This is a genomic window from Aquimarina algiphila (assembly GCF_007489275.1).
In the GTDB taxonomy this organism is placed as follows: Bacteria; Bacteroidota; Bacteroidia; order Flavobacteriales; family Flavobacteriaceae; genus Aquimarina; species Aquimarina algiphila.
In genome coordinates, this window is sequence record NZ_VLNR01000007.1 from 56,986 (window position 1) to 114,656 (window position 57,671).

The following is a 57,671-nucleotide window of genomic DNA, read 5'->3' on the forward strand; positions in this document are numbered from 1 at the left end:
GAACCAAACCAGGGGATCATTTGTTTTATAGATACTTTTGCTTTTTGAGCTCCTGTTCTGGTTTCAGGCTCACTCACAAAATATCCAACACCAATTTCTGTATTGGGGATGGTACGAACTTCATTTGTTTTCTCCGTTGTAATTTGATATTGCAGTTCGAATTTTTGAATTTCTGGACTATTTGCTAGTGCCTCTTCAATATAAGTTTCGAGTTGTTGACCACTAGTGAAGTGAAAAGTGAAAAGTGAACAACCGAAAACAACCACTCTTTTAGATAGAGAACAGAATATGAGATTACAAAAACCTGATATGTATTTTACTATTTTCATTTTGAAATACTTGATTTTGAAGTTTTGATACTACTCACTAACATTGCCACTAATTCTTTGTTCTTTTGAAGAGATGCCTCATGTTGTTTTTTGTTAATGTAACCCGTATCTTTTAGCAGGTCTATCCAATACATAGATTCGTTTGCTTCTTTAAGGGAAATACTCATTTTATGAATGAAATCGTTTTTACTTTGTGCAAACTCAGCTTCATGGATTAGAGCACCAATAGCTGTTCTGCTTCGTAATAATTGTTTGCTTAAAACATATTCTTTTTTTTCAGAAACTAAGAACTGAGATAACTTCACAATTAAGATTACAAAGGCATAACTTTTATCTTTTAATATACTTTTACTCATAATTTCTGTTTTTTCATTTTCAACTTAACATTTTTCATTTCTAACTTTCCGTTTTCTGAATCACTTCGACAAGCTCAGTGTGACAATACGTTTTTTAATACTTCTTATGTATTTCACTTTTAACTTTTAGTTTTCCATGTTTCATTCTTCACTTTTCACTCTTCACTTTCATCTCTTCCCTCCAGCTGAATAGCACAGGTACTACAAAAAGTGTAATTAGAGCTATTAACATACCCCCAAAACTTGGTATCGCCATTGGTATCATAATATCGCTACCTCGTCCTGTCGAAGTAAGAATTGGTAACAAGGCCAAAATTGTTGTGGCTGTAGTCATTAAACAAGGTCTGATACGTTTTTCTCCTGCTTCAATAATTGAAGCTCTAATCTCCTGTTTTGTTTTGGGTGTGTTTCTATCAAAAGTTTGGGTTAAATAGCTCGCCATGACCACTCCGTCATCTGTGGCAATGCCAAATAGAGCAATAAAACCTACCCATACCGCAACGCTTAAATTAATAGGGTGCATTTGAAATATGTTTCTTACATTTTCACCAAACACACTAAAATTCATGAACCAACCCTTACCATAGAGCCATATCATTACAAAACCACCTGCAAATGCTACGGCAATTCCTGTAAATACGATTAATGAAGTTGTTGTAGATCTAAATTGGAAGTAGAGAATTAAAAAGATAATAAGCAATGCCAAAGGCACAACGATGGATAAGGTTTTTTCTGCCCTTAATTGATTTTCATAGGATCCGGTAAATTGATAATTAATTCCTTTTGGAACTGTTAATTCCCCAGAATCAATCTTTTGTTGTAGTAATTTTTGTGCATTTTCCACTACATTAACCTCGGCAAAACCATCTAATTTATCAAACAATACATATCCTACTAAAAAAGTGTCTTCACTTTTTATAACCTGTGGACCTTGTTCATAGCGTATGGTGGCCAGTTCACTTAATGGAATTGGGTTGCCTTTTTGAACTGGAATATAAATATTTTCCAGATCTGTAGGAGTCGCTCTTAATTCCCTGGGATAGCGCACTCTAATTCCATAGCGTTCTCGACCTTCAATCGTTTTGGTTAAAACCATTCCGCCAACGGCAACTTTTAATGTGTTTTGAACTTCATTAATAGAAATACCATAACGTGCGATTTTTTCTCTATCTATATCGATTAGTAGATAGGGTTTGCCAACAATACGATCAGCAAAAACAGCTTCTTTTTTTACACCTTCGACTTGTTTTAAGATATGTTCTAATTGTAGACCAAAAGCTTCAATTTCTTTTAAATCTTGCCCTTTTACTTTTATTCCCATGGGAGCCCGCATTCCTGTTTGTAGCATGATCAAACGAGTTTCTATGGGTTGTAATTTTGGAGCAGAAGTTACTCCGGGTAATTGAGTCACCTTAACAATTTCATTCCAAATATCATCTGGAGATTGAATATGAGGTCTCCAATTGCGAAAATATTCACCATCATGATCTGGAATCAATTTGTCTGCAGTTACAGGAAATGCTGTTGATGTATTATCTTCTTCTGTATTTAGGTTTGGATTTTTTACAAATCCACCATTTTTTAATTCAAATAATCTGTCATCATTTACTTTATAGCGTTGTCTTTTTCCTTTGGAATTCAGCATATATTCTGGTTTATACTGAATCATGTTTTCATACATAGAAAGTGGAGCAGGATCCAGGGCAGAAGTTGTGCGTCCAGCTTTACCGACAACAGTCTTGATCTCAGGAATGCTAGCTACTGCCATATCCAATTGCTGAAGCACACGTTTATTTTCTTCTATTCCTGAATGCGGCATTGATGTAGGCATTAATAAGAATGAACCTTCATTTAGAGAAGGCATAAATTCTTTCCCTGTATTTTTCATAATGAGAAACCCACATATAACAATGGTAGAGGGTATTGAAAGAAATAGAATTTTGTTGCCTAATGCCCATTGAAGAATTTTAGTATAATACTTCCTGAATAGTGTAAATACGGTTAATAGACCAAAACATATTATACCTACAAAAATGAGATTCCAGAATATATTTTTGTCTACCCCTAGGGGTCTCCAATATTCTGCTAACAGAAATATAATGGTTACCGCAGATATACATATGGTGATAAGATTTGCATGTTTTTCTGAGAGTTTATTACTTAATTTTAAAAATGTGATAACTCCAAATGCGACTAGTATGAGTCCAAGCCAATAACCAGAAATGATAGCAAACATTCCTAATAGTATTAAAATACTATTCAGGGTGTACTGTACTGTGTTTTTTAAAGATCTTTTTTTGAATAAGAAAGCGGCAAAAGGAGGTATTAAGAATAACGCTACGATTACAGATGCGGTTAAGGCAAAAGTTTTTGTAAATGCCAATGGTCTAAACAGTTTGCCTTCTGCTCCAGTCATAGTAAACACAGGAATAAAACTTATAATTGTGGTCAATACTGCTGTTAAAATTGCTCCTGACACCTCGGTAGTTGCGTTATAAACAATAGTATTTATAGGAAGGTTTTGTTTGTTTTCGTCTACATGTCTTATGATGTTTTCTGAAAGGATCACTCCTATATCTACCATGGTGCCGATAGCAATTGCAATCCCTGATAAGGCTACAATATTTGCATCAACGTTAAAAAACTTCATAGCAATAAATACTATCAAAACAGCTACCGGTAATAATCCAGATATCAAGACAGAAGCTCTGAGATTAAAAACCATAATGATAATCACCAAAATAGTAATTAATATCTCTAAAGTTAATGCTTCATTGAGAGTACCTAATGTCTCTTGAATAAGTTCTGTTCTATCATAAAATGGAACTATAGTAACTTGAGAAGTTCTACCGTATTTTAATACTTTTGATGGTAATCCAGCACTTAATTCATTAATTTTCTGTTTTATATTAGTAATGACTTCTAAAGGATTTGCACCATAACGAGCAACTACAACGGCACCAACAACTTCTGCTCCTTCTTTATCTAATATTCCTCTTCTAGTGGTCGGTCCCAAAGAAACTTTACCAATATCTTTAATTTTGATAGATGTATATAAAGATGAGGTAACAACAGCATTTTCTATATCTGAGGTTGATTTTATATATCCTAAACCGCGAACTAAATATTCTGCTTGATTAATTTCTAAAGTTTGCGCTCCAATATCCTCATTACTTTCTTTAACTGCTTTTACAACCTGATTCAATCCAATGTTATATTGACGCATCAGTTCTGGATTAACATCCACTTGATATTCCTGTACATGCCCGCCAATAGAAGAAACTTCTGAAACACCATTTGCAGAGGACAACGCATATTTGACATAATAGTCCTGGATACTTCGTAGTTCTTGTAAATCCCAACCACCAGTTACATTCCCATTTTCATCACGACCTTCGAGTGTATACCAGAATATTTGACCTAATCCTGTGGCATCTGGTCCCAATGAAGGACGAACACCTTCGGGTAATAAGCTACTTGGGAGGGAATTCAGTTTTTCGAGGATTCGACTTCGACTCCAATAAAACTCTACATCTTCCTCGAATATGATATAAATATTAGAAAAACCAAACATAGAAGAGCTACGAATAGTTTTTACTCCAGGAATCCCAAGTAAAGAAGCAGTTAATGGATAGGTAATTTGATCTTCAATATCTTGTGGTGAACGACCATCCCATTTTGTAAATACAATTTGTTGATTTTCTCCAATATCAGGTATAGCATCCACTGCTACCGGATTGTTTGGTAAGAAACTCAAATCGGTATTAAAGGGCGAATTAATACTTCCCCAACCTATAAAAAGGAGGAGTAATAGTACTGCTACCAGTTTGTTTTCTATTAAAAACTTGATGCTTTTATTGAGCATTTATTTGATTATTAAACAATTAGACGTGGGTGCGTAAAAACACCAAATACAAAGGGTTGACCTAATGGGGAAAAGTCCATTAGATACTGTAGTCTATTGTTTGAAAATCAAATTAAATATACTTCGTCAAGTTGCTGAATGTTCCTGACGACCAGCGGAGGAGAATATTCCTTAAATGGAACTATATGTTCTTCTAAACCTTCAAAAAGGTCAATGTATGCATTGTAAAAAGATGCTACAAAAATATATTGCTCCAAAGTGAACTTATCATATGAAATTTTAAGTTCATCCTGTCCTTCAAAATTTAGATGTTTATCAGAACAACAATTCTTTTTTGTCATAGCACAGGTGGTAGCTGTTTTTGATTTTTGCATTTCCATTCCGCAAGTTTTTGCTTCTTTGAAAAGTGAAACATCTACCAAAGTCTTTCCACAATAATGCATGTCTACAGTAAATGATAGTGTAGAAAATAACACTACAAATGCTAAAAGGCATGCTGATATATTGTAAACTATTTTTTTCATCTGATATACAAAACTACAAAAAATTAATATAAGAGATTTTTCTTTGATAAAAGTTTAAGGTATGACACATGATATATTAAATATTATAAAGCATAATTTTTGATCAGGAATTGCTCTTTAAATCCAAGTTTTAAATATACATTTTTTCCCATGCTGGATGCTTGTAGGGTCATAAAATCACTTTCGCCACCGATTGCTATATTGATTAGATGTTTCATAATTTCTGATGCAAAACCTCTTTTTCTCATTTCAGGAATGATGCCTACACCATGAATTCCGATTGTTTTTTGTGTCTGGAATGTTATTGCAGTTCCTATGGGCTGGTTTTGATAATATGCTAAGAAATAGTGGATATCATTCCAGGTGCTAGTGATTATTTTTTTAGGGATGCGATACCCAAATGCTCTTGGATAAAGAGCTGCCCATAATTCGGCTTGAGCTTCATTTGAAATATGAACCATGGTCAAATTACTGCTAATTTTAAAGGTCTCTTCTAATTTTAGTAACATTGCAACCTGCTCAAATTGTAATTTGAAATCATTTTTTTCTAAGAGTTCATATGCATTTTTAGTGTTAATATTAAAATATGGGATGGTGAGGGGAGAAGATAATGTAGATAGTTTCTTTTTTGCCATAACAATAGAACTCTGGTCTATTGGTTGATTAAACCACAATCTATTTGGCCAATCAGAATCTTTGACTTCACAATACTCAAAAACCGAGTTTTTAAAGTGGGAATCAAAAGGTGCACTAGCGGTTTTCCAAAGTGAAGTGAGGTTATTAATATTCTGTGTTATATGTTTATCTTTCATGAGTTTATTTTAAATTGATTAGTATGATTCCGGCTATCATTGAAATTGCTCCAATTATTTTTTTAATAGTAATAGGTTCGGTTGGTAAGCTTAACCATCCAAAGTGACCAGCAAGTATAGAGAATGTTAACTGTCCAAACAGACCAAGAGAGATCATGGTAGATATTCCTAATTTGGGAATAGTGTAATAATATAAACTAACACCTAATACACTAAATAACCCACCAGAAAACCAAAGGTAAACAGGGATCTCTTTTATATCCGTCCAAGTAGGAATATCCTTTACGGTTAACAGGATAAAGGTAACAGCAAAAATAGTGCTACAGAAAAATGCAACCACCGAAGCGAGTATTGGATTTTTAAGAAGAACACCTAAGTGGGCATTGAGACCTCCTTGAGCGGCTAAAAAGACACCTCCGATGAATGCTATAATAGATAATATATATTGATTCATAGTATTTCGAATATATGATCTATAGGTTTACGGATTTTTTTAAAATATTGAGACTTATCCTCTTTAGATCGATACCCAATGGCGGCAATAACTGCGGCATTAAGATTTTTGTTTTTTAACCCTAATATTTGATTGTATTTATCATTTTCGAAGCCTTCCATTGGGCAGGCATCTATTTTTAATTCGGCACAAGCATTTAGTAAATTACCTAGTGCGAGATATGTTTGTCTTATGGTCCAATGATATAGTTCTATCTTAGTTTTTTCTTTAATTTTTTGTTTCATGAAATCTCCATAACCCTGCAAACTATCAATATTAATTTGCCTGGTTTTTGCTGTTAATTCTAAATAATCATCAATATGTTTATGTTGTACTTTGGTATAATTACAAAACACAAAGAGTTGAGAAGCGTCTGTAATTTGGGATTGTCCCCATGAAGCAGATTTTAGCTGATGTCTAATTTCTGGATCTTCTATAATGAGTACCCTATATAATTGAAGCCCATAGGAAGAGGTGGATAATTGAATTACTTCTTTTATTTTCTCAAGATTTTCAGGAGTAATTTTCTTAGAAGTATCGAATAATTTAGTCGCATAGCGCCATTTTGAGTTTTTTAATAAATGCATATCACTTTTTTTTAAAGTTTACAGCAAAAATAAACTCAGCGGATAAGGTGTGCATTTACATATGTTGATTCAGAGGTTTTTCTTTAAACTTTTTCTTATTCTGCTCAATTGTGTTGGAGTGATACCTAAATGTGAAGCAATATGTAATTGAGGTATTCTTTGATTGATATCTGGATGTAGTGCAATAAGTTTACTATACCTTTCGGTAGCATTTTGCATTACTAATGAAATTTCTCTTTCTTCTTTTTCGATAACCCAATTTTTTTCGAGATAAGCGATGTAAAAGGCTTTTAAGTCATCATTTTCATTAATTACTTTTCTATAATTTGTATAATTAATATTGATGAGAACAGTATCTTCCAAAGCTTCTAAGGTAAAATTGGAAGGGGTTTTTTGAAGAAGAGAAACCTTAGAACCTGCCAGATCGTGTTCAAGAAAAATGTTTTTATTGTAAATGTTACCTTCAAAATCAGTAAAAAAAGCCCTTAAGGCTCCTTTGCAAACAAAATGAATGTTTTTTGCAACTTGTCCGTTTCTTAACAAAGTATCATCTTTTTTTAGAATTTGAAATGTAATCAACGACTCAATTTGTAACCAGGATTCCCGACTGATAGGAGCATAACTTTCAAATTTTGATTTTAGATCATCAATGTATTTTTCTTCATCCATTATCATTTTCACTTTTAAGTTTTATATCGGGCTAGTGTGATACAAAAATAATGGTATATCAATTACTTTTTGTAATGCATTGTTTCTTTTACACTATGTATTAAGAAAATATAAAAGTAATGTTAGAAGAATACTAATTTATAGAGCCTTATAAATCCACGTCATTTTTTATCCGATTTACGTCATTTAATTATTTCTATGTAGCCATAGTTTTGTGCTTTGCTTATTTAGACCAAATAAAAATAATTATGTTATCAGAAACCCAACTTACTCTAAAACCTGACCTGGCGGTTGATTATCTTTTTGATGCTCATTCTAAATATGAGTATGAAGCTCATATAGAGAAAGCAGTACAGTACATAAAAAACTTTTTAGACAATACCTCTTTTTATAGTGGAGCATCTGTAGAAGAATTGAGGTCTCGTAAAAGAAGTATTGCTGTAAATGCTAAAGAAAATATAACGTTGGATGACGCATTGCATGAAATTAAGGATGTATTCCTTGATCATGCAATTTCATTTCATCATCCACATTATGTAGCACATCTCAATTGTCCTGTATTATTACCTGCGTTAGTGGGTGACCTTATAGCTTCATCTGTTAATACGGCTATCGAAACCTGGGATCAAAGTACTTCTGCAACATTGATCGAACAGGAAATAATTCGTTGGATTTGCAATAAGATGAATTTCCCTACACAATCTGATGGTGTTTTTACCAGTGGAGGAACGCAATCAAATTTCAAAGCACTTTTGATGGCTCGGGATCATTATGCATTTACCCATTACGGAATAAACCTGAAAGAGAATGGTTGGTCTGATGAAGTAAGCAAATTCCGTATTTTTTGTTCAGATAAAGCGCATTTTAGTATTAAAAAGAATGCTGCATTACTAGGTATGGGATACGATTCTGTAATACCAATAGATACCGATGATAAACTAAAAATGAAGACGGATGCTCTGGTACAAGCTATTGAAAAAGAAAAGCAAAAAGGAAATATACCGATTGCTATAGTAGCCACTGCAGGAACTACTGATTTTGGAAGTTTTGACCCTTTGGAAACGATTTCCAAAATAGCAAAAGAATATAAGATATGGTTTCATGTCGATGGTGCCTACGGCGGATGTTATGTGTTAACCGATACTCACAAAACCCAACTTAAAGGAATTGAATATGCAGATTCTATAACCATAGATTTTCATAAAACCTTGTTTCAACCTGTATGTTCTAGTGCTTTTCTAGTTAGAGATACTAAACATTTTCAATACGTATCTTACTATGCTGATTATCTAAATCCATTAGAAAGTAGAGATGAAGAGTTTCCTAATCTAATCGAAAAATCCATTCAGACCACTCGTAGGTTTGATGCATTAAAATTGTGGTTCACTTTGAAGGTTACAGGAGAGACAACATTAGGTTCTTTCCAGGAAAAGGTGCATCATCTGGCGCTGGATGTATATCACAATATTAAAGATGATATCTATTTTGAAGTAGCGCATCAACCAGAACTAAGTACACTTGTATTTCGGTTTAAAATTCCTGGAATTGAAGATGATAAGATTTTGGATACTACAAATCTTTATATCAAGAATACACTTTTCAAATCTGGGAAAGCTTCTGTGGCTAGTACAAAACTAAATGGCAAAACCTATTTAAAATTTACGCTTTTAAATCCAAGAAGTACAAAAGAAGATCTTTTTGAGGTGATCAGAATGATTAAAGAACAAGGGTTAAACTATACTACAAATAATTAAAAAAGATAAGATAATGGTGAATGATAGTAAAATATTAGATTTTGTTGCAGTAGGTATTGGTCCTTTTAATCTGGGGTTGGCTTGTTTAACGAATCCAATTGATGATCTCAAAGGTGTTTTTTTAGACAAAAGCTCTGGTTTCGATTGGCATCCCGGTATGTTACTTCAGGACACAACACTTCAGATTCCATTTATGGCAGATTTAGTGACTTTGGCAGATCCTACAAGCCCTTTTAGTTTTTTGAATTATAGTAAAGAACAAGGGCGTATGTATTCTTTTTATATTAAAGAAAATTTCTTGTTGCTTCGTAATGAATACAATCAGTATTGTCAATGGGCAATACAAAAATTACCTAATTTATTTTTTAATACAGAGGTGATTCATACTCAATATGATGAAAGTGAGCAATGTTATATTATAACTTCTAGATGCACACAGACAGAAGAAATAAAAATATATAGAGCAAAGAAGTTGATTTTAGGAACAGGAACACATCCTTACGTTCCAGCATGCTGTAAAGAGTTAGAAGGAAAGGCAATTCATTCTTCATCTTATTTGCAGTATAAATCAGATCTACAATCTAAAAAAGCTATAACGATATTGGGTAGCGGACAAAGTGCTGCCGAGATTTTTTATGATCTTCTTCAGGATATTGATACAAAAGGATATCATCTTAATTGGATTACAAGATCTCCAAGGTTTTTTCCATTGGAGTATTCTAAATTAACTTTAGAAATGACATCTCCAGAATATGTTGATTATTTCTATAATCTATCGCAAATCAAAAAAGATGATTTGATTAAAAATCAAAAACATTTATATAAGGGTATTAATCAAAATCTTATTGCTGATATCTATGATATGATCTATACAAAGCAGTTGACTAATGATAATATCAAGATAGGTTTACGTACTAATTCTGAATTGACCAAAGCTAAATATGAATACAATCAAGACGTTTTTAATTTAGAATTACACCAAACAGAACAGGATAAGATGTATAGACATCAAACTGAAGCATTAGTGCTAGCCACAGGTTATACTTATAAAATGCCTGAGTTTATTGATGGTATCGCAGATCTAATTCAATGGGATGATCAAAGTCGATACGCTGTGCATCGCAATTATAGTATTGATAAACAAGCTAAAGACATTTTTGTGCAAAATGCAGAATTGCATACTCATGGGTTTGTAACTCCTGATTTGGGAATGGCATGTTATCGTAATTCTTTTATCATTAAAGAACTCACAGGAAAAGAATACTACGCTATAGAAAAGCGCATTGCTTTCCAACAGTTTGAAGTAACCAAGGAAGAAGAAATAACTATAGAAGAGCCCATTTTAAAATGACAAATCTCTAAACCTCACTGATCTTTAAGATCTGTGAGGTTTAATACATTAGAAAAAATCGTAGAATAAAAGAAACTTATCAAGCCAGAGCTTTAAAATAACAAATGAATCTTAAAAACTTTCTTATACTCATGACCTTGATAGCGGTGGTTAGCGATTATTTGCTTCACCCTTTCTATCCACAGTTTTTTGAAGCTCGTTTTGGGGTTACAAATCCAGAATATGTTGGCTATTATTTTGCTGCTATTTGTTTTATGGTGATGATTGCGTTTCCATTTTGGGCGTATATATCTAAAAAAGTCGCCGAACTTAATATCTTAAGTTATACACAATGTATAGCAGGGATATTGGCTTTATATTGCTATTGGACAACTTCTTATTTTAATTTCTGGATAGTATCTCTAAGTATGGTTTTGTTTAAAGGGAGTTATCTTTTAGTATACCCTTATATTCTTAAAATTATTACTAAGGAAGAACACGTTAATACAATAGGAGTACTCTCTGTTGTGGTTCATTTAGGCGGTATTTTGGGAGCAGTAATCGGCGGTTTAACTGTTGATTTGATTGACGCCAGTTATATATTCTTGATTATGGCGATAGGAGATTTTGTCCAAATGGGGATGAGTATATTTCTATTACAAAGTAAAAAATATAATACTGATAAGAGTATTACAAAAAAAATCACTCCTGAGATTAAGGATAGAATTATCCCCAAAAGCTTTATCCTTAAGATTGGATTAGTGACCATGGTTTTATATTTCAGTGATTTTCTAATTCGTCCTTTTTTCTCTTTATACTGGGAAAGCATATCCTTATATAGTAGTAAAATAATTTCTGGGTTTGTATATGCTATACCTGGTTTCATTGCTTTGTTTGCATTATGGTATCAAAAAACACGAAGCCCAAAAGAGAAACACAGCGGTATTATATCTGCATTGTTTTTGGGAATAATTGGGGCATTACTTCAGGGTTTTCCTGTTGATGTAATTGTGATCGCAGGCAGAATAATTTATGGGTGGGCAATTTTTCAAGCAGTAGTTCGCTTTGATGTATTACTATTCGAATTTAGTTCTCCGGATTCTTATGCAATTGATTATAGTAAAGTACATTTTTTTCAAAACTTAGGTGTATTACTAGCTTCTTTTTCGGTTGGAATTCTTGTAGAGTTTCAGGGGCTCCAAATTCCATTTGTGATAACTAGCATAGGTTTTGTAATAGCTCTTGGAGTGTATTATTTCATATTTCATAGAGTATTTAGGCAAAAACAGGTGAAACAACTAGCAAAAACATAAAGATTTTATGTCAGTACAGCAACAAACAGATTTTGTAGCCGCGTCAAAAGAAGGGTATGAGTTTTCATCTACCTATGAAAACTTTGGAGACATCCATATACGGCATTTTAATGTAGAAAAAGATAGCGTTGTATTACATGATTGGGTAAATCGTGATTATGCAATATTTTGGGGTATGCAGCACTATTCGATTGAACAGGTAAAAGTCGAATATGCTAAATTAATGACTCCAGATCATTATGATGTATTTGTAGGTATGTATAAAGAAGAACCTGTTTTTATAGTAGAGCGTTATCATCCTCAAAAAGATATCATTAAAGACTATTATCAAGCGCAGCAAAATGATTGCGGAATACATATCATCGTGGCTCCACGATCAGAAAATAAAATAAAGAACTTCACCTGGTACATGTTCAATACGATCATGAATTTTATTTTTCAAAATCAACAAGTACATCGCATATTGGTAGAACCCGATATTAGAAATAAAAAAATGTTTGCGATATGCCAGCGAGTAGGATTTCAGCTTAATGCAATAGTAGAGCTCCCTCATAAAACGGCTCAGTTAGCATTCTTAACCAGACAAAAACACCAACAACTTAAATTAGTTCCACAAATCAATAAACGAAGTGCAATGAATACTTTAGATAACGCCGTTTCGCCCCAACAATCTGTTGCTCATATACAATCAAAATTATGGGTAAAAGTAAATACATTACTGATCAAAAAAGCAATCTGTGAGTTTAGTCACGAATTGCTTATACAACCTAAGATCATTGAAAAGCTAGAAGATGGATGGAATCGATACCTTTTAAAAACAGATGATTCTACTATTCAATATGAATTTTGCGCAAAGCCTTTAGCATTAAATCATTTGTGGATTAATGAAATTTCTATTAAAAAGTATCAAGAGGCAATGACAATACAACTTGATGCTATCTTATTCATTAAAGAATTTAGAAAACAATTAGGAATTAAGGATAATGCAATGCCGGTTTATCTGGAAGAAATCATTAGCACACTGTACGGAAGTGCTTTTAAGCATATCAAAGGAAATCCAGAAGCTAAAGATTTGGTAGCTGCAGATTTTCAAACCATAGAGCAATCTATGATGGAAGGGCATCCTGGTTTTGTAGCGAATAATGGTCGTATTGGGTTTGATAGTAGTGATTATAGATCGTATGCTCCCGAAGCCGGAAATTCCTTTAGTCTTATCTGGTTAGCCGGGCATAAAAAAAATACGGTATATGCAGCTATAGAGGACTTGCCCTATGATAAATTAATTCAACAAGAATTAGATCAGGAAACGATTTTAGCATTTAATACAGCAATAAAAAATAAAGGTTTTGATCCGGATGATTATTTCTTTATCCCAATGCATCCATGGCAATGGTTTAACAAACTAGCCAATATATTTTCACCAGAAATTGCTATGGGAAACCTAATCTGCTTAGGTTATGGGCCGGATCAATACCTTGCTCAACAATCTATCCGAACCCTATTTAATATCTCTAATCCCCATAAACTATATACCAAAACGGCACTTTCTATTCTAAATATGGGATTCATGAGAGGATTACCATTATACTATTTGGGAACAGCTCCAAAAATGGCAGTGTGGTTAGAAAAATTATTATATAGTGACCCGTATATTCAGGAAACGGGCTTTAGAATGCTTGGTGAAATAGGATCGATTAGTTATGTGAACCCATATTTTGAAGAGTTTGGTCCGCACAATGATTATAATAAAATGTTAGCCTCGTTGTGGAGAGAGAGTCCTATGTCTGCAATAGAAAAAGAACAACAGCCGATGACCATGGCAGCTTTTTTACATATAGATCATCATGGAGAGGCATTTCTTCCTAAAATTATTGATACATCGGGACTGTCGATATCAGACTGGTTACGTAATTATCTTAAAGCATATCTAAGTCCGCTATTACATTGCTTTTATCATTTTGATTTGGTATTCATGCCTCACGGTGAAAATATCATTATGGTTTTAGAAGATCATATTCCGGTAAAAGTATTACTTAAAGATATTACAGAAGAAGCTTGTATTCTTAGTCCTGATGTTGAATTACCAGAGCATTTAAAACGAATGTATGCTCCAGTTCCTGAAGATGTAAAGTTACTTTCGATCTTTACTGATGTTTTTGATGGTTTTTTTAGATTCATGTCGCATGTTCTGGTTGAGCATGCCGAGTATACTGAAGAAAAATTCTGGAAACTTGTAGCAGAAAACATATGGGATTATCAGGATCGTTATCCAGAGAAGAAAGCAAAGTTTGAGCAATATGATCTTTTTGCATCAGATTTTCATTTATCCTGCCTCAATCGACTTCAGTTAAATAATAATAAGCAAATGATTGATCTGGATGATCCCGTAGCACTACTTCAGTTTGCAGGAAGATTACAAAATCCGATTGCAACTTTTAAAAAAGAAGAATCTACATCACAAGTATAAGTTACCTGTTTATGAATAACACTGAGATCATATCAAAACCTATCTTTTCTAAAACCATTCATGGTCTTGGAGATATACACCTGCGTTTTTTGGATTTAGAAAATGATATTGAAACCGTTCATGATTGGGTTACCAGACCATACGCTTCTTATTGGGGTATGCAAGAATACCCTTTGGAAGAAGTAAGGATCGGGTACCAGGAAATTATTGAATCTGATTATCATGATGCATTTATAGGAATATTAGATAATCAACCTATTTTTTTAATGGAACGGTATCAAGTTTCAGAAGATCCAATATCGACATATTATGATGTAAAAAAAGGAGATATTGGCATGCATATTCTTGTGAGTCCTCCACAAAAAAAGATCCCAAATTTTACATGGCACATATTTTCTACGATACTTGACTATTTATTTAGTGATATCCAGACAGAACGTATTGTTGTAGAACCCGATGTGAGAAATGAAAAAATCCATGTGCTTAATAAAAGAGCCGGATTTCAATATCATAAGGAGATTCAATTACCTCATAAAAAAGCAGCCCTTGCCTTCTGTAAAAGATCAGCATATAAGAAAGCACTTTTATTAGAAGAGAAGAAAAATAGTACTCTTAAAAACGAAAAGCCATGAGCGGTAAAAAATTAAATAGTTTACCCGTACATTTTGCTCATCTACAGCCCGAGATTTGGAAAAAAGTAAATCGAACTTTAGTCAAAAAAGCAATTAGTGAATTTGCGCATGAACTACTTATAAAACCAAAACTACAATATCAGGAAAAGGATTGGGGACGTTATGTTTTGATTTCTGATATCCCCGGAATTACGTATGAATTTTGCGCCAAAAAAAGGTGTTTGGATCATTGGAATATCAATGAAAATAGCATCATAAAAAGAAAAGATGGAAACCCAACAGTACTGGATGCATTACATTTTATTTGGGAATTTAATAGTACGTTGAAAATTCCAACAAATCTGCTACCTACTTATTTCGAAGAGATCACCAGTACACTATCTGGAGCTGCGTATAAATATTGTAATAAAAGATATTCATCCTCAGAATTAGCGCAGGGCAGCTTTCAATTAATAGAACATGCTATGACAGAAGGAAATCCTTGTTTTGTTGCTAATAACGGAAGAATCGGTTTTGATGCAGAGGATTATATGAAGTATTCGCCAGAAGCTGATCACCCTTTTCAGATAATTTGGGTAGCAGGACATAAAACCAAAGCTACATTTACTGCAATAAAAGGATTTGAATATAAATCATTAATGCGGCGAGAACTTGGTGTTTCAACTATTGCAAAATTTAATACGATACTAGAAGATTTAGGCTTAGATCTGGATTCTTATATTTTTATACCTGTCCACCCTTGGCAATGGAATACTAAAATACTGCATGTTTTTGCTGCTGATATAGCAAATAATAACCTTGTGCTTTTAGGAAAAGGAGATGATCAATATTCAGCACAACAATCTATCCGAACATTATATAATAAAACCAATCCAGGTAAACTATACACCAAAACAGCACTATCTATTTTAAATATGGGCTTCATGCGTGGTCTTTCTCCATATTACATGCAGAGTACTCCAAGTATTACAGCATGGATAACAACGTTATTGATGAGCGATCAATATCTAAAGCAAACTGGTTTTACAATGTTAGGAGAAGTGGCTACAGTTGGATATAGGAACCTTAATTACGAAGTTTTAGGAAAAACAAATGCCCATAATAAAATGCTCTCGGCATTATGGAGAGAATCACCAATGTCAAAAATTAAAGAAGGTCAACAATTAATGACAATGGCTGCTTTTTTACATATAGATGATGAGGGTACTTCTTTATTAAGTGAGTTGATAAAAGCATCTCCTTTTGATACGACGACTTGGTTAAAAAAATACTTGTATTGCTATCTGAGCCCCTTGATACATTGCTTTTATACTTATGAGATGGTCTTTATGCCTCATGGAGAAAACCTAATTATGGTGATGGAACATCATACCCCTGTAAGAGTATTAATGAAAGATATAACAGAAGAAGTTATTGTTTTTAATTCAGAATTAGATCTACCGGGAAAAGTCAAACGATTGTATACAGAAACTTCTGATAAAATGAAGGTGTTATCAATTTTTACAGATGTATTTGATTGTTTTTTTAGGTTTATGGGAGATATACTAGCAGAGCACGATGAATATCCCGAAGAACTATTTTGGGAACTGGTTGCTGATTGTATTTTGAATTATCAGGAAGAACATCCTGAATTACAAGCAAAATTTGAGAGATATGATCTTTTTACACCAGAATTTGATCGATGCTGCCTGAATAGATTACAACTGAGTAATACAAAACAAATGTTGAATTTGGCAGATCCAATAGAGAGTTTACAATTAGTAGGAACACTCAAAAACCCTATTGCAGCATATAAAACAAGAACAGTTGAAGCATCATTTTCTCAACATAATATAGTAAAATAATAGAATGGAAAATAATAAAAGAATTTTAGCAATTGACTTTGCTAGGGGAGTAAGTGTACTTATGGTCATCATGGTACATACGTTATGGATATATGGAGATTTATCTACACAAGGTGATACCTGGCTTGGAGAAGTAATACATTTTATAGGAAAAGGAACGCCTATGTTTCTTCTGGCAATGGGAGTATCGTTTACATTATCTAGAAATCAAAATATGATATTGTCTATAAAAAGAGGAATCTATATTCTTTTGGCTGGGTATATTATGAATCTATTAAAGTTTGTTGTTCCAACTATTATAGGAACGACTCCTGATTCTTTTATAGAAGCTTATGGTTGGACATCTCCAGCCAATATGGATAATATGCTTTTTATGTTATTAACCGGTGATATATTGCAACTGGCAGGAGTGTCACTATTATTTATGGGAGTGATAAATAAGTTGTCAAAAAATAAGTATGTTCCTTTGATTATTGCATTTTTAATAATACTTACTACCAAGGAAGTACACGGGTTTCAACTAGGGATACCAGGAGTGGATTATATATTTGATCTAATGTGGGGAGCAGAATGGAATGTGTATTTTGCGGTATTTCCATGGTTTTCTTTTATACTTATTGGGATGTTCTTTGGAATGTGGTACAAAGAAAATAATAAAAGTGAACGATACATATTTGTTAGAATGTTACCGGCTGGAATTATTTTAATGCTGATAGGAGGTGGTTTATGCTATTATAATTTTGAATATCATTTCGGAGATTACTTTCATTTAGGCCCTGGAGGAGCAATCTATCTCACAGGTTTTAACTTGCTATTATTGCGATTTGCATTTATGATGGTCACTCGAATTCAACCTAACAAGGTCTTTGATTTTCTGTATTACTGTAGTAAAAGGGTGACAACGATTTACATTATTCAATGGGTAATCATTTGTTGGGGAATGGGCATACTAGGATATCAACAATTTGGAATAACTGGTGTTTTGATTTTGCTGCCGATATTTACGATAATTACACTTTTATTACAAAAGGGGTTAGATATACTTTTGACACCGAAAAAAGTAAAAAATAATAAGGTAATATCACGAAAGTCAATAGTATAAAATACAGTAGTAATGAGAAAGTTTAATTGTCTGAATGTAGAGTACTATAAAGAACACGAGGTATTACTTTGGAAAATAAAAGATACCGGAATGCCTAATTTTTGCTTAAAAGGGTTGCTGGAATTTAAAGAGTTTGCGATTTGGGTTAGAAGCTATTTTTCTCATCCAGAAAGGCCTGTTAAATTTATTGTTTCTGCTTCAGAGCATGATGGTATTTATAATATGGGAGGTGATTTACCTTTTTTCGTTGAAAATATCAAATCTTGTAATAAGACTGCGCTAACACAATACGCACATTTGTGCATTGATGCTATTTATGAGATTTATACTTCATTTGGGCTTCAAGCTCTTACCATTGCAATGGTTGAAGGAAATGCATATGGGGGAGGGTTTGAATGTGCCTTGAGCCATGATATTATTATTGCAGAAAGAAAAGCAAAATTCTGTTTGCCAGAGAATAAGTTTAACCTTTTTCCCGGTATGGGAGCGTATAGTTTACTCTACAGAAAATTAAACACAATAGATGCTAACACTGTTTTAAAGGCTGGAAAAATCTACCAAGCAGAAGAATTATATGATTTGGGATGTATTGATAAGTTGAGTAATGAAAACAAATCGATACAAACACTATTTTCTTATATAACCAAAACCAGAGAACGTTATAATTTTGAATATCATCATAATGTATGTAAGAAAAAGATTTTCCCGCTTGATAAAGCAGAATTAATAGATATTACAGATATCTGGGTTGATGCCTGTATGAAAGTAGAGTTATTCGACATAAGGAGAATGGAAATTCTTGCCAAAGCTCAATATAGAAAAACAAAAGTTGTACTCTAATAGATTAAAGAGTGACTTCTTCTTTGGTCAAATAATGTTTTAACTCTAGCTTTATTTGATGCACCCATTTTTCTAATCGCTCATCACTTAATTGAGATTCATTATCATGGTCTAAGGCCAGGCCATAAAAATACCCTTCTTTTTCTTCTATCAAAGCAACAGAATCGGTAAAACGATATCCTTCTATAGGCCAATGACCTATAATTTCACCTCCATTTTCTATGACAACTTTTGCCAAAATCCCTATTCCGTCAACAAAGTACTCACCATATCCTATCTGATCTCCTAATCCGTAAATTGCAACCACTTTGTTACTGAAGTCAATTTCTTGAAAATCATCAAAAAAGGATTCCCAATCACTTTGTAGATCTCCATCATACCAGGTTGATAATCCAAAAATGAAAATTTCAAATTGATCAAAGTCACTCTTGGATACATCTCCAATCTCTCTGATGTCTAAATTTTCATCTCCCCATATAGAAGAAAAATCTTTGGTGATATCATCTGTACACCCTGTATCTGATCCATAGAATAAAGCTATTTTTTTCATATAAGTATCGATTAAATATTTCTACAAAAATATATTATTTTTAATTATTCTAAATAAAAATAATATAATAAATTTGAATATTCAAATTTAGATGTATGTATATTTTAGATCCATTATTTAAGAATAGCACAGGTTCTGCTTTTAGTATAAAAAATCCAGATATAACAGGGGAAGTTAAAGAGAAAATACAATTGCAAATAGGTGATATTGCTATTTATATGGATATTATAGAAATAAAAGCATTTCTTACAGTTATTCGTTCGGCAAAGAAAGGTTGTCAATGTAAAGACTGTAATTGTAAGGCTCCATATAAAACAATAAAATGTAATACGCCACATGCAGAAATCAATTTTAAATTAACTCCAGAAATTTTGGATGGTTTAGAGGAACTGGTTTTAGGAATTTTGTTTTATGGAGAATATGACAATATTTTAAAAGATAATAGTATAAAAAATATGCGCTAAAGATTTTTTTGTTTTCTTGAAAAGGAAGGTGTTGTCATGTAGTTTGTAGACCTTTTTGTCTGTATTTTTTTGGAGTAATACCTTCAATCTTTTTAAATGCTGCTGTAAAGTGCGTAGAGTTTTTATAACCTACCAATTCTGAAATTTCATAGATAGGTTTTTTACTATGGTTTAATAACTTTTTTGCTTTGGTCATTCTTAATTGTAATGCATACTCGAAGATAGTAGTGGCAAAAACACGTTTAAACTCTTTCTTCAGCATAAAGTCATTAAGTCCAACTTTACGTGCTAATTCATGTACTGAATATTGAATGGTGAGGTCCGAACTGATAATAAATTGAACTTCATATAGTTTTTTTATCAGATGATCTGTATTGGATACTTCAGTTTTGGTACCCTTATCCATATCAAGATGTAGTGCTAGGAGCTCTAATACTTTTGATTCTAGAAATAGACGCTTTAATAATCCTTGTCTGGTATCGGTTAACAGTTCAGTAAGGATTTCTTGCGTTTTAGAGCATAAAGGCTGAATAGAGTTTTGATCTATTTTATCTAACGCATATTTTTTACTGATTCCGTATGTCGAATTAAGCTTATGCTTTTGGATAAAATCAGGGTACATACGTATTTTGACTTCTTTAAAATATTTATTTTTGTGATATTGTATTGATCCAGACGCTTGAGTGATATAAACAAGATAACTTTCCTGACTTTCGTATATAAAGTCATGATTTTTCCCATCAATTCTGATGATTTGTTCACCGTCAATAAGATACGATAGTTCTAAAGCGTTGATACTACTTCTAGCATAAGTTTTAACATCCTTTTTTAAGGACACATCAAAAATTCCTATAAACAACCCATCAAAGTGATTATATTCAAAATATCCATCTCCAAATTCTGGAGAAAATTTAAATTTTCTAGAACGTACACCACAATGTTCTTGTGATTTAATAAGCTCGGTTACAGTTCGTAATGTGCATCTTTTTTGTTTCTCTAAATGTAATGTTTTTGAACGCTCTTTATCGCGTCTTTTTTTATCCATAATGCGTCATTTTTCTCTTTCCCTAGACACTAATTTTGCATTAAATTTATTTAGATTAAATATAAATAACAAAGATAGTGAAATGAGAACGGATAAAACAAATCCTTATTTCAAAAAAGGAAACAAATCTTTTTTTAAGCGTAGATTTTGTTCTTGCCTTCACTTTTATATCAACAAAAATTACAATCAAAATGAAAAAAGTAAACTGGCTATTTGCAATAGCTTTTTTGTGTGCTTCTAACTTTATTTTAGCACAATCCGGAATCATCAATGGGAAAGTGATTTCGAATACAGGAAATATACTGGAAAACGTAAATGTAGCTTTAAAGAATACAAATCTAGGGGCCAAAACAATAGCAGATGGTACATTCGAAATTTCTAATGTACCTGTAGGAACATACACACTTACAATAAGTTTTATTGGATATACTTCAAAACAAATTTCGGTTACAGCTACCGAAGGTCAGACTAGTACTATGGGTGATATTGTTTTAAATAAATCTGTTCAGTCATTAGATGAAGTAATGGTTAATGGCGATAGAGTAAATAAATTTTCCAGAAAAGAGAGTATAGCAGTGTCAAAACTTCCTTTAGGAAATCTTGAAAATACTCAGGTGTATAATACAGTGAGTGCAGAATTAATAAAAGATCAGGTAGTGACAACTTTTGATGATGCATTAAATAATGTTGCTGGATTAGATAGATTATGGGAATCTACAGGTAGAGCTAATGATGGGGCAGGATACTTCGTTCTTAGAGGTTTTGAGGCTCAACCTAATTTTTCTAATGGCTTACCGGCACTTACAAATGGTAGTCCAGATCCAATTAACATAGACAAGATAGAAGTAATAAAAGGACCTTCGGGAACCTTATATGGAGGACCTTTAACTAACTATGGAGGGTTAATCAATATTTCGACCAAAAAGCCATATCAAGGTTTTGGAGGTGAAGTATCGTATACAACCGGAACCTATGGGTTAAATAGAATAACGGCAGATATTAATACCAATCTTGATGAAGAAGGGAAATACTTATTTCGACTAACTAGTGCTTACGAGTACAGAGGAAGTTGGCAAGATGCTGGTTTTAAAAGATCTTTTTTTGTGGCACCTACATTATCATATCGAGCCAATGATAGATTATCATTTTTGATAGTGGCAGAATATAAAAATGGAGAACAAACAAATCAACCGTTTATTTTTCTAAACAGAGCTACTCCATCAGCGGTGCTCAATGCAGATGATGTTGGTATTAATAGAGATAGATCTTTTACTAGTAATGATCTTACATTAAAAAATCCAACCTTCAATTTACAAGCTCAAATGAATTATAAAATTTCTGAGCATTGGAATTCTCAGACAGCGGTTTCTCGCGGAGTAACAAAATCAACAGGGTATTACTCTTTCTTATTTGATGTTGATGGTCAGTTTAACTTTGCACAATTCATTAAGCAAGAAAATTCGACTACAGAAACAACTAATATTCAACAAAATTTCAGAGGTGATTTCACCCTAGGAGGTTTACGAAACAAAGTGTTGATTGGGGTTGATTACTTTAATCGTACTATAACGAATAATAGTGATACGAATTTTGTTACTATTGGGAGTTTTCGTCCTGATGGAACAGCTGGGCCTACTAATCTACCATTAAATCGTTCTTCTGTAGATGGAGCATTAGTAAATAATCCTATTAATAACATAAAAACCAAAGAACATGTATATGGATTTTATGCTTCAGATCAATTAGATATATTACCAGAAGAAAGTACTCAAAAACTTTCGGTTATGGCAAGTTTACGAGTAGATATTTTTGATAATGAAGGTGATCAATTTAATGAAGATGATGATTATGATCAAACTGCAGTATCTCCAAAGTTTGGATTGGTCTACCAGCCGATTAAAGATCAGGTGTCAATTTTTGGAAACTATCAAAACAGTTTTAGAAATGTAGCTCCTAATACTTCTGCTACTGGAGAATTAATAACTTTTGATCCAGAGCAAGGAAATCAATATGAATTTGGGGTAAAAACAGACCTATTTGATAAGAAACTTTCTGCAACGGTAAGTTATTATAATATAAAAGTTAAAGATAGAGTATTCCAAAATGTTATTTTGGACAATACAGGAACTCCTATAGGTTTTGAATTCGTTCAGGGAGGAGAAGTAGAAAGTAAAGGGTTCGAATTAGAGATTGTAGCGAATCCTGTTCCAGGGCTTAATATTATTGCCGGATACAGTCATAACGATAGTGAAATTTTAACATCTACAAATAATCCAGGACCATTTGATGAAGTAGGAAGAAGACCAGATAATGCAGGTCCTGAGGATTTAGCTAACCTATGGGCGAGTTATACATTCCAGGAATCATCTGCCTTAAAAGGTTTTGGATTAGGTGCAGGATTCAATTATGCAAGTGATAGAAAAACATTAGATAGTTCGATAACCGATACGTTTATTATTCCAAGTTATACCATAGTGAATACTTCATTATTCTATCAGAACAAAGATTATCGAGTGGCACTAAAACTTAATAATGCATTTGATAAGGAATATTTTAGAGGTTGGTCTACCCTTAATGCGCAACAACCAAGAAGCTTATTAGCTAGTGTCTCTTATAGATTTTAAATAAGATCATAAAAATGAAAAGAACACTTAAAATAGCATTACTATTGTTATTGATCAGCACAAAATCTTTTGCACATTTCTTTTGGATAGAAACAAATACTAAAGGGACTATTAACAAAGAACATGAAGTACGAATCTATTTTGGAGAATTTGGAAGTAATGTCGTAGAAAAAACCAATGGCGAAGTTTTTCAAGATGCTAAACATTTTATAGTTTGGGTTATTGATCAAAAAGGCAATAAAACAGAACTGAAGACCACTGCAACCGAATCTTATTATACAGGTAAGTTTATACCAAAATTAGAGGGTACATATTCTATAATCCTTGATAATAAGAAATATAAAGTTCTGGATTATACTAAGTATGATTATGGAATCTTTAGACCTCAATACCATTCGATTACTAAGGTAGAGATAGGCAATAATATTGAACATAAAACGGCTGCTGTTAATCCAGAAAGCATTACAATAATTGATCTTTCTTCAGAAAAAGAAAAGGTAAAAATCCAAGTGCTCTTTAAAGAGCAACCTCTAGCAGAAGCAGAAGTTACTGTATTTATGAAAGATAATTGGTCAAAGAAGATAAATACCGATAAAAACGGAATGATAGTTTTTAACCTCCCATTTAAAACCAGGTATGTAATCGAAGCAACTCATGAAGACAAAATACCAGGAAGTTATAATGGTTTGAAATATCAATTTACATGGCATTGTGCAGTCTTAACTGTCAATGAATCTTTTTAAAATTACCTAATATATTGTGAAAAACACGTTTAAAAAAACGATTCGATTTATCCATTTATGGCTAGGCCTTACTACAGGCCTAGTCGTATTTATTGTTTGTCTTACCGGATCTATTTATGCATTTCAAAAAGAAATTAAATTATTGGTATACCCATACTATCAAGTTGAGGAAAGTGCAAAAGGTAGATTAGCATTATCTGATCTTGTACATGCTTATGAAGAACAATCCGAGCATCAGGTATTGCGAATTTATGATTTTAAGGAACCATCTCGATCAACAATGCTGCTCACTATAGAGAATAAAGCATATTATTATTCTTTCATTAATCCATATACCGGAGAAATATTAAATGAAGTATTTCTGGCAAGAGACTTCTTTACCATTATTCTTTATATTCATATGAATTTGTTGTTAGGAGAGATTGGCACTCAAATCATAGGTTGGTCTGTTATCGTGTTTATTATATCGCTAATTAGTGGTTTGATTCTTTGGTTTCCTAAGAATAACAGAGTTTTTAAAAATAAGAAAGGGAGAAAATCACAATTCGGGATAAAAATTAATGCTCCAAAAAAGAAACTTACTTATGATCTACATAAGGTTTTGGGGTTTTATGCTGCTTCCATTTTAATAGTACTTGCAATAACGGGTATTGCATGGACATTTACCTGGGTTGATAATGCTTTGTATACAGCAGTTACTTTTGAGAAGAAAAAAGAAGAAAAACCTATTGCAATCGATAGCACTAATTTTAGAACAACATCGCTAGATGCATTAAAAGAGTATGTTCTACCGCAGAGAGAAGATAAAGATCTCTTTATTTATTTTTTACCTAATACAAACACCGAACCTGTTCGTGTGATGAGCTCTCCCGGAGATGATCGTTTTGGGAATAGCGATAATTATTATGCAGATCCCAGTTCTGGATCGATTATTTCTACCAAGTTCGATGAAGAAAAAAATGCAGGCCAGAAATTGAACAGTTTATATTATGATATACACACAGGAAGTTTATTAGGATTAGGGGGCAAAATATTAGTATTTCTGGCTGGACTTATAGGAGCATCATTACCTGTGACTGGAGTTATGCTTTATATGAATCGAAGAAAAAAAAGAAAAAAGAAAAAAAGAATTGTAACCGAAACAATTCAAAATGAAGAGATAATAGAACAAAAACATGAAGAAATGAAGAATAAAATAGCACTATTATGGTTATTTCTTGCAGTAGGTTTCATACTGCATCATATTTATGGATTAGCAGGTATTTATTTTGGTAAAGAACTAGCTATAGAAGGGGCTAATGGAGAAACCCCGGGATGGGCACACTATTACAGAATATTATTTGAAATTATTATTTTGATATTATCACTCGCCAGTCTTGAACTCACTAAAAAATGGTTTAAAATAACTTCTTTTGTATGGGCAATACTGCTTGGGTTATTTAATACATATCACGTTGTTGAAGCGATTTTATATGAAGCTTCAAATACGTCAGAGATTATTCTTTTAGGATGGATGGTTGCGGTTAGTATACTGTTGATTTTGTCCCTTAACAAATGGAAAAAGATTAAAAATTAATGCATCGATAATATCAAGATAATAGTTCTGAGCCTATCGTTCGCGTAACCAATAGTGACAATTTTGATAGAAATGATTATCTTTTTGGGATGAAAACCAGAACAGGATATTCAGGAAAACCGTTATACCAAAAATTAGGAATCAAAGAAGATTATAAAGTTCTTTTTTATAATGAACCAGAAGCGTATTATCAATGGCTCGAAATACCATTTCAACCAACAAAAGTATCAGGAGAAGATTTGGCAGATATGATGCACATTTTTGCTAAGGATAAAGAAAAACTTAGAGAGTACCTTGTAAATGGTATTTCGCAAATACAACAAAATGGAATGATTTGGGTATCCTGGCCTAAAAAAACTTCAAAAGTAGAGACAAATATTACAGAAGACACCATTAGAGAAATAGCATTCCCTTTGGGACTTGTCGATATAAAGGTATGTAGTGTAAGTGTTGTTTGGTCAGGTCTGAAAATCGTTATCAGAAAAGAAAATAGAAGGATAGTTTAACTCGTTTGAGAATGATATCCTTAATCGTTTTCACAATATTAATATTGAGATAAGAGTTTATCTTTAGATAAAATAGAATGCTTTGTTTTTTAACAAAAAACAAATCTGTGATTTGATATGGCTTGTAACGGTTCATATTGAAAACCATCCCAAAGCAATATTATAAACTATATAATACAAAATAATATTAATCCTTATGGTTAATATTATTGTTAATGAAGTTTTTATATAGCATAGATTTTCAGGTAATTGTATTGAAAAATCAAAATAATTTTAAGGTATTTTCCTTAAGCTTTAGGGTGTTTTACCCTTGTCTTTCAGTTATTTAATTTTGTATATTTAGATAAGCTTAATGAAAGCAATTTCTATACTGTTTTCATCTAAAAATTGAATTGAATAATAAAACTTACCCCAATTAGACTGTTTCTTTTTGAAGCTTAGGAATTATATGATATATCAGGCTATTTAGGATATAAATGTAATTTCTTAGCAAGGAAAATAATTTTGATAATATCGGTTATTAGTAAAAGAAGGTTCTGATACAATTCATAGTTTAATAAACAGAGACTATTACTTCAGAATATTTATCATAAATGAGAGAACATAATTTAACTAAAAATTATGGCAACAAAATACATTTATAAAGATGAGATGAGTAGAATTTCTACTCCTGTATCAGATATGGAAACAATGATTCCCCCTTTGACTGGTTATAATGAAAAGGCTTGGGATAAAAAACATATTCACTATAAAGATTCACAGAAAATCACCTCTCTCCTCATTGATTCCGATATAAATGCATGTAATATTCTAGAGAACATGCTCAACTATCACTGTCCATATGTTACTATAACGGGAAAACTCAATAGTGTAGACCAAGCAAAGACATGGATTGATACGAAATCTTTGGATTTGGTATTTTTTGGCATAGGCACTGAACAGAAAAACGAATTTAGTGCATTGAAAAAAACAGGTAATACAAACTTTGAAGTCATTTATATTACCGAAAAAGAATATTTAAATGTAGCAACTTTACAACAAAATGTTTTTGGTTATTTACGTAAACCCATTCAAGAAATTCAATTATTGAATGTTGTAAAGGATGTACAACAAAAGATCATACAGCAAAAGGATAGGATAAAAAAAAGCAAAGAGTTATTAGAGAATACTTTTAGAATAGGATCTCAAAAAGATATCATTGGGATTCCAACATTAGAAGGTTATGAATTTTTGCCTATTGAGAATATTATTTGTTGTCAAGGTATGCAGAAGTGCACCAAACTTATTACAAATAACGAATCGAATTTGATTAGTTCTTATAATATTGGAGAGTTTGTAAAATTACTTCAGCCTTTTGGTTTTTTCTCTACACATAAATCTTTTCTCATCAATCTATCAAAAATTAGAAAATACTATAAAGAAGGTTCTATTATTATGAATAGTGGGCATCATATACCTCTTGCTCGAAGAAGAAAAGAATTGTTTTTACAGAGTATTAAAAGAGATTTGAAGTTTCCTATTATTCCTCGGTAGTAAACGTTGCTTCCTAATTCTAAACCGATAGTCAGATCAGTGTTGTAAAACTGATAGAAATCATTCAATTTAGAGGTAGAATTATTTTAACCAACGTATTACATATGCTATAAATGCATTTCATAGAATAGAAAATAGATGTTATTCTATTGATAATTACTATGTAAAGTAAAGTGTAAAATAATTCTATACCCACCCCAGAAAGAGTTTTACAATAATACATGCAGTTCATAGCTATATTATGATTCGAACAATTTTACAATTACTAGTTAATCAATTAACCTCCTATATACTTCAAGTAAATGAAGATATAGAAGAACCTCCGGTAGTACTCGGAAATATAGGACTATCTAATGCTTTAGGAGGAAGTGAATCCTATATGCAGGATAAAATTGTTTTGAGTTTGGTAAATCTTATAGAAGAGACTACGATGAAAAACTCATCTCCATATCGTAGCGCATCTTTTCAGCCAGAAGTAGAAAACCCTCCTATTTTTGTTAATCTTTTTTTATTGTTTACATCGAATTTTACTAGTCCACAAGGAGCAGGAAGCAGTAGTCAAATTCCATATAATAATGGGATTACTTTATTGTCTACGGTAATTGAATTTTTTCAAAGTCAAAATATTTTTACAGCACAAAATTCTCCTGCTATGGATATTATTCAGAACCCATCACTTCAGGATATACGAATTGCTGTTGACCTCTATCCTCTAACTTTTGAGCAAGTAAATCACTTATGGGGATCACTTGGTGGAAAACAAATGCCTTTTGTAATGTACAAAGCTCGTGTATTACCACTCAAAAGAGAAAAGATTACTGCACGAGGAGGCCTAATTCAAGATGTTCAAACCAAAATAAACCATATCCATGAGTAGCCTCTTTCAATATCGTCCTCTTTTTTCAGTTCAACTGCTTATAGATTATTATTTGACAGAAGAAGCTGGATTATATCAAAATACACCAGAGAATCTAATGGAAGATGTACTCGAAAATCAGGTGAATACATATAATATTGAGCGTGACCTCTATATAGAACCCATCGATACGACTAAAAAACTATTAAAGGATAACCGTTTAATTTTTAAAAGAAATAGTCGAGGTTTTTTTGTTTCAGGTCAAGTCAGTCCATTAGCAAGTGATTTGTTTACTCCCTTTATTCCATTGGATGAACCGTTTAGTTTACAGTTTGCTGTTTATATACAAAACCCTTATTTCTATAACTTTACAAATGTTCGATTAGAAAGTGATCTGGAAAACAAAGATCAATTCATATATTATTTTTCAAATAGAGTAAATAATGTAGTGAATAATGAAACTCTATATCTAAGCAGCCCCGTTTCAGATTTTAATGATTCCTACGCTTATGAAGCCAGTGAGATATTTATTGATGCTGATGCTCTTCCAAATCCGATTATGTTAGAAGCGATTGAGAATAATGGACCTGGGGCCTTCAATGCTGATAATTGGAGAGAAATATTTGAAGATGTAAATCCATTATTTCAATTTGTAACTAATACAGATAGAATAGTATCCAGGCCATCTATATTTAAAATTAATGTAGAAAATGTAGCAGAAGAGATACTAGTCTTTTTTATCAACGATCACAATGGAAATTTAGCAAAGAGAATAAGGTATAATACACCTGATACAGGAACGCCATTGATAGAATGTGAGTTGAATTTGAGAATGTTGGATTCAGGATGTTACCATATTGAAGTACAAGACGCAATTGGAAATTCTTTGCCAGAGTTATCATTGACTTTTTTCATGGACGATAATATATATCAACAACGTCCTTTTGCAATTATAGAATGTTTTCATGAGCCAGATGGTAGTTTGGGAGAGTATAGATGGTTGGATCAGAATAATCAAAACCGTTTGCTTTCCCCTGAATATACTATTAGATGGAAAAACCGGGCTACCTGGTGGAGATACTACTACGAAACAGCTCCCGATCTAACATCAAGTGTACTTGAAAACCTAGACCCCAATGTAAATTCACCTAATAACAGAATTTTAATTTCTACGAGTCCATTAGCGTTAACCCAAATAGGACGAGAAATACCGGTCATTTTAGGCAATGGAGATTCGCAATTATTCCCTAACCCTGATATACAGATGATTTATCCTGAAAATGGAAGAATATATTCAGAACTCAATATGGGAGGTGGTTTAGGCCCTCCTGAATAGGAAACGAGCATGTTTAATTAAAAAAAAAGTATTATGCAATACAAAACACCAGGTGTATATGTTGAAGAAATTTCAAAATTTCCACCATCTGTTGCTGAGGTAGCAACTGCAATTCCGGCGTTTATTGGTTATACCCAAAAGGCGCAAAAATTAGTTCCAGGGGATCTTGATGGAGTTCCTACCAAGGTTCGTTCTTTACTCGAATACGAAGAATTTTTTGGATTTGGGCCTTCTATGCAAGTAACTGCGGTAAACATTGATGAAAATAATGTGTTAACTGGGAGTGATATGTCTAGAGCTAATTATTTATACGATAGTATACGTATGTTCTATGCCAATGGCGGAGGTAACTGTTATATCGTTTCCATAGGTTCATACGAAGATCCTAATGTACAGGGGGATTATACAGATGCGTTAACGACACTCGAAAAATATGATGAACCCACTTTAATTTTGTTTCCAGATGCGATAGGATTAGGAACTAATTTATATAATGTTCAAAGAGATGCAATAGCACATTGTGCCAAAATGCAAGATCGTTTTACGGTTCTTGATTTGATAGAAAACAGGGATGATGATATTGCTTTTGATTGGGAAACCGGCGTTCAGGAATTTAGAGACAATATCGGGATTAATGATCTTAAATATGCTGCCGCCTATACTCCCCATCTTATAAGCAACTTAGGGATCACCTTAAATTATAGAGATATTAGAGATCGTGTATTTCGTGGAGGTATACTTGTAGATTTGGCTACACTAACAGATAGTACAGATGCACAAACGATTTTAACGAATCTTAATAATGCCATCGATGATAATGATCGAATAACAGGCGAAGTATCCTCATTAGGAGCAAATGGAGTTAGAGAAGAATTTCTTTCACTGGTGGATACGTTTCGTAATACAAATAATGAAGGTACTGCCACTGCAAATTTTAGAGCAGTAATAGATTATATTTACAATATAATTGATACTATTGATAGTTGGGTTCCAGGGCCAGGTAATACACCAGTAGATAACTCAGATTTAGTAACAGATACTATAAACCTAATAACAGACAGTTTAGGGACTTCTGTTTCAAATTTAGTTGCTTTTGATAAAGGAGCAAATTCAGAACTTACAGCAGCATATAATCGTTTTGCCGATCCAATATTTACTTTTAATGCTACAGAATGGGGAGATACTTTTAATCCTGCGAATCCTCCAGGGCCTGAACCTAATATAATTCCTTTTACGGGTGCTAATGATCCCGAAAGAAGGTTAAATTCATTATCTACATTACTTGATTTGTTTGAACAAATCTATACTGCTTTTGCTTCACTAACCGTTGCTTCAAGAAATTATGAAAGTGAAGGCGAAGAGGCTCTTTTTAATACACATGTCGTATATCGTTCTCTTATTACAGAACTTCGTAATTCTACCACAGTGTTACCTCCAAGTGGAGCTATGGTAGGAGTTTATGCAAAAACAGATAACGATCGTGGAGTTTTTAAAGCTCCGGCAAATGTAAGTGTTAACGGTGCTATTGGGCTTAGTTATGCGATCGACCAACCAGAACAAGATGAACTTAATGTCAATACTGTATCAGGAAAATCTATTAATGCAATTCGCACATTTACCGGAAAAGGAATTTTGGTATGGGGATCACGAACCCTGGCAGGTAATGATAACGAATGGAGATATGTACCAGTACGTAGGTTTTTCATTTTTGCTGAAGAATCCATCAAAAAAGCAACAGAACCTTTTGTTTTTGAGCCAAATGATGCAAATACATGGACCAAGATCAAGTCAATGATTTCGAACTTCTTAACGCTTCAATGGCGTGCGGGCGCATTGGCAGGAGCTAACCCTGATCAAGCCTTTTTTGTGAAAATCGGGTTGGGCGAAACCATGACAGCATTAGATATTCTCGAAGGCAGAATGATTATAGAAATAGGAATGGCAGTAGTACGTCCGGCAGAGTTTATCATCTTGAAATTCTCTCATAAAATGCAAGAGTCTTAATAAATACAAAATCAATTCTTTTTAAACTAAAAATAAATTAAAAATAAAACATCATGGGAGATTATCCAATACCAAAGTTTCACTTCCAGGTAGAATGGGGTGCGGCAGGAAATACAGACGAACCTGATTTAAGGTTTACAGAAGTTTCAGGACTAGATAAGGAAATAGAAATGATTGAGTATCGTGACGGCTATAATCCAGAGTATAGCAAAGTCAAGATGCCGGGAATGGTTAAATACAGTAATGTGACCTTGAAACGAGGAATGTTTATAGGTTTAGATAGTTTCGAAGCATGGTATAACACTATTGTGATGAATAAGGTGGATAGACGAACAGTTACTATTAAATTACTGAACGAAGAACATCAACCGGTGGTTACTTGGCAATTAAATAATGCATGGCCTGTTAAACTACAATCCACAGATCTTAAAGGAGACGGGAATGAAGTGGCCATTCAGACGCTTGAAATAGCGCATGAAGGATGCGTTATAGAATACTTATAAGGAATGGATACTTTTTATCCACCAGTTGGATTTCATTTCAAAGTAGAATTCCAGGATCTGGATAAAGAAGATATTGATGTCAGATTTCAGGCAGTCAATGGCCTTACTGTAGATATGCAAACACAATCGGTAAAAGAAGGAGGAGAGCATCGTTTTGAGCATGTACTACCTATACGTACCAAATACACCAACCTTACTTTAAAAAGAGGATTGACTAAAAATTCTAAGTTGATAGAGTGGTGTACAGATACATTTCAGACACTGTTGATTTATCCAAAAGATGTGTTGGTATACCTGCTTAATGAAGAGCATGAACCTTTAATGACCTGGAACATTGTACAGGCATGGCCAAAAAAATGGTCGGTATCAGATTTTAATGCCGAAAAAGGAGGATTAGTCATCGAAACACTCGAATTAGAATATCAATATTTCACAATAGAACAGTAATGCCACTTCAGATAAAAGAATTATATGTAAAGGTAACTGTGAGTGCCGATGAAGAACAAGGTAGTTCTAAACAAGGTGCAAATACTGCTAGCGAAAGTAGCGGTGATTCGGTAATGAATAAAGATGAAATCATTGCAGAATGTGTTGAACAGGTAATTGAAATATTAAAAGAAAAAATGGAACCCTAATGGATGGAAATCTTCAGAAATTAAAGATTACAGCTTATAAAGAAGCAACATTTGAGGAATCTGAGAAAATCTCGGAAGGGGAATTCATGGTAAGGATAAACCCAGAAACGTATGCTCTTGACTATAAGATTAAATATAGTGATGATCAAGCATCGGGTACTAGTGGTGATTTACCAAAATTTGATAAAACCGAACCTCTAAGCCTTGGATTTAAATTCATTTTTGATAGTACCGGGGCTTTGCCAGGTACAACCGATGAAGAAAGAGAAAAAGGAATAGCCTCTCAAATTGCACAGTTTAAAAAAGTAGTGTTTGATTATGTAGGAGAGAAACATGCACCACCATTTCTAGAAATTATTTGGGGTGACTTGTTATCTAGGTGTGTTCTTACCGGGATGAAAATCAATTATAAATTATTTCGTCCAGATGGTAAACCGGTAAGAGCCGAAGTTGATGCTAAGTTTAAAGAGTTGGTAGAACCCAATGAACGAATAGCTCAAGAGAATGATCAATCTCCCGATCTTACCCATATTCGAAGTGTAAAAGAAGGAGACACACTCCCTCTGTTTTGTAAAGATATCTATGGAGATCCTAAGTACTACATTGAAGTTGCGAGAGTGAATAAACTCATCTCTTTTCGTAACCTTAAAGTAGGTCAAAAAATAATTTTTCCACCATTAGTAAAAATATAATTCATGAATAACGATCGTCTTATACCTATTAACGGAACACCTAGTGTGGTTACTTCGATTATTCGAATAAATGGTAACGATATTCCGAGAACCTATCAGGTATTAACAGTGATGGTGGTCAAAGAAGTGAATCGTATATCGTTTGCTAAAATGGTGATAAAAGATGGAGATCCAGCTCAAGAAGACTTTCCAGGTAGTAATGATGAATTATTTATTCCAGGAAATGAAATTGAAGTATTAGTTGGGTATCAGGCTAACGAAGATGTAATTTTTAAAGGTATTATTGTAAAACAAGGTATAAAAATCAGGCAAAATGGATCATCTACACTCAAGTTAGATTGTAGAGATATGGTGTTTAAAACGACACTGACTCCTCAAAATAGATATTTTAATGAGGTTAAAGATTCTGATGCTATAGAAGAAATTTTAGGAGAATATGATTTTAGTACCGATATCGCATCTTCAGAAGTTACACATCAAGAATTGGTACAGTATGAAATGACCGATTGGAAATTTATTTTGTCAAGATCAGAAATCAATGGATTGCTTTGCCTTGTTGATGATGGAACCTTATCAATCCAAAAACCAAACTTTGATCAGGATCCTGTATTAACAGCTACATATGGTGCTACAATACTCGAATTTGATGGCGAGATAGATGCACGTCAGCAGTTTGCAAAGGTGAAAGCCAGTAGTTGGGATCATACCAATCAGGAACTCCTTGAAGTCGATGCAGTAGAACCAGGAATTGAAGAGGGAGGTAACCTCACATCTACGGATTTGGCTTCTACAGGAGATGACCAGGAACTTGTATTGAGGCATAGTGGACATTTAGCTGAAGATGAATTACAAACATGGGCAGATGCTCAATTGTTAAACATTCGATTATCTAAAATAAAAGGACGTGTTAAGTTTCAGGGATCACCTAATGTAAAACCAAATACACTCATTACTCTAAAAGGATTAGGGGATCGGTTTAATGGTCCTGCGTTTGTATCGGGTATTCGTCATGAAATACAAGCAGGAACCTGGCATACCGATGTACAGTTTGGACTTCCCGAAAAATGGATACTTGGGAATATTGAAACACCGGCAGCATCAAATTATGACCTACATCAAAGCATTACAGGGTTACAAGTAGGCGTAGTAACACAACTACAAGATGATCCTGATGGAGAACATCGAATTTTAGTGAAACTACCGATTATAAGTAATGATGCAGAGGGTGTTTGGGCGAGAATAGCAACACTAGATGCAGGAGAAAATCGCGGTACATTTTTCTTACCCGAAATTGGAGATGAGGTAATCATTGGATTTCTAAATAATGATTCCCGTGACCCTATTGTTCTTGGGATGCTTCATAGCAGTACAAAAGCAGCTCCATTCGAAGCAGCAGATGATAATTTCGAAAAAGGATATGTTTCAAAAGAAGGTATCAAGCTTGTATTCGACGATGAGAAAAAGAGTGTGAGTATTGAGACCCCGGCAGGAAAAAAAATACTGCTCGATGAAGATGAAGGAGCTATAAAATTAGAAGATGAGAATAATAACAAATTTATTATGGATAGTGATGGAATCGTGATTGAAAGTGGTGGAAAACTAGAACTTAAATCTAGTCAGGACCTAAAGATAGAGGGAGGAATAAACTTGGAATTAAAAGCAGGCGCAAATTTTAAAGCCGAGGGAAGTGCCGGAGCAGAAGTAAGTACTAGTGCAGTAGCAGTGTTAAAGGGATCACTAGTACAAATAAATTAGCGATATGGGACAACCAGCTGCCAGAATCAATGATATGCATGTTTGTCCATTATCTAATGGACCAGTTCCTCATGTAGGCGGACCTATTTTACCAGCAGGAGAACCAACAGTTCTTATTGGAGGAATGCCGGCAGCAAGGGTAGGAGATATGGCAACATGTACTGGCCCACCTGATACGATTATTCTTGGTTCAAGCACGGTATTTATAGGTGGTATGCCTGCAGCAAGATTAGGAGATTCAACCGCACATGGTGGTAGTATTATTTTAGGAGAGTTTACTGTTTTAATAGGTTGATTATAAAAGATAGAATAGAATAAGATTTAAAAAATAAGTTATGCCCATTGTAGAAAGATCACAACTAAGAGGTTATTTTGGAGTTGGTGACAGACCGACTTCAGGACAGTTTAGAGACCTTATCGATTCCATGTTTAATTTGGCAGAAGATGAATTTCCTTCAATCCAAACACAAGGTTGGACAACCAATATTATTCTCGATGAAGATTTTGATATAGATGTAGATAGAGGTGTAATTGATGCGCTTGATGTTATTTTGATACCAGCAGGTTCAAATCAGTTGAATACAATTCGAACAGTTTTTGAAGTAAGTTCTGGACGAACAGGAGATGCTATTGTAACTTTTTTCATGATGTATGTATCTGATAATCTTAATGAAGATTATGAAGCATTTCCACTTTATGGGGAAACTTTGTTTAACCACATGGTACTTTCTGAAGAAACGATCACCATTCCTAATAGTTCTGAAACCACTATTGTAGATGAATATATAAGAGTTGACCTTCCTCTTGAGTATGAAAATATGAGAGTAGCTGCATTTGGTGTGCAAATGGAGAATGTAAATACGGATTTTTTAAGCACCATATTTGTCGGCTATGAATATAGCTGATTAACAATTCGTATTAAATGAAGAGATAATCCTTAATAGTTTTATTAGAAGATCATGAAAAAAATAGTTGAAATATCATCGGGCAATACTGCTCTAAAGTTAGTGCAAAAGGGCAATAAAAAAATAACTTTTATCAAAGTATATGATAGCAACCAAAAACTAATTCGTCAATCACATTCCTCAGTAAAAAAATATCAATTCTCTGCTTCGCCGGGAAAATATATTGTTGAAACTGATGGTGATCTGGAACTTATAGAGCAAACTCTTAAAGATGCACAACAAGAATCAAGAAGAGTTTATAGAAATGCAGATATTAATTTTCGTAATAATGTGCTTACTCTTAAAGAAATTCCTTTTAGACAAGTAGATGATTTGGTAGGTTTTATTGAAAATACTTTCGAAAACAAGAAGGAAATACTTCAATACCTGGAAAGATATTCTGAGAAACTATTCCTAAAAACAAGAAAAAAAATGTTTTCAGATTCTAAAACAATTCAAGCACTAACAGGAATGGCTACTCAAGCAGAAGAAGCACGAGTAAAAAAACAGCTAAAAGAATTTATAAAGAGTGAAGAAGAAGTAAGTAAGGGATTAAAAAAAGCGAAAAATACCAAGGAGATGTTAGCTATAGTTTCTCAATTCTCGGAATCAGATTTTAAAGAAGAAAAAAAGGTACAAGTTCGTAGACAGAAAACAACGAGAAGGAGAGCGGGTAACGATAAAAATTAAGGAGTATACATGGTAATAAGGGGCAAAAAAAGAAGTATGTCTTCTTCATTGTTCATAATAATAAGGTATATGGATCAAAATAATGAACAATCATATTTAGGAAAAGGATGGAGTTTTCCTCCTTCTTTCGATCAAAATAAGAAAGAAGTTGATATAGTACTGGGAGTAAAAGATATTGAACAAAGTTTGCAGATACTATTATCTACAAGACCAGGTGAACGTTTGTTACGGCCAAGTTTTGGGTGCAATTTGGATATTATGTTGTTTGAACCTGTTACCACAACTTTGATTACCCTGGTGAGAGATATGGTTAGAAAAGCAATTTTGTTTTACGAAGCAAGAATTGATGTAAACGAAATAGACATTAATACCGAAAATTTGAATGCAGGAATCATTTTGATAGATATAGATTATACTATTAGAAGTACAAATTCAAGATTCAATTTTGTCTATCCATTTTATCTAGAAGAAGCTATTGATATTTCAAGAATATGATTTGTAATAATAAATCCATACGGGACGGGACTAATCAATTAGAACGCCAATCCAGATTTTTGAAAGAAGGATATGTGTTGATTGATGAACGATCACAGTTAGATCTACTAGATTTTATGTATCGTTTTTCTATAGAGCTTACATATTATGATCTAAATAATCAAATTATAGGAGATTGGCAATCGATCTTAGAGGGAATCTCTGATATTAAAGATCTGACGACTCTAGAAAATCAAGATATACCTCCACATATTGGTTTGTTGATTGTGTTAACACAGCTTTATACTTATGTTCAAAATGAAATCAATACAATTACTCAAAAACATTTAGACTACTACTATGAAGAAGTTCTAAAAATACAACCCAAAAAAGCCATTCCTGATCAAGTTCAATTGGTTTTAGATTTGGCAAAGAGTAACAGTTTTGATGAATTTTTGTTGAAAAAGAATACTGCGTTTAATGCAGGGAAAGATATAGATGGAAACTCTTTGATATATGAGTCAGATAAAGAATCTGTGATTTCTAGGGCACAAATTCAAAGTATTAAAACCATTTATTTAGATGAGGTAAAAAACAATACTGTTATACGAGTAGCGCCATTTGCAAACTCAAAAGATGGAATAGGAGAACCCTTAGATGAAAGCATTTCGTTCTGGCCATCATTTGGTGAATCTCAGAATAAGTTTGCTATTGAAAAGCGCACAATGACTGATGCGAGTATTGGATTTGCTATAAGCAGTTTTACCTTTCTATTAAAAGAAGGCGAGCGTGATATTACCTTAGATATTAATCTTTCGCCTGATTCGGATTTCTCAAATATTAATTCACTTAACAATAGTTTTATTATATACTACAGTGGTGAAAAAGGTTGGGAAGAACCAATATCATATGTTGCAGATATTTCCTTGTTAGAGAGGCAGTTAAAGTTGGGGATTAAAATAAATAATGATCAACCTGCTTTCACTTTTTACAATTCTGAAATACATGAAGAATCATATCCTACACAATCTCCATTGCTAAAGATATTTTTAAAGCCAGGTTCACCAGGGTACGATGCTTTAAAAGACCTGAAAGTAGATTCTGTTGACATTAATGTAGCTGTAAGCGGATTAAAAAACAATATACTTCAGAGTGATATTGGAGTTTTAAATCCGGAAAGTCCTTTTCTCCCCTTTGGTCCTCAACCTTTGGTGAATAGCAGTTTTTACATCGGAAATGCTGAAATTTTTAGGAAGAGACTTTCTTCATTAACCATAGAGTTATTATGGCACGATATACCAGATGCTCAATTTGTAAATCATTATTCGCAATACGGTATTAGTGACGATTTTGGTAATAATAGTTTTATTTCAGATATATCTTTATTATTAAATAAGTCATGGGATAATTTGCTTAAGGTAAGAGAGCCTTTATTCAATTTGGATGATGCTAATCTTCCCAGAATTATTGAAGTAGAAGCAGCTCAATTTAATGTAAATATAGCTTATGAAGACGCTCCCTCTGTAGAAGATTTAGAACCCTATACTACTCAAGCAGAAAGAGGGTTTATAAAAATTGAGTTGTTAGATTTAAGGAATGTTGAACCATTTAAAGCTTTTGGACATAAGGAATTTCCACAATTATACACAGAACAGGCAATTGCTTTAGCAACATACGACCCTATAGAACCGGGTAATCCTCCCCAACCTGTTCTACCTAATCAACCCTATACACCAACAATAAAAGAACTTACTCTTGGTTACACTGCGAACAAGACTATTGTTACCAATGCGCAAAGCGAGTATGATAACCTATTTCAGATTGGACCATTTGGTTTTCGACAATTGGATGCTCAATTTCATAGAGAACTAGTACCAATATTTGAAGAAGAAGGAAGTTTAATTATAGGATTAGATAATTTTTCCCCTCCTCAAACACTTAATCTATTATTTGATATAGAAGAAGGAACAGCAAAACGATCTGTGATCCTTCCCCCAGAAAATATCTCCTGGAATTATCTTTCTCAAGAAACTTGGATTCCATTATCTCCACAAGAAATCTTGACTGACGGTACTTCTGGCTTTAAACAATCTGGAATTGTTTCTTTAGTTATTCCAAGAAATGCTACCAATACCGATAGTTTTCTATCAGGTAATTTATTCTGGATAAAAGCAACAATATCTGAAGCTGCCGAAGGAGCTAATAAACTTAAAAATATATATTCTAATGCAGTTAATGCTACATTGAAAATTGAAGATGAGAATTATGATGCTCATCTTAATGAACCTTTACCAGCAGAAAGTATTTCAAACTTATTAAACCGAGTAAAGGAAATAAAAAAAGTCGAACAACCTTTAAAATCTGTCGATGGTTTTCCTAATGAACCAACTCCTTCATATACAGCACGTGTAGCAGAAAGACTTAGGCATAAGAATAGATCTATTCAACTTTGGGATTATGAGCGTATGATTTTAGAAGCTTTCCCAAATATTTATAAAGTTAAATGTCTTGCTCATACCGATAGTAATTCGACTACCGAAGCAGGTTCTGTGACATTAATTGTAGTATCAAACCTTCGAAATAAAGACACTATCAACCCTTTTGAACCTAATACAAGTCAATTAACTTTAGATGAAATCAAAAGCTTTGTAGAACTATATATTTCTCCTTTTGTAAAAGTTAATATAGAACTCCCTATATATGAAAGTATACTTGTAGATGCCAAAATAGGCTTTAATTCAGGTTTTGATCCAGGGTTTTATAGCAATCTGCTAAATGAAGAATTAAAGCAATTCTTATCGCCATGGGCATTTGTTGATGGAGTAGATATTGAAATTGGTGGGGCTATTTACAAATCTTCTATCCTTCAATTCATAGAGAGTAAAAATTACGTTGATTATGTGGTCGATTTCGAATTGTACCACAAACATTTAGGGGGATCAGAACCGGGATTGGGAGAATTAATTATTGAAGAAAATTTTGAGATATCGCCCGACATAATTTTAGGAATACAAGATATGACGATTAACTCCAATTTTATAATTGGCAGTGATGTGAATGTGGCATGTGCAACAAGCCCACGTTCCATTTTAGTTTCGGCATTAGATCATCGAATACAACCATTAAGACCCGATGAGTATCAATGCTCAGGAGCTTCATCTTTAGGCATAGGATTTATGACCATAGATGTAGATTTTATTATCAATGATGAAAACAGTAGTAATTAATTAGTAAAGATCATGACACAGCGAAGTAGAACTTATCTTTTTGAAGGCCCTTTTTCTAATGGGGAACGGCCAGATCAAAATGCTTTTAATGATGTATGGGATTCGTTTATCAATTATGAAGATGATCCTATAAGTATTGAAGATAGTAATTATGTATTTGACAATGCGATACGAATAGGAAGTACAAATGATGATACCAACGGTACAATACGTTTTTTTGGAGGTGTTTTCGAATTTAGAGAAGGAAATAATTGGCGCCCGTTGGGAGATCCTGGTTCTGGAGGAGTATTTGCTCCGATTTCGAATGGCCCAAATGTGGCTTATAATGGCGGAAATGTTGGTATCGGAACAGGTGATGTTACACCTACAGATTATTTGTTTGAAGTGAGAATTGGTGTAAATAATGGCGTAACAAATCAAGTGAGGCTAGGAAGTGCAGTAATTCATGACAGATCAACTGGTACTTCGGCAGATCGTGCTCATTTTAGTCATTTTGAAAGAGCAAATGATACCGAATATGCGCTGCGACAGAGAGCCGATGGAGATGTAAATATTAACGCTCCTTTAACCGAAGTCATTCGGTTTACTCAAAATGGAAACCTGGTTAGAATGCAAATTGAAGACGACACAGGGAATGTTGTCATTGGAGGAACTGTGAGCAATACAAATCAGAATAATCATCCTAATGCCAACCTTTTTACGAATGGAGAAATAGTGATGGTAAATGGATCTGAAGTAATAAACATAAGAGAAGTATTAAATGAATTGGATTCCCGGGTAAGTGCACTTGGGGGATAAAAATTACAAGATAACCTAATAAAGCAACCATGAATTCAGAAAACACAATGAAATCGGTCGAACAAAAAAAAATTCACTTGTCCTTATCACTGGGATCAATCAATCAAATATTAGCAGCTTTAGGCTCTATGCCATATATACAGGTATATGAACTTATTCAAAATATAAAGGTTCAAACAGAATTAGCTCTCAATGATCATAAGGTACAGTCTGATAAAGAAATGAATGAATATGAACACAAAACAGCAAATTCTTAAATCTCCAATATTAAAAAAGGGAGAAGATTTTTCGTTTTTACGACAAGAGGGGATTCGACTTCTCCAGCAATATTCGGGAACCACCTGGACAGATCATAACATACATGATCCAGGGATCACCCTATTGGAAGCTTTTTGTTTTGCACTTACCGAACTTTCGCTAAAAGCTGACCTTGATATTAAAGATATTTTGGCTAGTAGCCAACAAAATTCTTCTAATGTACTATTTGGTGCTGAAGAAATTTTACCAGTTCATCCTACCACAATTAAAGATTATCGAAAAGTATTAATCGATACCGAAGGTGTTAGAAATGCTTGGTTTATTCCATTGTCTATTGGGGAGACTAATAATATTAATGGTTTGTATGATGTATTATTAGAATTGGATGAAGATGATACATTAGGTGATATTAATAGTAGTATCATCGAAAAAAATATTACTATCAATATCGGAAGTGGAGATCAAGATTTTACTATTGGTGTGTTTTTCCCTTTTTGGGACGAAGAAGGTGCAAATGCTTTTCAGGAAATATTTACTACTATAGATAATATTACCAGTCCGGGATCTGCCAGTATTATATTAACACCTCCTTCAGGAGAAGAAAATGATTACTCGGCAGAATTAGAAATAACCTATAATACTATTTCGACTACTTCATTTACTGTTATCATATCTGTAAACCCAACAATTGGTACAGATCCTATAGAAACTACTGCTGTCGAAAATGAAATTATTACCCTTTTGTCTAATACCGGTAACGACTCCTTCATCGATTTATTTAACAGAAAAGTAGTAGCGGCCTCAACCATTGAAAATAGTATTTGGGAGAAATTGAGAGCTCATCGCAACTTAGGGGAAGATATACAAGATATAAAGGCCGTTAGAATTCAAGAGATTGGTATAGATGTTAGTATTGAAGTTTTGAAAACATTAAATCTCGAAAAATATCTGGCTTCGGTTTTATTTGAGCTTGAAAATTTCTTTAGACCTCCAATACTTTTTACATCTCTCCACGATTTAGAAACCAAAAAAATCTCTTACGAAAACATTTTTGAGGGGCCTTTATTAGCAAATGGTTTTCTGGACGATGCCGTACTCAATGACTTGTCGAGAGGAGTTGCTGATAGTCGAAATAGTACTGTATATATATCAGATTTAGTTAATCTTTTTATTAAAACTGCTCTAAAAAATTCTACAGCAATAACAAATATTATCGAAAATCAGGTGATTGCAATTTCTAATATTACTATTTCTAATTACCGAAACAACAAGATAGTAGAAGAAAAGGTTACTGATTGTTTGGTACTTGCAGAGTCAGAACTGGTTAAACCCAGATTCAGTTTTAATAAATCTAACATACAATTTTATAGTGGAAGAGTCGAATTAGACTACAATTACGATTTGGTGATTAGCTTATTAGATGAATTAAGAACAACGCTTCAAACTTCTAATACGATATCTAATCTTCCATCTATTCCTTCTGGTGAATCTTTAGCTACATTATCAGACTATTATTCTATTCAACATGAATTCCCTGCCGCCTTTGGTTTAGGAAAAAATGTATTATCTAATGCCTATTCAGAAGAACATAGAGCAAAAGTAGAACAGTTTAGGGCGTATCTAACGATAATCGATCAATTACTCGCGAGTTATTCAAATCAATTATATCATATTAATGATCTATTCTCCATAGATACCAATGTTACTAATACTTATTTTAAAAATCCGCTATATGATATTCCTTACTATGAAAGATTACTCGTTGATTTTTTAAATAGCGGACAAAGTTGGGAAGATTTTAAAAATGACCTTTCAAATGATTATCAACAAGCTTTAGATGAGATCTTCGAGTCTAATACTATTTTTCTAGATCGTAGAAACCGTTTCCTCGATCATTTAATGGCAAGATTTGGAGCTTCTTTAGAACATTATATTTCTTTCAGATATGAAGAAAACTCTTTGATGGTTGATAATTCATCACAACTTGATTTAAGACAACTTGAAATAGCTCATGACCTTATTTTAGATAAGATTAACTACCTGAGTGTATTCCCCGAGCAGAGTAAAAATCGGTTTATGGCTTTAAATTATAGCGAAGAGGCTTGGGATACAGGAAATACATCAGGATTATCTAAACGATTGCTTAGTGCGCTGGGTTTAAGAAACCTGAATAGAAGAACTTTACATAATGAAGTAGATAATTTCATACAGATTGTTCCTGACGGCCCTGATTTTATTTTTGAAATTATTGATAGTAATAGTGATGTGATATTACGGAGTGTGGGTAATTATCCCAATGCTTTAGATGCACAAAATGAAGCTAGAGAGACTATACGACAAGCTATTGATAGAGATCATTATTTTGTAGAACCCCAGGGTGTATCTCCTGTAACATATGTAATAGGATTTCAACCAGAATCCGGAAATTTACCGACCTATGTAGCGACTTCGCCTCTTCCTTCTACAAATGACGAATTTGCTGCAAGAACTAACATAAGGCACATCATCAGAGAACTAAAAGAAATTGGAAGTGGAGTATATATTGTAGAACATATTCTTTTACGACCCAACGAGGGAGATACAATCGATTTAGAAATTCCGATAAATGAAACCAATAATGTTTCCAATCCATATTCTATGAGAATTAGTAGTATTCTTCCCTCTGGATTTGAAAGAGATTTTGCTATAGAAATGGAACCAATACCTTCAATTCCTGCACAATTTCAAAATGAAAAATTTCGAAACCTTATCGTGAAACAGATTAATGAAGAAACTCCTGCTCATATACTGGCAGGCATATACTGGTTAGATATCAATACCGGTGTTGAAAATGCAAATACACCTTCTCTAAACAATTTTACAGCTCGGTGGAGAGCATGGCTTGAAGCTAAAGAAGATGCGTCAACACCAATAAATGTCCTTAGCGATAGAAGGAGTGAATTAATTACAGTACTGAATGAAATTTATCAAATATCTGCATAAATGAAACCATACGATAACATAATAAGACAGTTGTTTTTTGATATTAATGTCAATGGGAATACTTCTTCCGTTTCATTAAGCGAAGATGTTACTCAATATTGCACAACAGAATTATGTAATGCTATCGAAAAAAAGATTCAGAAATATTACAGTGATGAATATGTATTCATTGATAGCTTAGAAATTGATTTAGGGAATATATCGTTTACAAACTGGGAAAACGTTTTGAAGGAAAGATTAGATTTTGCTTTACAGGAACAACTTAAAAAAAGCTTCTTATTACAAAAGGATTCCAAAACTATTTCTTCTTTTTCCACGAATACTTCACATAAACCTGAACATATTTTAGCAGATAAGATTAGTAGAATAGTAGGCACAAATAAGGTAGACAAACCTTCACAATTATCAAGAAAAAAAAATCATATAGATGTTCTTGAGAATGCTTTCATGTTCTATTTTGAAAAAGGATACTTTCCATGGTGGTTTGATTTGAATGTGTTACCACAAATTGGTAAGAAATATATACATCAATTAGATGTGAAAAAGACTAAAAAACTTGTCTCCATACTTCAAAAAACACCCAATACCCGCATACGGTTTCTAACTACTTTTCAGGATGAGGAAATAGCCTTTGTTTTAAGTACTATGGGAGTGTCAAAAGAGATACCTCTAGATCATTCACCACTATACAAAGTTTTTGAAAAAACTGTCTTTCAAAAGGATCAGGAAAAGGAATTTAGAATTGTATTTTGGGAGACTATTATTATACACCATGATCTCATTAATAAAACTGTAAAAAAACCTGAAATACAGTTTTTAAAATACTTATTTTCAAATACTTGCTTTAAAAAAAAGAAATTTTTAAGAAGTTTCCGTTCAGATAAAATAGTCCACTTTTTCTTAAATGAAATACAAGGAATATGGCCTCAAGTTCCGATCTCAAAATTTAAAGAAGAAATAGCCTTAATTCTCTTAAAGGATAACGAAACTGAAAATGTGAAGATAGATTTGAGTTCAGCTCACTTTACCAATCCAAACACAAATAGAAATGTAAAAACTTCTGAACAGGAAAAAACTACTGATAATTTATATAGAGCTAACAGAGAAGAAGAATACTTAAGTGAAGAGAGAAAAGAGCAAAATAATATACCAGAATCAACTTTAAGAATAGAAGAGGAAGAAGGAGTATATGTACACTATGCCGGAATTACGCTTTTATATCCTTTTTTAGGATCTTTTTTTAAGAATCTGTCATTGTTAGAAAATAACAATTGGAAAACCGAGTCATCTGCCCAAAAGGCAATTCGACTTCTTACATTTCTCAGTACAGGAAATATGGGGTACATAGAATATGAGTGTGTATTGTTCAAACATTTATGTGGTTTGCCATGGGATACGGTTATGGATCACAGAATAGAGCTCAACTCCTTTGAATTGAATGAGGCAAGAAGCTTACTAAAATCAGTTATTCAACATTGGGATGCACTTAAAAACACCTCTGTCGATGGTTTAAGAGAAGGATTTATCAATAGATCTGGCAAACTCCTAAAAACCGAAACAGGCTGGCAACTTTATGTGGAGCAAAAAGCTCAGGATATCTTGCTACAACATCTACCATGGGGAATTGGAATGGTAAAATTCCCTTGGATGAAAGAACTCTTACAAATCAACTGGATTTAAAATTTTACTCATAATTAAAACTTTATATATGAAACCGACACTAAAATTTATTAAAAATATTGTAATCATTCTTATCATGAGCTTTATGATGCCCTATCATTTTTTTGGGCAAGAAGACATTCCTTTTAGTCCGGGAACCGATGTTCTTGAAACAGCCAATACTTATGGTGTTGGTGATGCTGCATTTGATCTTACAATTACTCCTGGAGGGTTAGGTATAGGCAACATAGTAATTTGGACAAACGTAGATGCTACTACGCTCAATGGTAGCGGGCTCAAAATGGTAGTCGGAGGAGAGGATCCTTTTGTATCTCCGGATTTAGAAGTAACTGTAGATGGTACTGCAGAAATCCTTCATGTAGTTCCCGACCCAACAGTCACTCTAACTACAATTGTTGAAGATTCTTACACCATATTTTTGGAGTTTGAAAGCGGAGGCGACACTAGTGAAATTGAAGTGATTATACCCGTTCGTAAACCTGTTTCAGCAGCTTTTGTGTTAGATAGATCAGGGAGTATGGGGAATCCGCCACATGATGGAGTCGGAACTATCACAAGAATGGATATTCTTCAAACGGCAGCCAATTTATTTGTGAATAAATTAGATGCTTTTAAAGTTCCAGGAGATTCAGTTGCACTTACATATTTCGAAACCACAGTAGATACTCCTCCTCCTGGATTTGGAGCTTCTTTTACAGATATCGATGGAAATGCTTCTAATTTCACGAATGAAATCATAGCATTAACTCCAGGTGGGTGGACGGCAATGGGTGATGGTTTATTATCAGGAAAAAACAAACTTTCTACAACCGCAGCTCATAGTCGACAACTTATTTTTCTATTTACAGATGGAGAGCAGAACCGTGGAGATGAAGTTGTTGATGGTGGTCCAGATATAGGAGAAGAAACCGATAGCGGAGAATCTTTAAATAATAGTGATGATTCCATCCATATAATTACCATTGCTACTGGAGCAGCCGCAATGGGAGCTCCTGCAAGCCTTTTAGAGGAGATAGCCACAAAAAATACTCCTACGGGAGCTACCGCTCGTTTTTTCTTATTACAAGAGGAGGTTAATGCGGGAGGAGATGGAAGCGATTTTAATACTACAACAGGCATAGCAAATTTCTTTGACGCCGGATTCGAGAATATGCTAGAAGGGAATAGTCCTCAAACTGTCGGTGTTGAAAACGGTAGGGTTCCTAGAGTTATTGATTCTACTTCAGGTTCTTCAACTTCAGCACCTGTACATAATTTTGAAATTAATGACAATATCGATAAGATTCTTTTCGAACTCATCACACCAGATCAGGAACCTTTTTTCACGGTAGAAAAAGATGGGGTATCGGTAACAGGTAGTTGTAATGATGAATCAGCAATTAAATACATCTTTGGTCCGAATAATGGGACTAATAGCCTTCTAGGTATTATTGACTTAAAAAAGTATGCTGGATGCGCTGCTTTGCCTCAAACATCTAAAGGAACTTGGACGGTAAGAGTACGATCAGGAACTGGAGGAGGAAAACCATATCAAATTAAAGCGCAGGTAGATGATCATCGTTTAGATTACGATTATAATATAGAAGCTGATGATTTCAAAGTAGGAGATCAATTGCGCATATTCACAGATCTCAGTTATAGAAAGAAACCTATTCAAGATGCCAATGTTTCAGTACTGGTTTTCAAACCTGGAGAAGATCTTGGCGATTTACTGGCTAGAGCTCAGGTAAAACTCGATGTTAATGATAGTGTAGATGTAGGATCTATAGGATATGAGAAATTATTAGCTCTTTTAGAACAAAATCCAGACTTGATAGATTCTTTAAACCTGGGAGAAAATGTAGTGAATCTCTCACATTCTGGGGATGGAAAATATGAAGGAACATTCTCAGATACCGATGTATCTGGAGTATATCAAACTATTGCTCAAATATCTGCATCTAATGACTCTATAGGAAAAATTAACCGTCTAACAAGACGTACTGTGTACTTAAGATTTGGAGATCCCGATCCTGATCCGAATGTATCTCCCCAGCAAGTCACTCAAATTGGAGATAATAAATTTCAATTACAATATGCTCCAAAATATAAAGTGGGGAATAAGCAACGTTTTGTAGGACCAGGTTTTGCAAATGGAATTAGTATTAAAGGTAACGATGTCGCTAATGTGAATACAGTTGATAATGGAGATGGAAGTTATACTATAACTTTTGACGCAATTAATGGTAATAATGATCCAGATATATCTATAAGTATCTCAGATGTAAAAGTTTATAAAGGGAGCGCTCTTGGTTTTGGGAAATCACAAGATTGTAATACCCTTTGCGAAGTTCAAAATTGGCTCGAGGATACATTTGGTATCCCTGGTTGGTTAGCATTTATTATAGCCTTGTTAATTCTGCTGATTCTCTGGATACTTAATAAAAAGTTCAAAAAACCTAAAAAATAAATTCAAATTTCAACTTAGTATTGAATAGATATGGCTATCACAAGTACATCACATGACTCTTCGACAACTTCTGCTGCTAATCAGCATCATAGAAGTGTAAAAGAGTCACGTGGTGTTGCTACTGTAGAAGCCGCAGATCATTCTAAATCTGAAAGCCAGACTAAGGCAGAGAGTACTACTTTTTTCCAACCAAAACTTCAGGTTAACAAAATCAATGATCCATTTGAAGTAGAAGCAGATCGTGTTGCTGATGAGGTAACACAATCTATTTATACCGGTGGAGAGGGGTTTTCTCCTCCAGCGGCACCTCCTGCTTCTGGGGATGCGGGAACTAATATCCAGCGGTTAGCCTTTTTTCAGCGTAAACCAGCTTTTGAAAGTCCAACAGAATTGGATTTGAATACTGCTAGCAACCCAGAAGCAGAAGTACAACGATCAGCCACAGCAGAATCAATTACTACTACGCCTCCACCTCCAACTACTCATCATCAGGAAGAAGATATTGCAGAGACTGAAACTGGAGAGATTCAACGCAAAGTTAATCTGAGTGAAATGGCAGAAGGGCAGCATACAAATTCTGATTTTGAATCTAAATTACATGCCAGCAAAGGAGGAGGGACCTCAATGTCTCGAAAAACAAGAACACAAATGGAATCTGCCTTTGGAGCAGATTTTAGCAATGTGAGAATTCATACCGATTCTGATGCAGAAGGGATGAGTAATCAGGTGCAAGCACATGCATTTACTCATGGTCGTGATATTTATTTTAATAAAGGAACATATCAGCCAGAACAAAAAGAAGGGACAAGATTATTGGCTCATGAATTGACCCATGTAGTACAGCAGGGTGCAGCTACCAAAAATTCAGTACAACGAAGTGCCAACGTTCAGGTCAATCAAAGTGCCCCTGCTATGGTACAGAGAGGTGTGATCTCAAGAGCACGTAATTGGGCAGCAGACAAGGCAAATAATATTCCTGGATATTCAATGTTAACCGTTATTTTAGGATTTAACCCTATTAATGGACAAGATGTCCCTCGTAATGCTGCAAATATCTTTAGAGGCATCATGGGCTTTTTACCAGGAGGAAATATGATCTGGGAGGCACTTAACAACCATGGTATATTCGACAAAGTAGGAAATTGGATTGTACAACAACTGGATACTCTTGGAGATATTGGAGCTTCTATTGTAAGTGCTTTTAGAGAATTTGTTGGTTCTCTGGGGATAACAGATATAGCTAGATTGGGAAGTTTATGGCGTAGGGCGAAACGTATTTTTACATCGCCAATTACTATGCTAATTAACTTTGTTAAGGGATTAGTTTCAGATATTTTAGAATTCATCAAAGAAGCAATTCTTAGACCTTTAGCAAGTCTTGCAGAAGGGACAAATGGTTGGGATTTGCTTATTGCTGTTCTTGGTACAAATCCTATTACAGGAGATGCTGTTCCGCGAACGGCCGAGACTCTTATTGGTGGCTTTATGAAGTTAATCGGTCAGGAAGAAATTTGGGAAAATATCAAAAAAGGAAATGCTATTGCACGAGCCTGGGCATGGTTCCAGGGAGCTATGGGTCAATTAATTGCCTTGGTAACCAGTATTCCTACTCGATTTATAAACGCGTTAAAATCATTAACCATAGTAGACTTGGTAGTAGTACCCAGAGCCTTTGCCAAAATAGCATTAGTCTTCGCCACTTTTGTAGTAGATTTTGTTTCCTGGGCGGGAAATGCAATGTGGGAACTTTTGAAAATCATCTTTTCGGTGGTCGCCCCTGGAGCTATGCCATTCCTTGAACGAGCAGGAGGTGCTATTCAGTCTATTTTTGAGAACCCTATGGCCTTTTTAGGCAATTTGGTACAGGCCGGAAAAATGGGCTTTCAAATGTTTAAAGATAATATCGGTAGTATTTTAAGGGAGGTGCTAATCGATTGGTTGACGGGAACTTTGGCGGGTGCAGGTGTTTATATTCCGACAGGACTTGATTTTGTAGAGATTTTGAAGTTCGTATTATCCGTATTGGGTCTTACCTGGGAGAATATGAGGGCCAAATTAGTAGAGCATTTGGGTGAAGGGTCAGTTACGGTTCTTGAGGAAGGTTTTGAGCTGATCCAGTTATTGGTGACCGAAGGTCCTGCTGCAGCTTGGGAGAAAATTATGGAACATATTACGACACTCAAGGATACGGTGATTGGTGAGATCATCTCCTGGGTTACCCAGACGGTGGTTACAAAGGCAGTGGCAAAGTTAGTAAGTATGTTTATTCCTGGGGCCGGATTTATTCAAGCCATTCTGGCTATTTGGGGAGCTATTCAAGTATTTATTCAGCGTATTCAAAAGATTATACAGGTAGGAGTCGCCTTTATGAACTCTATTGCCGATATCGTAGCAGGAAATCTGGTACCTGCAGCCACAAAGGTAGTCAACACCATGAAAGGAATCCTGGTATTAGCAGTAAGCTTTTTGGCTGAATTTGTTGGACTAGGTAAAATAGGAGATGCCTTGCAAAATATCTTGAAAAAGATCAGAGATCCTATCGATAAGGCACTTGATAAGATGATTTTATGGGTGAAGGGGAAAGCGCAGAAATTTTTAAATGGAAAAGATAAAGACAAAGGACTTCAGGCATTTCAAACTGAAGAAGAACCATTTATTGAGAATAGTAATATTAGTCAGGAGAATGCACAGAAAGTAGCTGCCAACGTAAAAGAAAAGCACCCTGTGTTTAGTAGTATTTCTGTTGTAGATGGGGGAGATAGCTGGGATTATAATTATATATTTAGAGCAAAGAAAGATACAACTAGTGGCAAGGCTGAAGGAGGTAATGAAGAATGTAATTTGGAAACAGATAATGGTCTATTTGAGAATATAGATCAAGCGCATGAAAAAGCGATCCAGATTGAGAATTTTGCATCGAATGCTAGATTTGTAAGGGCTAGTGGTGTAGAAGTTATGGATAATGGTGATACTCATACATTTTATGATGTTTTCGAAGGACAAAATAAGGTAGGCCGAATTAAGGTAGCTGAGATTCGTTGTATGGCAGAAGGGCATGGAGTTCATTTCCGATATATAGGTACAGTTTCTATGACAACAGTTAATAGAGGTCATTCACCAAGAGGAAGAAATGAGGAAAGAAGCAGAAGAAGTAGAAGAATAGAAGATAAAAGAGAAAGGGATACTGATGATAATGGAGATGATAGAAGAAGAGGTAGAGGTAGAAGAGGTAGAGGTAGAAGAAGAGACAGAGGCGGAAATTATGACGATGATGATTGAAACTCACTTCATAATTAGTTTAAAATGTAGAATGATCTAATAATATATTAAAACACAAAAACAATGAAAAAAATAAGACCAAGAAAACCAAACAAGAACAAAAAGGAGGAAAGCGATCCTTTTTTTTCGAATACAGAAAATAAAGCGAAAGAAAGTTCTGGGAGTGATAGTTTTTTCCAGGCCAAATTAGAAGTAGGTGATCCTAGCAGTCCTTTTGAACAGGAAGCTGATGCTATGGCTGATCATGTACTACAACAAAATAATGAGAAAGCACCTGGTGATGCTTTTGGAAAACAATCGGTACAACGACAAGCGGAAGAAGAGGAACCTGCAGCTAAACGTATTCAAAGACAAGCAGAAGAGGAGGAACCTGCAGCTAAACGTATCCAAAGACAAGCAGAAGAGGAGGAACCTGCAGCTAAACGTATCCAAAGACAAGCAGAGGAAGAGGAACCTGCTGCAAAACGTATTCAAAGACAAGCAGAGGAAGAAGAACCTGCTGCGAAACAAATTCAACTGCAGGCAGAAGAAGAGGAGCCTGCTGCAAAACGTATTCAACGACAAACAGAGGAAGAAGAACCTGCTACAAAACAAATTCAAAGGAAAATGGATGATGAGGCAACTCAAGCCAAAGGAGAATCTAAAGAAAAAAAAGGAAAGAAAACAGAGGCTAATGCTATGGAATCTGTAGAAGCTATGATTCAGGAAACCAAAGGACAAGGTATGCCGCTTCCTGAAGAGATAAAAGCAGAACTGGAGGCCGAAATGAAAGCAGATTTCACCAATGTTCGTATTCATACTGATGAAAAAGCTATCGAGCTCTCTGCGATGTTAAACGCACAAGCATTTACCCATGGATATGATATTTATTTTAATATGGACAAATATGATCCTTATTCCAGAAGTGGGAAACATTTATTAGTACATGAATTAACACATGTTGTTCAGCAAAAAGGATAACCGTTTATGATCACTACAGAAATCAATACTTCTTTAGAATATGCCTTAACAGGTCTTAAGACGCTATTGCTAAGTAGTTTAAAGTCTTTTGAGACCAATGAGCGCTTAGAACTAGAATCTTGGGATATCACTTCATGGTCTGCTTCTCTATTACCACATTTACCTGTTAAAAAGATTAGTGATGAAGAATTGGTGATTATTACTTTGGCGTTGGCACCTCATATCCGACCTCATTATTTTGATCGACTTATTCAAAGTGTATATCCTAATGGTGGAGGATTTCCTCATTTAGGAGGGATTAGAGGAAAAGGACATCGAGGGTTTTTACCATCGGGAGAGACAGCACTCTTTCTTTTGGCGGGTGAAAACCTTGAATATCGATTTCGGATTCAGCAGCTTTTTTCTCCAGAGCACTGGTTTGCAAAAAAACAAGTGATTCGTTTGGCGGAGCCTGAAAGAAATGAACCGGCTATGAGCGGACAACTTATTTTGGATCAGGAATTTATTGACAAAATAACATTAGGTCGTATAACCAGTCCTAGTTTTAGCACAGAATTTCCTGCTGCCAAAATTACAACAGAACAGCATTGGAATGATTTAATTTTACCTAGTTCGACTTCACTTCAAATTCAGGATATTCTTATCTGGTTAAAATATAAACATGCCTTATTCGAAGGGTTAGAAATGCGTAAAAAACTAAAACCTGGATATAGAGCATTGTTTCATGGTCCACCAGGTACAGGAAAAACTTTAACCGCTAATTTATTAGGAAAACACACGAATAGAGATGTATACCGAGTGGACCTTTCTTCTGTGGTATCTAAATATATTGGTGAAACAGAAAAAAATCTTGCAAATCTTTTTAATAAAGCAGAAAATAAGGATTGGATTCTCTTTTTTGATGAAGCAGATGCGTTATTTGGAAGACGTACACAGGTACAAAACTCTCATGATAGATATGCCAATCAAGAAGTTGCATATTTACTTCAGCGAGTAGAAACATACAAGGGATTGATCATATTGGCTTCTAATTTTAGGAGTAACATAGATGAAGCTTTCGTTCGTCGTTTTCAATCGATTATTCATTTCCCGATGCCAAGAACGCAAGAGAGGTTAAGTTTATGGCAGAATGCTTTTCCCAATAAACTTATACTGGACAAGGATATAGACCTTAAACAACTTGCCCAAAAATTTGAATTGACTGGTGCAGATATTATGAATGTAGTGCAGTATGTTTGTCTTAATGTATTGGCCAAAGAAAGTCATGTAATCTCATATAAAGATATAACAGAAGGTATAAAAAGAGAGTTTGTTAAGTCTGGTAAATTCAGTTAATAATAAAAAAATAGATTCTATACAGTTAAAGAAGAAGTAACCGCTATAGAAGAGATGAATTGTGTTGTGAAATACAAAAGTTATTATTAGTTATACCCTAAAAATTACCTGTGAAGACGATCTAAGATTTCCATTACTTCGATTTTTTTACGAACAGATACAGGTATATTCTCTCCATTTTTAAGCATAAGATATCCTCCGTCAGTTTTTATAAACGCACTAATGCATTGCAGGTTAACCAAGTGACTTTGGTGTACTCTCAAAAACTGATAACTCTTAAGCATATCAGCAAAGTATTTTAATGTTTTGGTTACAAATATTTTTTGCCCATCTTGAAGATAGAAGATTGTATTATTACTATCAGATTCACAGCGAATAATATCGTCCAGATTTACAATAATGATTTTATCCAGAGTATGTAATGATATTTTATCGGGTTTTTGTTCTGGAGCAGATAACGTATCTTTAAGAATATTAAGACGTTCTTTATTGGGTTGTATTTGCTCTTTGGCCCTTGCAATAGCCTGAGCCAGTTCCTCATTTGAATATGGTTTTAATACATAATCTATAGCTGCAAATTTGAATGCTCGAATGGCAAATTCATCACTGGCAGTAACAAAAATTATTTTTGATTTTAAATCAGGAAATATTTCTAAGATATCAAAACCAGTACCATCACCGAGCATGATGTCTAAAAATAAAATATCTGGCTGTGTATTGCGTAATGATTTTGCCGCTTCAACAACACTTTGTGCCGTATCGACTACTTCTATTTCAGGATGATTTGATTTTAGATCACTTTTCAAAAGTTGAAGTGCATCTGGCATGTCTTCTACAATAATGGCTGTAAGCATAATAGTTTTAATAGTCGGTTTGTAATGGTATTTTAAATGCAATCTCGGTTCCTGCTACAGAATTTCCGTTTTGCATAATTTCTCTTATATTTAAAGAATCTTTTCCAGAAATTGACTCTAATCGCTCTCTGGTTACTGTTAGGGCCATTGATTGGTGATCTGTTTTGGTTTTTGCTTTTTGCGATTGAAAAATACCTTGCCCGTTATCTAATACAGTACAATGTAAAAACTCTTCAGTAGTATGAAACTGTACTTTTAATTCTCCATCTCTGCTTCCTTTTAATATCCCATGTCTAACCGCATTTTCCACAAAAGGCTGAATTAACATAGGCGGAATTAGAATTTCTTCTGGGTCTAAATCAGAATCAACTACGATATCATATGTAAATGGTTTACTAGCCATTAGCTGTTCTATTTCGACATAATGTTTGAGCGTTTGTATTTCCTGATCTAAAGTAATATAATCTTTTCTCGAATTATATAAAGTTTCTCTTAATAAAGTAGCAAATGTGTTAATGGTATTATTCATACGATTAGGATTACTGGTTCCCATTGCTTTTATACCATTAAGTGCATTAAAAATAAAATGTGGGTTCATTTGTAATCGTAATGCTTTTTGTTCTAAAGAAAGTAGGTGGTTCTTCATTTCTAAGCGATTACGCTCCTCTTTGTTTTTTTGTTTCACACGCCGAACGTATGATAATGCATAGCCTCCTATAAATAATATGATCATCGCCAAAACAGCTAATTGAAACCAGCCTTTTTCATAAATGGGGCTATCAATAAAAAATTGAAAAGCAATAGGTTCACTTTCTTCCCATCGATAATTTCTGGATTGTGCTGTAAAAGCATGTGAACCATAGGCTAATCCAGCAAGATTTTGCCTATGATCAGATGACCATGGACTCCATTCAGAATTATTTAATCTCCAACGATATTCGACGTCATTAGGATGATCCAGATCAATTGTTTTATAGCTAAAAGATAATTCTGTTTGATTTGGAGTGAGTTTTAGAATGTGGTTACTATTGGCCCAAACACTTAATCGTATAGAATCCACACTACGGTAAGCGACTTCTACTTCTTCAAAATATAAACTTGGCTTGATAGTGGCTTTAGTAGTTCCGGTAGGTTGGTATTTGGTTAACCCATAAATCGCTCCAAACCATAGGTTTCCTTGTTCATCTTTGGTAACAGCATTGAGACAGGTTTCTATACCTAAAAAACCATCATTTCGACCAAAATGAAAGATGTCTACAATATCATTTGATTGATTTAGTTCTATTCTGTCCACTCCACGTTCGCTTCCAGCCCACAGATTATCTTTATCATCAAATATAATTTGATAAATATTATCAGAATATGGCTTTTTTCTACCTTTTAATTTTTTAAATGCAATATCACCATCCAAATCAGACCACCAAATTCCTCTTCCGGCTGTTCCTATGTAAATCGTATTTTTATGAAAAAGAATTGAACTTATTGCGGTCGCTTGTTTTAAAACATTGCCTAAATGAGTAACCTTATTCTTCTTAATGTATCCTAAGTGTCCGTTTTGAGTTGCATACCAAATTTTACCGGTCGAATCTTGTTTCATATCTCTGATATGGAGATCATTTATGCCGTTCTTTCCTGAAAATTTTTTTAATGATAGGATACGTTTTTTCTCAGAATCATAGGTGAATCTAGATATTCCAGCAGAATACGATGCCACCCATATAGTATTATCAATGACTTCGATTGCTCTTATCCAATTTGATGGTAATCCTTTATCAGTATCAATAATATGATTTTTGATGACAGTTTTTACAATTGTATCTGTAGTTATAATTGGATCTTTATCTGCTTCTATATTTTGTATAGTATCTGTAAAAACACTATCAACCTGACTTATCTTTTTAAAAAGAATTCCTTTACCTTCTGTACCAGCCCAAATATTACCAGAAATATCACTGGTGATAGTTTTAATTTTTACTTCGGATAATTGTTCTTCCTGAGGAAT

The 57,671-nt window shown here is 33.9% G+C and carries 47 protein-coding genes (2 of these 47 only partly in view); 35 read left to right on the plus strand and 12 right to left on the minus strand.

Translation table 11 applies throughout. From position 1 onward, the window contains the following. The 8 genes from FOF46_RS04895 to FOF46_RS04930 all read right to left on the minus strand — a co-directional run. Positions 1 to 329: the 5' portion of a TolC family protein gene (locus tag FOF46_RS04895; protein WP_143915667.1), read on the minus strand. Its footprint begins 943 nt before the window's first position; only the first 329 of its 1,272 coding nucleotides appear in the window; the start codon lies at positions 327 to 329; its stop codon lies off the left edge, out of view. Continuing rightward, the gene (locus tag FOF46_RS04900; protein ID WP_143915668.1) at positions 326 to 685 is read right to left on the minus strand and encodes a four helix bundle protein; all 360 of its coding nucleotides are present in this window, start codon (positions 683 to 685) and stop codon (positions 326 to 328) included. The genes FOF46_RS04895 and FOF46_RS04900 overlap by 4 nt, the downstream gene beginning before the upstream one ends. A 148-nt stretch (positions 686 to 833) precedes the next feature. Next, positions 834 to 4,550: an efflux RND transporter permease subunit gene (locus FOF46_RS04905; protein ID WP_143915669.1), complete on the minus strand. Its 3,717-nt coding sequence runs from the start codon at positions 4,548 to 4,550 to the stop codon at positions 834 to 836. A 107-nt stretch (positions 4,551 to 4,657) separates the two neighbouring features. Further along, positions 4,658 to 5,074 carry an HYC_CC_PP family protein gene (locus FOF46_RS04910; RefSeq protein ID WP_143915670.1) on the minus strand — a complete coding sequence of 139 codons (417 nt, stop codon included), beginning with the start codon at positions 5,072 to 5,074 and terminating at the stop codon, positions 4,658 to 4,660. 83 nt (positions 5,075 to 5,157) lie between these two features. Beyond that, the gene (locus FOF46_RS04915; protein WP_143915671.1) at positions 5,158 to 5,886 is read right to left on the minus strand and encodes a GNAT family N-acetyltransferase; all 729 of its coding nucleotides are present in this window, start codon (positions 5,884 to 5,886) and stop codon (positions 5,158 to 5,160) included. 4 nt (positions 5,887 to 5,890) lie between these two features. Continuing rightward, complete coding sequence (locus tag FOF46_RS04920; RefSeq protein WP_143915672.1) at positions 5,891 to 6,340, minus strand: DMT family transporter; 450 nt, start codon at positions 6,338 to 6,340, stop codon at positions 5,891 to 5,893. After that, positions 6,337 to 6,966, minus strand: coding sequence for an NAD(P)H-dependent oxidoreductase (locus FOF46_RS04925; RefSeq protein ID WP_143915673.1), 630 nt, complete (start codon positions 6,964 to 6,966; stop codon positions 6,337 to 6,339). Before FOF46_RS04925 ends, FOF46_RS04920 begins: the two co-directional genes overlap by 4 nt. Before the next feature lie 69 nt (positions 6,967 to 7,035). After that, positions 7,036 to 7,641: a Crp/Fnr family transcriptional regulator gene (locus tag FOF46_RS04930; protein ID WP_109434448.1), complete on the minus strand. Its 606-nt coding sequence runs from the start codon at positions 7,639 to 7,641 to the stop codon at positions 7,036 to 7,038. A 242-nt stretch (positions 7,642 to 7,883) separates the two neighbouring features. Between FOF46_RS04930 and FOF46_RS04935 the strand changes: the two genes are divergently transcribed. The 8 genes from FOF46_RS04935 (at position 7,884) to FOF46_RS04970 (ending at position 18,917) form a co-directional block, all read left to right on the plus strand. Further along, positions 7,884 to 9,389, plus strand: coding sequence for a pyridoxal phosphate-dependent decarboxylase family protein (locus tag FOF46_RS04935; RefSeq protein ID WP_143915674.1), 1,506 nt, complete (start codon positions 7,884 to 7,886; stop codon positions 9,387 to 9,389). A gap of 13 nt (positions 9,390 to 9,402) precedes the next feature. Continuing rightward, entirely contained in the window at positions 9,403 to 10,740 is a 1,338-nt protein-coding gene (locus FOF46_RS04940; RefSeq protein WP_208746750.1) for a lysine N(6)-hydroxylase/L-ornithine N(5)-oxygenase family protein, read from the plus strand. Between the two features lie 131 nt (positions 10,741 to 10,871). Continuing rightward, positions 10,872 to 12,032: an MFS transporter gene (locus FOF46_RS04945; RefSeq protein WP_143915676.1), complete on the plus strand. Its 1,161-nt coding sequence runs from the start codon at positions 10,872 to 10,874 to the stop codon at positions 12,030 to 12,032. Positions 12,033 to 12,039: 7 nt separating this feature from the next. Continuing rightward, entirely contained in the window at positions 12,040 to 14,499 is a 2,460-nt protein-coding gene (locus FOF46_RS04950) for a GNAT family N-acetyltransferase (RefSeq protein ID WP_143915677.1), read from the plus strand. A gap of 11 nt (positions 14,500 to 14,510) precedes the next feature. Next, the gene (locus tag FOF46_RS04955; protein ID WP_143915678.1) at positions 14,511 to 15,131 is read left to right on the plus strand and encodes a GNAT family N-acetyltransferase; all 621 of its coding nucleotides are present in this window, start codon (positions 14,511 to 14,513) and stop codon (positions 15,129 to 15,131) included. Further along, a complete protein-coding gene (locus FOF46_RS04960) occupies positions 15,128 to 16,975 on the plus strand; it encodes an IucA/IucC family protein (protein ID WP_143915679.1) in 1,848 nt (615 codons plus the stop codon). The genes FOF46_RS04955 and FOF46_RS04960 overlap by 4 nt, the downstream gene beginning before the upstream one ends. Before the next feature lie 4 nt (positions 16,976 to 16,979). Further along, the gene (locus FOF46_RS04965) at positions 16,980 to 18,077 is read left to right on the plus strand and encodes a heparan-alpha-glucosaminide N-acetyltransferase domain-containing protein (protein WP_143915680.1); all 1,098 of its coding nucleotides are present in this window, start codon (positions 16,980 to 16,982) and stop codon (positions 18,075 to 18,077) included. Between the two features lie 12 nt (positions 18,078 to 18,089). Continuing rightward, a complete protein-coding gene (locus FOF46_RS04970; protein WP_143915681.1) occupies positions 18,090 to 18,917 on the plus strand; it encodes a crotonase/enoyl-CoA hydratase family protein in 828 nt (275 codons plus the stop codon). A gap of 4 nt (positions 18,918 to 18,921) precedes the next feature. On the opposite strand, the gene FOF46_RS04975 is transcribed toward FOF46_RS04970, so the two are convergent. Next, positions 18,922 to 19,467 carry a flavodoxin gene (locus FOF46_RS04975; RefSeq protein ID WP_109433925.1) on the minus strand — a complete coding sequence of 182 codons (546 nt, stop codon included), beginning with the start codon at positions 19,465 to 19,467 and terminating at the stop codon, positions 18,922 to 18,924. A 95-nt stretch (positions 19,468 to 19,562) separates the two neighbouring features. Here FOF46_RS04975 and FOF46_RS04980 point away from each other — a divergent pair, with 95 nt between their 5' ends. Then, positions 19,563 to 19,931 (plus strand): hypothetical protein, encoded by a 369-nt coding sequence (locus FOF46_RS04980; RefSeq protein WP_143915682.1) that lies wholly within the window; start codon positions 19,563 to 19,565, stop codon positions 19,929 to 19,931. A 34-nt stretch (positions 19,932 to 19,965) separates the two neighbouring features. Here the strand turns inward: FOF46_RS04980 and FOF46_RS04985 are convergent, their stop codons facing one another. Then, complete coding sequence (locus tag FOF46_RS04985; RefSeq protein ID WP_109433923.1) at positions 19,966 to 20,976, minus strand: helix-turn-helix transcriptional regulator; 1,011 nt, start codon at positions 20,974 to 20,976, stop codon at positions 19,966 to 19,968. Positions 20,977 to 21,167: 191 nt separating this feature from the next. Between FOF46_RS04985 and FOF46_RS04990 the strand changes: the two genes are divergently transcribed. From FOF46_RS04990 to FOF46_RS05115, 26 genes are all read left to right on the plus strand, one after another. Further along, positions 21,168 to 23,600 (plus strand): TonB-dependent receptor, encoded by a 2,433-nt coding sequence (locus tag FOF46_RS04990; protein WP_143915683.1) that lies wholly within the window; start codon positions 21,168 to 21,170, stop codon positions 23,598 to 23,600. Positions 23,601 to 23,614: 14 nt separating this feature from the next. Beyond that, entirely contained in the window at positions 23,615 to 24,343 is a 729-nt protein-coding gene (locus FOF46_RS04995) for a DUF4198 domain-containing protein (protein ID WP_143915684.1), read from the plus strand. A gap of 16 nt (positions 24,344 to 24,359) precedes the next feature. Beyond that, the gene (locus FOF46_RS05000) at positions 24,360 to 25,919 is read left to right on the plus strand and encodes a PepSY-associated TM helix domain-containing protein (protein ID WP_167571748.1); all 1,560 of its coding nucleotides are present in this window, start codon (positions 24,360 to 24,362) and stop codon (positions 25,917 to 25,919) included. 89 nt (positions 25,920 to 26,008) lie between these two features. After that, positions 26,009 to 26,425, plus strand: a complete 417-nt coding sequence (locus tag FOF46_RS05005) for a DUF3052 family protein (protein ID WP_143915686.1) — start codon at positions 26,009 to 26,011, stop codon at positions 26,423 to 26,425. Between the two features lie 621 nt (positions 26,426 to 27,046). Further along, entirely contained in the window at positions 27,047 to 27,958 is a 912-nt protein-coding gene (locus FOF46_RS05010) for a LytR/AlgR family response regulator transcription factor (RefSeq protein WP_143915687.1), read from the plus strand. A gap of 241 nt (positions 27,959 to 28,199) precedes the next feature. Then, positions 28,200 to 28,835: a Pvc16 family protein gene (locus FOF46_RS05015; protein WP_109433917.1), complete on the plus strand. Its 636-nt coding sequence runs from the start codon at positions 28,200 to 28,202 to the stop codon at positions 28,833 to 28,835. Next, positions 28,828 to 30,150: a hypothetical protein gene (locus FOF46_RS05020; RefSeq protein ID WP_143915688.1), complete on the plus strand. Its 1,323-nt coding sequence runs from the start codon at positions 28,828 to 28,830 to the stop codon at positions 30,148 to 30,150. Before FOF46_RS05015 ends, FOF46_RS05020 begins: the two co-directional genes overlap by 8 nt. 33 nt (positions 30,151 to 30,183) lie before the next feature. Then, positions 30,184 to 32,154 carry a phage tail sheath family protein gene (locus tag FOF46_RS05025; RefSeq protein ID WP_208746751.1) on the plus strand — a complete coding sequence of 657 codons (1,971 nt, stop codon included), beginning with the start codon at positions 30,184 to 30,186 and terminating at the stop codon, positions 32,152 to 32,154. Between the two features lie 53 nt (positions 32,155 to 32,207). Next, positions 32,208 to 32,657, plus strand: coding sequence for a phage tail protein (locus FOF46_RS05030; RefSeq protein ID WP_109433914.1), 450 nt, complete (start codon positions 32,208 to 32,210; stop codon positions 32,655 to 32,657). Between the two features lie 3 nt (positions 32,658 to 32,660). Continuing rightward, complete coding sequence (locus FOF46_RS05035; protein ID WP_109433913.1) at positions 32,661 to 33,104, plus strand: phage tail protein; 444 nt, start codon at positions 32,661 to 32,663, stop codon at positions 33,102 to 33,104. Next, positions 33,104 to 33,292 carry a DUF5908 family protein gene (locus tag FOF46_RS05040; protein WP_109433912.1) on the plus strand — a complete coding sequence of 63 codons (189 nt, stop codon included), beginning with the start codon at positions 33,104 to 33,106 and terminating at the stop codon, positions 33,290 to 33,292. The genes FOF46_RS05035 and FOF46_RS05040 overlap by 1 nt, the downstream gene beginning before the upstream one ends. Beyond that, entirely contained in the window at positions 33,292 to 33,984 is a 693-nt protein-coding gene (locus tag FOF46_RS05045; protein WP_143915690.1) for a CIS tube protein, read from the plus strand. The genes FOF46_RS05040 and FOF46_RS05045 overlap by 1 nt, the downstream gene beginning before the upstream one ends. A gap of 3 nt (positions 33,985 to 33,987) precedes the next feature. After that, positions 33,988 to 35,739 (plus strand): type VI secretion system tip protein VgrG, encoded by a 1,752-nt coding sequence (vgrG, locus tag FOF46_RS05050; RefSeq protein ID WP_143915691.1) that lies wholly within the window; start codon positions 33,988 to 33,990, stop codon positions 35,737 to 35,739. Between the two features lie 4 nt (positions 35,740 to 35,743). After that, positions 35,744 to 36,034 (plus strand): PAAR domain-containing protein, encoded by a 291-nt coding sequence (locus FOF46_RS05055; RefSeq protein WP_143915692.1) that lies wholly within the window; start codon positions 35,744 to 35,746, stop codon positions 36,032 to 36,034. A 40-nt stretch (positions 36,035 to 36,074) separates the two neighbouring features. Then, positions 36,075 to 36,644: a hypothetical protein gene (locus FOF46_RS05060; RefSeq protein WP_109433908.1), complete on the plus strand. Its 570-nt coding sequence runs from the start codon at positions 36,075 to 36,077 to the stop codon at positions 36,642 to 36,644. A 54-nt stretch (positions 36,645 to 36,698) separates the two neighbouring features. Continuing rightward, the gene (locus FOF46_RS05065; RefSeq protein ID WP_109433907.1) at positions 36,699 to 37,373 is read left to right on the plus strand and encodes a hypothetical protein; all 675 of its coding nucleotides are present in this window, start codon (positions 36,699 to 36,701) and stop codon (positions 37,371 to 37,373) included. A gap of 69 nt (positions 37,374 to 37,442) precedes the next feature. After that, on the plus strand, positions 37,443 to 37,868 hold the full coding sequence (locus FOF46_RS05070; RefSeq protein WP_109433906.1) for a GPW/gp25 family protein: 426 nt from the start codon (positions 37,443 to 37,445) through the stop codon (positions 37,866 to 37,868). Beyond that, positions 37,865 to 41,074: a baseplate J/gp47 family protein gene (locus tag FOF46_RS05075; protein WP_143915693.1), complete on the plus strand. Its 3,210-nt coding sequence runs from the start codon at positions 37,865 to 37,867 to the stop codon at positions 41,072 to 41,074. Before FOF46_RS05070 ends, FOF46_RS05075 begins: the two co-directional genes overlap by 4 nt. A gap of 12 nt (positions 41,075 to 41,086) precedes the next feature. Further along, a complete protein-coding gene (locus FOF46_RS05080; protein WP_109433904.1) occupies positions 41,087 to 41,872 on the plus strand; it encodes a hypothetical protein in 786 nt (261 codons plus the stop codon). Positions 41,873 to 41,901: 29 nt separating this feature from the next. Then, positions 41,902 to 42,129 (plus strand): hypothetical protein, encoded by a 228-nt coding sequence (locus tag FOF46_RS05085; protein ID WP_143915694.1) that lies wholly within the window; start codon positions 41,902 to 41,904, stop codon positions 42,127 to 42,129. Next, positions 42,104 to 45,112 carry a hypothetical protein gene (locus FOF46_RS05090; RefSeq protein ID WP_143915695.1) on the plus strand — a complete coding sequence of 1,003 codons (3,009 nt, stop codon included), beginning with the start codon at positions 42,104 to 42,106 and terminating at the stop codon, positions 45,110 to 45,112. The genes FOF46_RS05085 and FOF46_RS05090 overlap by 26 nt, the downstream gene beginning before the upstream one ends. Continuing rightward, positions 45,113 to 46,792: a contractile injection system tape measure protein gene (locus tag FOF46_RS05095; RefSeq protein ID WP_143915696.1), complete on the plus strand. Its 1,680-nt coding sequence runs from the start codon at positions 45,113 to 45,115 to the stop codon at positions 46,790 to 46,792. Positions 46,793 to 46,820: 28 nt separating this feature from the next. Beyond that, entirely contained in the window at positions 46,821 to 49,241 is a 2,421-nt protein-coding gene (locus FOF46_RS05100) for a vWA domain-containing protein (RefSeq protein WP_143915697.1), read from the plus strand. A 30-nt stretch (positions 49,242 to 49,271) separates the two neighbouring features. Continuing rightward, positions 49,272 to 52,520, plus strand: coding sequence for an eCIS core domain-containing protein (locus FOF46_RS05105; protein ID WP_143915698.1), 3,249 nt, complete (start codon positions 49,272 to 49,274; stop codon positions 52,518 to 52,520). A gap of 63 nt (positions 52,521 to 52,583) precedes the next feature. Continuing rightward, positions 52,584 to 53,480 (plus strand): eCIS core domain-containing protein, encoded by an 897-nt coding sequence (locus tag FOF46_RS05110; RefSeq protein ID WP_143915699.1) that lies wholly within the window; start codon positions 52,584 to 52,586, stop codon positions 53,478 to 53,480. Between the two features lie 6 nt (positions 53,481 to 53,486). Further along, on the plus strand, positions 53,487 to 54,815 hold the full coding sequence (locus FOF46_RS05115; RefSeq protein ID WP_143915700.1) for an ATP-binding protein: 1,329 nt from the start codon (positions 53,487 to 53,489) through the stop codon (positions 54,813 to 54,815). Positions 54,816 to 54,919: 104 nt separating this feature from the next. Here the strand turns inward: FOF46_RS05115 and FOF46_RS05120 are convergent, their stop codons facing one another. Further along, positions 54,920 to 55,669, minus strand: coding sequence for a LytR/AlgR family response regulator transcription factor (locus FOF46_RS05120; protein ID WP_109433896.1), 750 nt, complete (start codon positions 55,667 to 55,669; stop codon positions 54,920 to 54,922). 7 nt (positions 55,670 to 55,676) lie between these two features. Continuing rightward, a protein-coding gene (locus tag FOF46_RS05125) for a sensor histidine kinase (RefSeq protein ID WP_143915701.1) crosses the window boundary here: on the minus strand, positions 55,677 to 57,671 show its 3' portion. It continues 1,065 nt past the right edge of the window; the window shows 1,995 of its 3,060 coding nt (coding positions 1,066-3,060); the start codon falls outside the window, past its right edge; its stop codon occupies positions 55,677 to 55,679.

Bases quoted from the DNA above. Each gene is read 5' to 3' on its own strand.
- FOF46_RS04900 (WP_143915668.1), bottom strand. From the start codon at position 685: ATGAGTAAAAGTATATTAAAAGATAAAAGTTATGCCTTTGTAATCTTA.
- FOF46_RS04905 (WP_143915669.1), bottom strand. From the start codon at position 4,550: ATGCTCAATAAAAGCATCAAGTTTTTAATAGAAAACAAACTGGTAGCA.
- FOF46_RS04910 (WP_143915670.1), bottom strand. From the start codon at position 5,074: ATGAAAAAAATAGTTTACAATATATCAGCATGCCTTTTAGCATTTGTA.
- FOF46_RS04915 (WP_143915671.1), bottom strand. From the start codon at position 5,886: ATGAAAGATAAACATATAACACAGAATATTAATAACCTCACTTCACTT.
- FOF46_RS04920 (WP_143915672.1), bottom strand. From the start codon at position 6,340: ATGAATCAATATATATTATCTATTATAGCATTCATCGGAGGTGTCTTT.
- FOF46_RS04925 (WP_143915673.1), bottom strand. From the start codon at position 6,966: ATGCATTTATTAAAAAACTCAAAATGGCGCTATGCGACTAAATTATTC.
- FOF46_RS04930 (WP_109434448.1), bottom strand. From the start codon at position 7,641: ATGATAATGGATGAAGAAAAATACATTGATGATCTAAAATCAAAATTT.
- FOF46_RS04935 (WP_143915674.1), top strand. From the start codon at position 7,884: ATGTTATCAGAAACCCAACTTACTCTAAAACCTGACCTGGCGGTTGAT.
- FOF46_RS04940 (WP_208746750.1), top strand. From the start codon at position 9,403: ATGGTGAATGATAGTAAAATATTAGATTTTGTTGCAGTAGGTATTGGT.
- FOF46_RS04945 (WP_143915676.1), top strand. From the start codon at position 10,872: ATGACCTTGATAGCGGTGGTTAGCGATTATTTGCTTCACCCTTTCTAT.
- FOF46_RS04950 (WP_143915677.1), top strand. From the start codon at position 12,040: ATGTCAGTACAGCAACAAACAGATTTTGTAGCCGCGTCAAAAGAAGGG.
- FOF46_RS04955 (WP_143915678.1), top strand. From the start codon at position 14,511: ATGAATAACACTGAGATCATATCAAAACCTATCTTTTCTAAAACCATT.
- FOF46_RS04960 (WP_143915679.1), top strand. From the start codon at position 15,128: ATGAGCGGTAAAAAATTAAATAGTTTACCCGTACATTTTGCTCATCTA.
- FOF46_RS04965 (WP_143915680.1), top strand. From the start codon at position 16,980: ATGGAAAATAATAAAAGAATTTTAGCAATTGACTTTGCTAGGGGAGTA.
- FOF46_RS04970 (WP_143915681.1), top strand. From the start codon at position 18,090: ATGAGAAAGTTTAATTGTCTGAATGTAGAGTACTATAAAGAACACGAG.
- FOF46_RS04975 (WP_109433925.1), bottom strand. From the start codon at position 19,467: ATGAAAAAAATAGCTTTATTCTATGGATCAGATACAGGGTGTACAGAT.
- FOF46_RS04980 (WP_143915682.1), top strand. From the start codon at position 19,563: ATGTATATTTTAGATCCATTATTTAAGAATAGCACAGGTTCTGCTTTT.
- FOF46_RS04985 (WP_109433923.1), bottom strand. From the start codon at position 20,976: ATGGATAAAAAAAGACGCGATAAAGAGCGTTCAAAAACATTACATTTA.
- FOF46_RS04990 (WP_143915683.1), top strand. From the start codon at position 21,168: ATGAAAAAAGTAAACTGGCTATTTGCAATAGCTTTTTTGTGTGCTTCT.
- FOF46_RS04995 (WP_143915684.1), top strand. From the start codon at position 23,615: ATGAAAAGAACACTTAAAATAGCATTACTATTGTTATTGATCAGCACA.
- FOF46_RS05005 (WP_143915686.1), top strand. From the start codon at position 26,009: ATGAAAACCAGAACAGGATATTCAGGAAAACCGTTATACCAAAAATTA.
- FOF46_RS05010 (WP_143915687.1), top strand. From the start codon at position 27,047: ATGGCAACAAAATACATTTATAAAGATGAGATGAGTAGAATTTCTACT.
- FOF46_RS05015 (WP_109433917.1), top strand. From the start codon at position 28,200: ATGATTCGAACAATTTTACAATTACTAGTTAATCAATTAACCTCCTAT.
- FOF46_RS05020 (WP_143915688.1), top strand. From the start codon at position 28,828: ATGAGTAGCCTCTTTCAATATCGTCCTCTTTTTTCAGTTCAACTGCTT.
- FOF46_RS05025 (WP_208746751.1), top strand. From the start codon at position 30,184: ATGCAATACAAAACACCAGGTGTATATGTTGAAGAAATTTCAAAATTT.
- FOF46_RS05030 (WP_109433914.1), top strand. From the start codon at position 32,208: ATGGGAGATTATCCAATACCAAAGTTTCACTTCCAGGTAGAATGGGGT.
- FOF46_RS05035 (WP_109433913.1), top strand. From the start codon at position 32,661: ATGGATACTTTTTATCCACCAGTTGGATTTCATTTCAAAGTAGAATTC.
- FOF46_RS05040 (WP_109433912.1), top strand. From the start codon at position 33,104: ATGCCACTTCAGATAAAAGAATTATATGTAAAGGTAACTGTGAGTGCC.
- FOF46_RS05045 (WP_143915690.1), top strand. From the start codon at position 33,292: ATGGATGGAAATCTTCAGAAATTAAAGATTACAGCTTATAAAGAAGCA.
- vgrG (WP_143915691.1), top strand. From the start codon at position 33,988: ATGAATAACGATCGTCTTATACCTATTAACGGAACACCTAGTGTGGTT.
- FOF46_RS05055 (WP_143915692.1), top strand. From the start codon at position 35,744: ATGGGACAACCAGCTGCCAGAATCAATGATATGCATGTTTGTCCATTA.
- FOF46_RS05060 (WP_109433908.1), top strand. From the start codon at position 36,075: ATGCCCATTGTAGAAAGATCACAACTAAGAGGTTATTTTGGAGTTGGT.
- FOF46_RS05065 (WP_109433907.1), top strand. From the start codon at position 36,699: ATGAAAAAAATAGTTGAAATATCATCGGGCAATACTGCTCTAAAGTTA.
- FOF46_RS05070 (WP_109433906.1), top strand. From the start codon at position 37,443: ATGGATCAAAATAATGAACAATCATATTTAGGAAAAGGATGGAGTTTT.
- FOF46_RS05075 (WP_143915693.1), top strand. From the start codon at position 37,865: ATGATTTGTAATAATAAATCCATACGGGACGGGACTAATCAATTAGAA.
- FOF46_RS05080 (WP_109433904.1), top strand. From the start codon at position 41,087: ATGACACAGCGAAGTAGAACTTATCTTTTTGAAGGCCCTTTTTCTAAT.
- FOF46_RS05085 (WP_143915694.1), top strand. From the start codon at position 41,902: ATGAATTCAGAAAACACAATGAAATCGGTCGAACAAAAAAAAATTCAC.
- FOF46_RS05090 (WP_143915695.1), top strand. From the start codon at position 42,104: ATGAACACAAAACAGCAAATTCTTAAATCTCCAATATTAAAAAAGGGA.
- FOF46_RS05095 (WP_143915696.1), top strand. From the start codon at position 45,113: ATGAAACCATACGATAACATAATAAGACAGTTGTTTTTTGATATTAAT.
- FOF46_RS05100 (WP_143915697.1), top strand. From the start codon at position 46,821: ATGAAACCGACACTAAAATTTATTAAAAATATTGTAATCATTCTTATC.
- FOF46_RS05105 (WP_143915698.1), top strand. From the start codon at position 49,272: ATGGCTATCACAAGTACATCACATGACTCTTCGACAACTTCTGCTGCT.
- FOF46_RS05110 (WP_143915699.1), top strand. From the start codon at position 52,584: ATGAAAAAAATAAGACCAAGAAAACCAAACAAGAACAAAAAGGAGGAA.
- FOF46_RS05115 (WP_143915700.1), top strand. From the start codon at position 53,487: ATGATCACTACAGAAATCAATACTTCTTTAGAATATGCCTTAACAGGT.
- FOF46_RS05120 (WP_109433896.1), bottom strand. From the start codon at position 55,669: ATGCTTACAGCCATTATTGTAGAAGACATGCCAGATGCACTTCAACTT.